This is a genomic window from Mesonia ostreae (assembly GCF_031845265.1).
Lineage (GTDB): Bacteria > Bacteroidota > Bacteroidia > Flavobacteriales > Flavobacteriaceae > Mesonia > Mesonia ostreae.
Genome location: NZ_JAVRBG010000001.1, coordinates 264,107 through 321,777 on the forward strand (window position 1 = coordinate 264,107; position 57,671 = coordinate 321,777).

Sequence of the window (57,671 nt, forward strand, 5' to 3'; positions counted from 1 at the left end):
TATTGCGTCAACGCGGATGCAAAAATAATACTTATTTTCAATGTACCAAATCTTATATTAAAAATTTTCAATAATTTTTAATATGCCTTTGCAAAAAGCACTCTTTGACTCGAAGGACGGCCCGAAAACATACATATACCCTCCTCTTTTTCAGCATCTAGCGGTATACATCTAATGGTTGCCTTGGTAAACTCTTTTATTTTGGTCTCAGTTTCCGCAGTTCCGTCCCAGTGCGCCAAAATAAAGCCTCCTTTGGTTTTAAGCACTTTTTTAAACTCTTCAAAACTATCTACCTTGGTGGTATGTTCACTTCTAAAATCTAAAGCTTTTTGAAAAAGAATGCTTTGAATTTCTACCATCAAGCCTTTAACTTTTTCTACCACGTCGGTCTGATTTACAAACTCTTTAGTTAACGTATCTCTTCGTGCTAGCTCTACAGTTCCTTTTTCCAGATCTTTTGGCCCTATCGCTATCCTTAACGGAACTCCTTGCAACTCATATTGAGCAAACTTCCAACCTGGTTTATGCGTATCGCGATCATCAAATTTCACAGAGATTCCTGCTTCGCGAAGTTCTGAAGCTAATTCGTTAGCCTTTTTTGAAATTTCTTTTAATTGTTCTTCTCCTTTATAAATTGGCACAATAACCACTTGGTTAGGTGCTAATTTTGGAGGTAAGACCAAACCTTTATCATCACTATGCGTCATAATTAAGGCTCCCATAAGTCGTGTAGAAACACCCCAGCTTGTCGCCCAAACATGTTCTAACCTTCCTTCTTTACTTGCATACTTTACATCAAAAGCTTTTGCAAAATTTTGCCCTAAGAAATGCGAAGTTCCTGCCTGCAAGGCTTTCCCGTCTTGCATTAAAGCTTCAATACAATAGGTTTCTTCCGCCCCAGCGAAACGCTCACTTTCAGATTTTAAACCTTTTACCACGGGAATAGCCATAAATTCTTCGGCAAACTCAGCATAAACATCATTCATTTTTTCTGCTTCAATTAAAGCTTCTTGCCTTGTGGCATGAGCAGTATGTCCTTCTTGCCATAAAAATTCTGTCGTTCTTAAAAACAAACGCGTTCTCATCTCCCAACGCACCACATTCGCCCATTGGTTGATTAGTATAGGTAAGTCTCTATACGATTGCACCCAACCTTTATATGTATTCCAAATAATAGCTTCGGAAGTAGGCCTAACTACCAATTCTTCTTCTAGCTTGGCTTCTGGATCTACAACAAGCTTTGCTTTATCATTGGGGTCGGTTTTTAATCTATAGTGCGTTACCACCGCGCATTCTTTAGCAAATCCTTCTGCATTTTTCTCTTCGGCCTCAAATAAACTTTTTGGTACAAATAAAGGAAAATAAGCATTTTGGTGCCCTGTTTCTTTAAACCTTTTATCTAGTTGCGCCTGCATCTTTTCCCAAATAGCATATCCGTAAGGTTTAATCACCATACAGCCTCTAACAGCCGAGTTTTCAGCAAGATCTGCTTGCACTACTAATTCGTTATACCATTTCGAATAATCCTTTTTCCGTTCCGTTAGCTTATTACTCATATATTTGATTTGGCACAAATGTTGTGCTTATGTTAATGAATTGTTAGTTCCCACAAAACTAATTAAATTTGATATGTTCAACAATTAAAACCGTAAGATATGCTTTACCAACACATAAATATTAAAAAAATCTCACAGCTGCCTGTAATTATCGCTGCAGTTGTTACATTAGTTTCTTGCGGCTCCTATACCAATTCTACACCAGAAGAAGATGGGATTTACGCCAGTGAAGATAGAAACTATAAAAACGAACCTACTCAGTCAAATGCAAAAGGAAGTGATTATTACGAAAATTATTTTGCAGAACAAAATGACAAAATAGCTCAAGCACAGCAATATAATGATGACACGGCAGTATTTACCGATGTAGATTCGTACTCTTCTAATAATGAAAATAATAATAACCAACAAAATGTAAGTCAAGACGGAGAATATTACGAGGAAGGGAATTACAAAAATAACGAAGGTGGATGGGGAAGTAATTCTTCTAATGTAACCATAAATTATTACGACAACAATCCTTATTGGTATGGAGGGTATAATTCTTCACTAGCTTGGGGATATGGATACCACGCTCCCTATTATAGCAATTGGTATATAGGTTTTTCTCCTTGGGGATGGGGCGGTTACTATAGACCTTGGGGTTATGGAGGATATGCTGGTTACTACGGCTATGGAGGCTACGGCGGATATTATAACCCTTACTACCACAACTCGCATTATTACGGAAATCATGGCTATGCTTACCATAATAACAGAGGAAATTACAGAGGAAGATATTCTGCTAGCAATGGTTACAGAAGAGACGCTTATAGTGCAAGAAACTCGAATGCAAATTCTAGTAGAAGAAATGCTTCTACCGCTAGAAGAAATACTCAAGTTAGAAATTCTAGAAATGTAAATGCTAGAAGAAATTCTACGTATCGTACGAATAGCAACACTAGAGCAGCAAGAAGTACAAATTCTAACGCACGATCTAGATCCAATTCTACTCAAAGAAATAGAAGTGGTTATTACAACAACAGTACAAGAACTCAGAGATCTTCTTCTCCAAATTATAACAATTCTAGAACTAGATCCTCTAATACCAATACAAGATCTACTAGAAGTACACCTACCACAAGATCTTCTTCTCCTTCAACCAGAAGTTCTAGTTCAGCAAGAAGCTCAAGAAATACGGGGAGCTCTTCCAGTAGCGCGAGAACCTCAAGAAGAAGGTAATTTTAAGAACTCTATTTGAAAAAACTATGAAAATTAAATTAGTAATACTTTTTACATTTTTACTTACAATTAGTAGCTATGCTCAATCTAGCAATGATGCGCTGTTGTTTTCTTCGGAAGAATTATCGGGTACTGCTAGATTTGTAGCGATGGGAGGAGCTTTTGGGGCTTTAGGTGGAGATATCTCTGCTCTTAAAGTGAATCCTGCTGGCTCTTCTATTTTTCTACATAATTTCGCTTCATTTTCTTTAGCCAATGAATTCTACAATAACGAAGTTTCTTATAGAAAAGGAATTTCAGAAAGACGTAAAAACAATTTTCACATTCCGCAAGCTGGAGCTGTTTTTGTATTCAACAATAGCAACCCAGAGACTACAATTTCTAAATTCACCATTGGTGTAGCTTATAATCAAAAAAAGTCGTTGAGCAATCGCTTCACCGCATCTGGAGATAATGACACCTCGATTGGAGATTATTTTACAAATCTTGCAAATGGAGTTCCTTTAGAGCTTTTAAACTCTAATTCTCTTCAAGGTGGGTACATTTTTTTAGGAGAAGGTAATTTTAATGGACAAGGATTTTCTAATACAGATTTGCAAACCGCTTATTTAGGGTACAATGCTTTTCTTTTTGATCCTGCAAGCAACAACGACACCAATGCGGCTTATACTTCTAATGTAAGCGGAAATAGTTTCTTTCAGCAATATGACTATCGTTCCACAGGTCTCAACGGAGAATTTTCCTTAAATGGATCTATGCAACTTTTCGATAATTTCTACGCTGGATTAAATTTAAACAGTCATTTTATCAACTACGAAAGAAGCACTGTTTTTTATGAACAAATTGGGAGTCCTAGTGAGATTAACGAAATTGTTTTTGAAAATAACCTCAGCACTATAGGGATTGGGTTTTCTTTTCAAGTAGGTTTGATTGCTAAAGTCAATGACTTAATTAGATTAGGAGCAAGCTATGAATCTCCTACTTGGTATACCATTGCAGATGAAACGAATCAATATCTATACTCGTACAGCAATGACCTTGGCGGACAAGAGGTAGATCCTTTTGTAACTAATATTTTTCCTAATTACAGACTAAGAACTCCAGGGAAATTAACGGGTAGTTTAGGTCTTGTTTTTGGAAAAACGGGGGTATTGAGTTTTGATTACAGTTATAAAGATTATTCTAACATACATTTAAGTCAAGGCTATGACAACAACGCGGACTATAGCTTGCAAAACCAAAATTTTGAAAATAACTTAAATTCTGCTTCTACGTATAGAGTTGGAGGAGAATACAGAATAGACAAATGGAGCTTACGTGGAGGATATAGGTATGAAGAAAGCCCTAACTCCAATTCGATTAGTGAATTAAATGGTTACTCTGCTGGTTTAGGGTATGATTTTGGAAGAATGCGATTGGATTTTGCTTATGATTATTCTTCTCAAGATTATAGCGCAAATCTTTTGCAAACAGGACTTCAAGATCAGGCACAAATCGAGCTGTGTAGATCCAATTACATTCTAACTTTGGCGATAGATATGTAAATTTAGTTCTATAAACATATACAAACCATTCACTTAAAAACCTTCAGGAACTTCTTTGAAGGTTTTTTTGTATCAAATCAGTAAAGAGATTTTACTCCGACTTAAAACTGATAAAATAAATATCTGCTTCAGCATAGTTTAATTATTATAGAGTTATGCATTTACCCTAAACTAATTGCTTAACCTTGAACCATCCTTTTTTAGTCTTTAAAATCTCGTTCAAGAGTTATCAAGATAAATCTTTTGAATCAAATAATATTGTATCTTAAAGCTTTTATAGCGAAATATTAATATATTTCTGTTAAAGCCATTTATATTTCTCTAAACACGTTGAAAATTTAACCTTAAATATTATGCGTGCATAGTAAAGATTCTTATATTTGGGCAACGTGTATTATATGAAAGAAAAAACAATTGACTACGTGCTAAGGGCTACTTGGATTGCGGTCTCTAAAATGTACAATGAGGAGGCGAGTAGAAAAGGAAGTACTATGGCTACGGGTTTTGCATTATTAAATATAGATCCAGATGAAGGCACACCATCAACTTCTTTAGGTCCTAAAATGGGAATGGAAGCCACAAGTCTTTCGAGAACTCTTCGTACGATGGAAGATAAAGGTCTAATCGTTAGAAAAAGAAATCCAGAGGATGGTAGAAGTGTCATCATTCAATTAACTGAATTTGGCGTAGAAATGAGAGCCTTTTCTAAAGAGGTCGTTTTTAAGTTTGATGAAGCTGTCAACGATGCGATTCCGCAAGAAGATCTTGATACTTTTAATCGCGTAGCGCATACCATATTGGAATTAATCAACAACAAAAAAATTTATAAATCAAAAACTCCTGTAAAAAAATTATGAAAAGAAACATTAAAAAAGTAGCTGTCATAGGATCAGGAATTATGGGAAGCGCTATTGCTTGCCACTTCGCCAATATTGGCGTAGAAGTCCTATTACTGGACATTGTTCCTAGAGAATTAAACGATAAAGAGAAGAAAAAAGGTCTAAGCTTAGAAGATAAAGTGGTAAGAAATAGAATTGTGAATGATGCTTTGCAGACTTCATTAAAATCTAAACCCTCCCCTATTTATCATCAAAAATTCGCTAATAGAATTACCACAGGGAATTTAGAAGACGATATTCATAAAGTATCTGAAGTAGACTGGATTCTTGAAGTGGTGGTAGAAAGACTAGATATTAAGAAACAAGTTTTTGACAATCTAGAAAAGCACCGTAAACCTGGTACTCTAATTACATCTAACACTTCAGGAATTCCTATTCAATTTATGAGCGAAAAAAGAAGTGATGATTTTCAGAAGCATTTTTGCGGAACACACTTTTTTAATCCGCCACGATATTTAAGATTGTTTGAAATTATCCCGGGTCCAAAAACATCATCAGAAGTAGTAGACTTTTTAAAAGACTACGGAGAGAAGTTTCTAGGAAAAAAATCTGTAGTCGCTAAAGACACTCCTGCTTTTATAGGAAACAGAGTCGGTATTTTTAGCATTATGAGTCTTTTTCATATGGTAAAAGATATGGATATGACTATTGAAGAGGTAGACAAACTTACAGGACCTGTGATTGGCCGCCAAAAATCGGCCACCTTTCGTACGGTAGATGTAGTAGGTTTAGATACTTTGGTACACGTTGCCAACGGACTTTATGAAAATGTACCTGATGATGAGCAACACGACCTCTTTAAGTTGCCCGGTTTTATTGAAACCATGATGGAAAACAAATGGCTGGGAAGTAAAACAGGCCAGGGTTTTTACAAAAAAGAAAAGAATAAAGATGGTTCTAGCAACATTAAGTCATTAGATTTAGACAGCTTAGAGTATAGAGAGCGTAAAAGCGCTTCTTTCGCCACCTTAGAATTAACCAAAACCATAGATAATGTAGCCGATAGGTTTGAGGTTCTCATCAATGGAAAAGATAAAGCAGGTGAGTTTTACCGCAAAAATTTCTCTGCTCTTTTTGCCTATGTATCCAATCGTATTCCAGAAATATCTGATGATTTATATAAGATTGATGATGCGATGAAAGCTGGATTTGGTTGGGAACACGGACCTTTTCAAATTTGGGATGCCATTGGTGTAAAAAAAGGAATCGAGCTCATGAAAGAGCAAGGTTATGAACCTGCAGCTTGGGTGAATGAAATGATTGAATCTGGAAGCAAATCTTTTTATTCCGTAAAGAATGGAAATACGTATTACTATGACATTCCTAAGAAAGAGCAAGTAAAAGTACCAGGACAGGATGCCTATATTATTTTAGATAATATTAGAGAATCTAAAGAAGTGTTTAAAAATAGTGGTGTTGTGGTTGAAGATTTGGGTGACGGAATTTTAAACGTGGAATTCCGCAGTAAAATGAATTCTATTGGTGGAGATGTCCTTGACGGAATTAACAAAGCCATTGATATCGCCGAAAAAGAATACCAAGGTTTAGTAGTTTGTAATGACGGAAAAAATTTCTCTGTAGGTGCCAATATTGGGATGATCTTTATGATGGCGGTAGAGCAAGAATATGACGAGTTAAATATGGCCATTAAGTATTTTCAAGATACGATGATGCGCATGCGTTATTCTTCCATACCAACCGTAGCTGCTCCCCATAATATGTCTTTGGGTGGAGGTTGCGAACTTTCGCTTCACGCGGATAAAGTTGTAGCCCACGCTGAAACTTATATTGGTTTAGTCGAATTTGGCGTAGGTGTGATTCCTGGCGGTGGAGGTTCTAAAGAAATGACGGTAAGAGCGGCAGAAACCTTCCAAAAAGATGACGTAGAACTCAACCGACTAAGAGAAAATTTCTTAACCATAGGAATGGCAAAGGTTTCTACTTCTGCTTACGAAGCATACGACACTAATATCCTTCAGAAAGGAAAAGATATTGTGGTAGTTAATAAAGACAGGCAATTAGCCATTGCTAAGAAACACGCTTTATTAATGGCACAAAACGGATATACGCAACCCATTCAGCGTACAGATATTAAAGTTTTAGGAAAGCAAGCATTGGGTGCATTCTATGTAGGAACAGACCAAATGTATGCTGGAAAATACATTAGCGAACACGATAAGAAAATTGCCAATAAATTAGCTTATGTAATGGCAGGAGGAGATTTATCTGCTGCATCTTACGTAAGCGAGCAATACCTATTAGACCTAGAACGTGAAGCCTTCTTATCCTTAACAGGAGAAAGAAAAACCTTAGAAAGACTTCAGCATATGCTGAAGAAGGGAAAACCTTTGAGAAATTAAAGTATAGACATTAGAATATAGACAGTTAGAATATAGACAGCTAGAGTATAGACAATTAGAATCTAGACAATTAGAGTATAGACTTTAAAAGAATGGAAAATGGGTAGACATAATTTTAAAAAATTAAAAATTTGGCAAGACTCCATTAAGCTTGTGAGTGAAAGCTACTTGCTTACAAAGAGCTTTCCCGATTTTGAGAAATTCAATCTTATTTCCCAAATGAATAGATGCGCTGTTTCTATTCCTTCCAATATTGCTGAAGGTTCCAGTAAAAGTACAGATATTCATTTTAAAAAATTTCTTGAAATTAGCTTAGGCTCTGCTTTTGAATGGGAAACCCAATTAATCGTGGCTTTCCATCAAAAGTATTTAAGTAAAGAAATATTTGATGAGTTAGAGGATAAAATCCTACAAATTCAGAAAATGATAGGGAAATTTATAGACAATTTAAATAATCATTAGTTTAATGTCTAAGCTCTTAAAGTCTAGATTCTAGACTCTAGACTCTCAGAATAATAATATAAAACCTAAACACAATGACTAAGACCGCATATATAGTAAAAGCATATAGAACCGCCGTAGGGAAATCTTCTCGCGGAGTTTTTAGGTTCAAAAGACCCGATGAATTAGCTTCTGAAACCATCCAATACATGATGGAGCAGTTGCCAGATTTTGATAAAACAAGAATTGACGATGTCATTGTTGGAAACGCGATGCCCGAAGCCGAACAAGGCTTAAATATGGGTCGTCTCATTTCTCTGATGGCACTTAAAACCGAAGATGTTGCCGGGGTAACCGTTAACCGTTATTGCGCTTCTGGTCTAGAAACGATTGCGATGGCCAGTGCAAAAATACAAAGCGGACAGGCAGAATGCATAATTGCAGGTGGTGTAGAAAGCATGAGTTACATTCCTATGGGTGGTTACAAACCCGTACCCGATTATAACCTGGCCAAAGAAGGCCACGAAGATTATTACTGGGGAATGGGACTCACCGCAGAAGCTGTAGCCAACAAATACAATGTTTCTCGCGAAGATCAAGATGAATTTGCTTTCAACTCACACCAAAAAGCTTTGAAAGCTCAGGCTGAAGACCGTTTTCAAGACCAAATTGTACCTATCAAAATTGATGAAACGTATGTGGAAGACGGAGAAAAGAAAACCAGATCCTATACGGTTAATAAAGATGAAGGTCCGCGTGCCGATACTTCTTTAGAAGCTTTAGCTAGATTACGTCCCGTATTTGCTGAAGGAGGTAGCGTGACCGCCGGTAATTCTTCACAAACCAGTGACGGAGCTGCATTTACTTTGGTGATGAGCGAAGCTATGGTAAAAGAACTTAAACTAGAACCCATCGCAAGATTGGTAAGCTTTACCGCCGTTGGCGTAGAGCCTCGCATCATGGGAATTGGTCCTGTAAAAGCCATCCCAAAAGCTTTAAAACAAGCCGGATTAAAACTAGAAGATATGGAGCTTATCGAATTGAATGAAGCTTTTGCTTCTCAATCCTTAGCAGTTATTAGGGAGTTAGGCTTAAATAAAGACATTTTAAATGTAAACGGAGGTGCCATTTCTATGGGACACCCTTTAGGATGCACGGGAGCAAAACTATCGGTTCAAATCTTTGATGAAATGCGCAAACGTAACCTTCAAAATAAACACGCTATGGTTACCATGTGTGTGGGAACAGGGCAAGGTGCTGCTGGGGTTTATGAGTTTTTACACTAGAGGTTAGAGGTTAGAGGTTAGAGGTTAGAGGTTAGAGGTTAGAGGTTAGAAAAAAATAAAGTGAAATGAAAAAAAAAGCAAGAAATTAAAGAACAGAGAGCAAAAAATAATGTGGGTTCTAGGAAAAGACATGTCTAAAAGAATTTAAAATATGGAAACTTGGTTTAGAGGTTTCAAACGATATTTCAGATCTTTTAGTTGACTTCCCTAAGCACGAAAAATATGATTTATACCAATTTAATTTTGTAATACCGTAAAGAAGAAGAAGTTGTTTTTTGGTTATATGACGCTGCGATTGGTTTGCATAGCCATAGTTATGGAAATTATAAGCAAGGAAATAGAACGGAAAATGAACGAGTCTAACTGCGACATTACATTGTTAATTTGGTATTAAGTGCTTAAATGAGTAGATGTTCAATTTCGATGCCTAGCAATATTGCCGAAGGCTCTGCAAGAACAGACAAATCATTTAATTACTTTCTAGACATATTTTTAGGCTCTTCTTTTCAACTTGGCACTCAATTATTAGTAGCACGACATAGAAAATATATTAATCAAGAACAATTAGAAAAATTGGAAGAGAAAATAGAAGAATTTCAGAAAATGACAATGGATTTTCAAAATACCTTGTAAAGTCTAATCTCTTTTATTTATTCTCTATATTCTTAATCCTTAAAAACTTAAAATAGTAAAATGAAAAATTCAGATAACAAAAAAGACATCCTCCGCGGTGGACAGTTTTTAGTAAAAGAAACCAAGTGCGAAGACGTTTTTACGCCAGAAGATTTTTCTGACGAGCAAAAAATGATGAAAGAATCGGTGAAAGAATTTGTAGATCGCGAGATCTGGCCGAAGAAAGAAGAGTTTGAAAAGAAAAACTACGACCTTACCGAAGAGGTTATGCGTAAAGCAGGAGAGCTCGGTTTCTTAGGAGTTGCGGTTCCTGAAGAATATGACGGACTCGGAATGGGGTTTGTTTCTACCATGTTGGTATGTGACTATATCTCTGGTGCCACTGGTTCTATCGCCACCGCATTTGGAGCGCATACAGGGATTGGCACGATGCCCATTACGCTTTACGGAAACGAAGAGCAAAAGAAAAAGTATGTCCCTAAATTAGCTACAGGGGAGTGGTTTGGTGCCTATTGCTTAACTGAACCTGGCGCTGGTAGTGATGCTAACTCCGGAAAAACAAAAGCGGTTCTTTCTGAAGATGAAAAATACTACAGCATTTCTGGACAAAAAATGTGGATTTCAAATGCGGGTTTTGCCGATATTTTTATTGTATTTGCAAGAGTTGAAGACGACAAATACATCACCGGTTTTATTGTAGAAAACGATAAAGAAAACGGCATCTCTTTTGGTGAAGAAGAAAAAAAATTGGGGATTCACTCCTCTTCTACTCGTCAGGTATTTTTTAATGAAACTAAAGTGCCCGTAGAAAATATGCTTTCAGAGCGAGGGAACGGCTTTAAAATTGCGATGAATGCGCTTAATATTGGTCGTATTAAATTAGCCGCGGCTACGCTAGATGCTCAGCGTAGAGTGACAGACTCTGCAGTAAAATATGCTACAGATCGTGTTCAGTTTGATACTGCCATTGCCAAATTTGGGGCAATAAAATATAAACTAGCAGAAATGGCCACTTCGGCTTATGCTGGAGAATCTGCTTCTTATAGAGCTGCAAAAAATATTGAAGATCGTATCGCTATGCGTCAGGCAGATGGAAATTCTCACGCTGAAGCGGAATTAAAAGGTGTAGAAGAATACGCTATAGAATGTTCTATTCTAAAAGTAGCTTGTTCTGAAGATGTTCAGCATTGTAGTGATGAAGGAATCCAAGTTTATGGTGGAATGGGATTCTCTGCAGATACGCCTATGGAATCTGCTTGGAGAGATGCTCGTATTGCGAGAATCTACGAAGGAACCAATGAGATCAATAGAATGCTAACCGTTGGGATGTTGGTTAAAAAAGCGATGAAAGGCCACGTAGATTTATTAGGTCCTGCTCAAGCCGTTGCAGATGAGTTAACAGGAATCCCTTCTTTTGATAAACCAGATTACGCCGAATTGTTTGCCGAAGAAAAAGAAATGATTGCTAAATTAAAGAAAGTATTCTTAATGGTAGCAGGAAGTGCCGTTCAAAAATTTGGACCAGATTTAGAAGAGCACCAGCAACTTTTATTAGCAGCATCAGATATTCTTATTGAGATTTATATGGCAGAATCTACCATTTTAAGAACCGAAAAAAATGCGAAGAAAAATGGAGAAGATTCCCAAAAAGAACAAATTGCTATGAGTCAGCTTTATTTATATAACGCTGTAGATATAGTGATTCAAAAAGCAAAAGAAGGAATTGTGTCTTTTGCTGAAGGCGATGAGCAACGCATGATGCTTATGGGACTCAAACGTTTTACCAAATATCAAAATATGCCTAATGTGGTAAAATTAAGAAATACCATTGCAGAAAAATTAACCGCAGAGAATAAATATTGCTTTTAAAAATTAAGTTTGGTTAAGTTGGTTGAATCAAAGCCGTATCTCATAAAAAAGATGCGGCTTTTTTTATATTTCTCTTATTTATAGCCACTTAAAAAGTAATTTCGCTTACTTCCGTAAAGGTGATTTCATTATCTACAATACCAAGTTCATATTGCGATAAACGCTCCTCGCCAATTACAAAAAGTTCATCTCCTCGTATAATCAAATCAAATCCGCTTACAGGAATAGACGAAACAAAATTAGGGTTTGAAGGTTCTGAAACATCTAAAATTCTTACCACATTTAAATCGGCTACCAATAAATAATTTCCGTAAAGCCCTAATCCTATAGGACGGTTCATTTGTACAGTGGTTAGCAATTCTGGATATAAAGGATTTTCTGTGTTATAAATTTCTAATTGATTGATGTCTCCCAGACAAGAAGCGTTGGCATGCAAGGTAACATAGGTAAAATCACCCGAAGAAACCACAGGATCACAGCTTCTTAGATGACTTACTTCGGCCAATTGAAGCGGATTTTCTGGCGCCGAAATATCATAAATATACATTCCCAATCTACTGCCCACGTAAAGTTTATCCTCAAAACCATATAAGGTTTCAATATCAAAACCTATATAAGTATTTCCTTTAAAAATGGGTTGCGAAGGGTTGGTAACCTCGAAAATACTCAAGGTTTCGTCGCCTACGGTGTACAAATAATTCCCAACAAGTGAAAATCGAGCTAGACTCCCTCCCATTCCATCTCCACCAACGTCGTTAGGACTTGCAGACTCATTACTGTCTGAACTACAAGCAAACATGATAATAACTAAACAAAGTAGTATACATTTTTTCATGGATTTAATTTTTGAGTTGGTAGCCAATAATGACATGATCTGCTGGCACATCAAAATAATCTGCCCTAAAACCGTCTGGGGAATTTAATCTTGGAAATACATTAGAAGATCTGGATATTCCTTGAATAGATTGCGTGTAAATATTAAAATCTATCGCTACCAAATCTACAAAATGATGTACAAAAATGGTGTTTCCTCTAATGGCTAAATCTGTTGCTCCAGGCACTTTTAAATAAGCAATTGCTTCAGGAGTTTCTGGATTGCTATTGTTATAAATATGAAAACCCTCTTCACTTTCATTAATCAGAATATACTGTTCTTTTACATACACTTTTCCAGCCTGGCTAATAGGTCTAAGGGTTTGCAACTCGATCTCTTCTTCAAAAGCACCTCTAGTTTGTGTGATGGGTTCATATTGACTTTCATAAATGTATGCAACATCATCGTCTTCTCCCCAGTGGACACAGGCTTGTAGGCTTAAGACAGCACTAAAAAACAGCAAATACTTTAGGACTCTCATAATTAGATTGATTTCTAAGTAAATGTTTAAATTATTAAAGGGTTGCTTCATTTCTAAAAAAATACATTATGTTCTTTCCTGAGAAAATTATATTTAACAAATCCCTAAGAGGAAACTTTTTAAAAACGGTGTAAATTTCAAGCTATGAAGTATTTTTATTCTCAGCCGCTGCTAATATTCTTAATCTTGGGCGTATTATTTTCCGCGAAAGCTCAAAGCTTAAAGGATACAACGCAAGTAGATACTGCTACCAATATGCCTTCCAAAGAAACTATCATAGATACGAAGCATGACAAGCTACAAACCAATCCTATTCAGGAATACAATGAAGCTTATTATATATTAGGAAGACTTAATGATGGCATAGGATTACCGTCCAGTCATTATAATTTACAAACGCCTCAAGCTGCGTTAGAACATTTTATCGCCTATGCTCGAAACGAAGAATTTGAAGAGGCTGCTTATGCGTTAAATCTAAATTTACTCCCTAGCTCTATTACAAAAGAAGAGGCAGGAATATTAGCTGAAAAATTTTATTTTGTACTCAACCAGCGGGTAAAAATAGATTGGACAGATTTGCCAGACCGGCCAGACGGTCAAATAGATATTAGCACGACCACCAATAAAGCCGTGGCAGGAAAACCAAGAAGAAGTATTGTCTTTGGGGAAATTAACTTAGACGACAGGAGAATTGTTCTTAGGGTACAACGCGTTAAATATAAAGATTATGGTGCTTTTTGGATGATTTCTTCTAATACTATAGAGAATATAGAGGATCTATACAAGATTTACGGTCCTAGAAAATTAGATCGCGCCATGCCTTCTTGGGCAAGAATGAAAATATGGAATACTCCTATTTGGAAACCTGTGGGCACCATGCTATTAATTGTGCTGTCCTACTTTCTTGGAAAAGGACTTCTGCTAATAATTAGAAAACTCTTTTTAAAATCTGATAAAGTATGGGTTAACAATATCGCTAAGCGTTTATCTAAGCCTGCAGGAATTACCTTTGGAATACTTATTTTTTACATTCTTCTGAACGAACTGATTTCCTTCACGGGTCCTTCTGCTACAACTCTATACGCTACCCTTCTTATTATAGTCATTAGCTCTATCACTTGGTTGATCATGCGTTTGATTGATTATCTCATGGTATATGTAGCCGAATACAAAATAGGTGATACCAATCCTGAAGAAAATTCTGAAGCCAGAATGATGCTTACCTATATTTCGGTTGCCAGAAGAATCGTAACCTTTGTAGTAATTATTATAGGAGCTAGTGTCATTCTATCTCAATTTAGATCTTTAGAAAAGTTAGGAATTTCTTTATTGGCTTCTGCAGGAGTTGCTACTGTAATTCTTGGTATTGCCGCTCAAAGCACGCTAGGTAATATTATTGCTGGGATACAAATTGCTATTACTAAACCTGCTAGAATAGGAGATACGGTAATTATTAATGATGACTGGGGTTATGTAGAAGATATTCGATTTACGTATATGGTCGTAAGAACTTGGGATCTGAGAAGACTAATTGTTCCGCTTCGGTTTATTGTCTCCAACACATTCGAAAATTGGTCTATGACCAGTGCCAATCAAATACGACCTATTACTTTATACGCAGATTACCGTATTGATGTGAGTAAAATCAGAAAAAAATTTAAGGAAATATTAGAACAGGAAGAAGATTGGGATGAAAACCATCCTCCAACGGTACAAGTAGTTGACGTTACTGAAAAATCTATAGAAATTAGAGCACTTTGCAGCTCTAAAGATGCAACTCATACTTGGGATTTGCATTGCAAATTAAGAGAGAAGTTAGTGAGGTATATTAGTGAATTAGAAGATGGAGCACACCTTGCTAAAGCAAGAGTTGCTCTTCAGGAAAATCACAGAGATAAAGAAAGTTAATTACAGCTTCAGTTGTTAAATATTTAAGTTTTTAAGTAAAAGTTTATCAATAGGTTAACTAGCAATTTTATAATTCTATCCTGTTTGTATGTACTTTTACGGTATAGAAAAAATAGCTAACAATTTAAAACTAAGAAATTATGAAAGTAGGTAAATTATTATTAGGATTAGCCTCTGGAGCAGCTGCAGGAATTGCAGCAGGATTATTATTTGCACCAAAAAAAGGTTCTGAAACAAGAAAGCAAATTGCAGATACTACAAATGATTACGTGAATGACGCTAAAGGAAAAGTAGAAAATGCAAAGAGCTCTTTAGAACATAAATTAGAAAGTTTAAAAGCGAAAAAAAACGCAATGACAGCAGATAGCAAAGCGGAAGAAGCTGCATACAATACAAAAGCGAAAGTAAATGACGCTATAAGCTAAATTTAAATTCACCTAGTAAAATACTATAAAAATCGTCAATATTAATTGGCGATTTTTTTATTTCAATTTATTTTTGCTGTGTTCCATTGCAAGACTACTGTGCTTGAAATAGCATGTTTCAACACCTTGCTCTTTCATTGCTGAAAGTAATACTTTCACTTCTTTTCGTTTCTTTCGTTTTGTCTGTCTTATATAAACGGTACTAACATTTTTAGGGAAAATTTTTGCAATATCTCGGTAAATATAGGGATCTTGCTGAGAGTCGTCTCCTAATAAAATAAAGCTTAGCTCGGGATAAAACTCCACAATATGCCTAATCTTATAAAACTTATGGTTATGATCTCCTCCCCCCGATTGTAAGAAATCTCGCAATCCAGATTTGATGTCTTTCAGCTTTAAAACCGCTTTGGGAAATTGATGTATTTCAGTAAACTGAATAATAAAGTTATACAAATTCCACTCACTACTACTCACATAAAAGAATGCATTGTTCTTGCTTTGATCTTTTCTCCCAATCTGATTTAATAATCGGTAGTGCTCAACCACCTTTTCAAAAACCTTTCGCTTATTGACATTACGCGTCAACATGACATATAATTTTTTAAAAATGTTTCCTGAATGTGAAACCAAAAAGGTGTCATCAATATCTGATATTACGCCATATTCCCCTGGGTAAGGTTTTACAAATTCACCTTCTTCTTCATGAGAATCTTGAGAATCTTCATCTAAAACTTCTACTGTAAATTTATGCCATCCAGATGCTATCTCTTGGTCATAAGGAATCATCATTCTAAAGTGACCATCATCTAAGGTCTTGGTTTTTATCTCTAGATTTTTGTATTTAAAAACAACACTAGCATTACTTTCGGTTTTAATCCTAAACATTCTCAACACCTGCCACGCATGCTGACTCCATTTTTTATCTAGTTTAAATACATCTGGCGTGTCTTTTTCAAATACATGACCAAATACCATGATTTTTCTTTCATTTGCGTAACCTCTATAAACTTTTAAACCAAGTGCCATAAATTATACTAAAGATAACAGATAATATCTTTATATTATATAAATTAGTTTGTCAAAATATACAGGTATGAAAATTTTATTAGTCATTAACCCTATAAGTGGCGACTCTAATAAAGAGTCATTAATTTCTTCTATAAAACAGCGTACCTCTAGCAAGATAGAAATTTTTAGAACTACAGGAAAAGATGATATTAAAAAAATAAAAAATCTCATCACAGAAAATGAACTTGAAAGAATATTGGTGGCTGGAGGCGATGGTACTATCAAACTAGTAGCCGAAGCCATGGAAGATGAATCTATTCCCATTGGAATATTGCCTCTAGGATCTGCCAATGGATTAGCTTCTGACCTTAATTTACCCCTAGAGCAAGAAGCCTTTATCAAAGTAGCTTTAGGAGACAAAAAGAAGCAAATTGATGCGATTAACATTAACGATCAGCTTTGTTTACACATTAGTGATTTAGGGCTTAATGCCGAATTGATTAAGGAATACGAGCAAGGTACATTTAGAGGTAAGTTTGGGTACGCGCTACAGACCATTCCTACGCTTTTTAATACGGAAGGACCTTATGATTTCACCATTAAAACCAATGATAAAACCATTAACCGAAAAGGGATTATGCTCGCTATTGCCAACTCCAAACAATTTGGAACGGGCGCAGTAGTTAATGCTACGGGAGAAATTGATGATGGCATTTTTGAACTTCTACTATTTAAGAAGCTAGACATTTTTGAGGTTCTAAAAACCCTAAAGAAAGACGCGCAACTCTCCCCAGAATTCTTAGAGGTTATTCCTACTAAAAAAGCCAGCATCCAAACGCTCAAAAACGTAGATTTCCAAATAGATGGAGAATATTGTAAAGCTCTAAAATATGTAGAAGCCGAAATTTTACCTAAAAAATTAAGCGTATTTATTTCCTAAGTCTAGTCTGTCAGCTGCTCTTTAAAGCCTTCTGTCATAAATTCTTTGGCTTTGTTTTGTTCATCTAAATACGTGTAATAAACTTCAATATCTTTCACTCGCTTTAAAAATGCTATTGTTTTCTCGTGCCCCATCGCCATAATCGTAGTTGCGTACGCATCGGCCTCTGCACAAGTTTTAGCAATCACCGAAGTACTGGTGATATTGGTTTGCTCTGCTTTTCCGTTTAAGGGATTGATGGTGTGTACATATTTATTTCCGTTAAGGCTATCTATCCTAAACTTTCTATAATTACCACTAGAAGCCAAGGATTGATTTTTTAGCTTCAACGCATGGGTGTAGCTGCGATCTTCCAACTCAGAGTCGATTCCTTCAACACCCACCATCCAACTTTTATTTTTCTCGGTATTTTTTCCTTTAGTTCTAATTTCTCCTCCCAATTCAATCAGGTAATTTTCAATTCCTTTCTGTTCCAAGAACTCTCCAATTAAATCTATACCGTAGCCTTTTGCTATAGCGTTAAAATCCAAATAAATATTTCTATTATCTTTACGGATTTGATTTTCTTCCGTTAAACGGATGTTAGAAAAACCTACCAAGAGCCGAAGAGAATCTAAAACCTTGCCATCTATTTTTTTTACTGGCTCGTCATCCCCAAACCCATATGCATTACGCAATACCCCAACTGTAGGATCAAAATAACCTTCACTTTCTTCATGAATTCGCTGGGAAAGCTTTAAAACACGAACAAAAATCGCATCTACGACAATCGTAGAATCTCCTTCATTAACTTTAGAAATATCACTCGTGGGTAAATACGTACTCACAGATTGATTGACTTTTTCTACTATAGAATCTATTTGCATTCCATAATCTTCTTGCTCATAATACTTGATATGATATTCGGTACCAAAGGCATTTCCGTTAAGGTAAGTTCCGCTTTGTTCTGTTTCTTGGCAAGAAATAAAAACTAGAATAGCAAATAAGCTGAATAGATGTTTCATTATACTTGTTTTAATCCAGGATATAATTGTGCGAAATCTTCGTCTTTAATTACGGGTCGTTCAAAATCCTCTCCATGCCCCAAACCTACAGCTGCATAAAAGGTAGTAGCATCAAACTTCTCCCCATGATCTTTTACCTTTTGAACTAATTTTTTATCCATGTCAGAAACTTTCTCGGGATGACAGATTGCTCTTACGATCACAAAGCTCATTTGCTTTCCCTTTTGAACCACAAATTGGGGGTTTCGTTTTAATTTTGAATTGACGGCAAGAAATTCATAGTCCTGTGCTTCTAAATCCTTTCCTACTATATTCATGGCGAGATTATGTAACTCTTGCGCAGTTAATTTTTCTTTCATTCTGCAAATATAAGAAGCATTTTTACATTAAATTACTTTCTATAAAAGAACTTGCATACGTCAAAAAAAGTCTAACAAACTGTTAATTAGCACTCTAAATATGGTTTTTCCATATTTATAATTTAACTTTAAGAGTAAACTAAAGCTTATGAAATTACCTAAACGAACAGAAAATGCCCTAGATAAGCTATATACTGCTTTTCACAAAGGCGATTTAATTCCAGATTGTCATGCGCATTGCGCCGTGGGAAACATTTGTGATAACACTACTGCGTGGCAACATTTGACAGAACATCACGGATCTGGAAAACTTAGTTATGTAGGAATAGTTCATCAAAGATTGGGTAGGAAATTTTTTGGTTTTAGTCCGGTAGAGTTATTACAAATCGAGCAAGAATTCTTATCGGGTTGTGGGCATTCTCTTCCTTTATATTATTTAAGTCGAAATGATCAGTTAAATCAAGATGATTTATTTGCAGGTTTGACTAAAGTTGTGGCTTATTTATGCCAATTAGAGAACATTAGCAATGTGATGGATTGTTCCTTACTATTTGATTATAAGCCAGAAACGTCACAGGCTGAGGAAATCTTGCAAGAGGCTTAAAGATGATCAACCTAAAACTACAGAAAGTAAAAATGAAACTTAAATAGTTGAAAAGAATCAATCTTCTGATTGCTTTTTCAATAGGTATATCGCATTACTTATTTATTTCTGACTTCCAATTCAGTTTGAACTTCGCCTTCAAATTACGATTTCACACACCCCTAATTTTCCTCGGAATAGCTTTCTCGTAAAACTTGCTCCTTACTTCGATGGAGCTTGGCACATGCTTTTAAATGGGGAAGTTTAACAATAAGGATATGAAAATGAGAGATTGAATCCTTCAGAAAAAACAATAAAAAAAAAGCCGCTTCAAAAAAAGCGGCTTTTGCATTTTATCCTCCGAAATCATCGAAGCGAATATTTTCATCTGGCATTCCAAAATCTTCTCCCATTTTTTGAACCGCTTGGTTCATCAATGGAGGCCCACAGAAGTATAATTCAATTTCTTCTGGTTCGTCATGTTTAGATAAATATTGGTCAATTACCACTTGGTGAATAAATCCAACAAAACCATCTCCTTCAGAATTGATATCTTCTTTTACTTTCCAATTATCTTCTTCCGCAGGTTCCGATAAGGCTAAATAAAATTTGAAATTAGGGAAATCTCTTTCTAATTCTCTAAAGTGCTCAATATAGAACAATTCTCTTTTTGAACGCCCTCCATACCAATATGTAACTGTTCTTCCTGTTTTCAGGGTTTTGAACAAGTGATAAAGGTGTGAACGCATAGGTGCCATTCCTGCTCCTCCTCCTACATATAACATTTCTGCTTCAGACTCGTTAATAAAGAATTCCCCAAAAGGTCCAGAAATTGTTACTTTATCTCCTTCTTTACAGTTAAAGATATAACTAGAAGCAATACCAGGGTTTACGTTCATCCATCCACCTTTAGCGCGATCAAATGGAGGTGTGGCGATACGCACATTCAGCATAATTTCTCTTCCTTCCGCAGGATAAGAAGCCATCGAATAAGCACGCTCTACAGTTTCGTCGTTTTTCATCACCAAGGGCCACAATTTAAATTTCTCCCACTCGTCTTGAAATTTATCTGGTGTTTCATGTTCTTCTGGGTGCGCCGTGATATCCATTTCTTCAAACTTAACCTCACACGGTGGAATTTCGATTTGAATATATCCTCCTGCTTTATAATTCATATCTTCTGGAATACGCACTACAAATTCTTTAATAAAAGAAGCTACATTATAGTTACGCACTACCGTTGCTTCCCATTTCTTAATTCCGAAGACTTCTTCTGGAATGTGAATATTCATATCTTGTTTCACTTTTACCTGACAAGATAATCGAGCACCATCTTTTAATTCTTTTCTAGAAAAGTGAGGAGTTTCTGTAGGAAGAGCTTCTCCTCCACCTTCTAAAACGTGACATTCACATTGAATACACGTACCTCCACCTCCACAAGCAGACGGTAAAAATATTTTTTGATTTCCTAAAGTAGATAATAAAGTACCTCCAGAATCCACTTCGATCTTCTTCTCATCATTAATGGTGATCGTAACTGGACCTGATGGAGAAAGCTTTTGTTTGGTGAATAAAAGTAAACCAACCAATAATAAAGTAAGAACCAAAAAGGCCGCCACGGTTGCAATAATTACTCCTAATGTGCTTGTTGCTAAAAACATACTCTTAATTCGTATTAGATTCTGAAACTACAAAGGTAGTTCCCGAAGATTGTACATCGCTCTCTTCTATGGTTTCGTTAAAACCAACATTCTCTGGATTACCGTCTAAAGAAGGTGTTTCTTCATCTCCTCCTGTTAACATTCCTCCAAAGCTCATAAAACCAATGGCCATTAATCCTGTAATGATAAAGGTAATTCCTAAACCTCTTAATGCTGGGGGAACATTACTATAACGAATCTTCTCTCTAATGGCTGCAATAGCTACAATCGCCAAGAACCATCCTATTCCAGAACCAAAACCATAATTAAGCGCCAAGCCTAAAGTAGCAATATCTCTAGATTGCATAAATAGGGAACCTCCTAAGATTGCACAGTTTACTGCAATAAGAGGTAAGAAAATACCCAATGAATTGTATAGAGACGGAGAAAATTTTTCTACCACAATCTCTACCAATTGTACCATCGTTGCAATAGTTGCGATAAATAAAATAAAAGAAAGAAAACTTAAGTCGTATTCGGCATATTCAGCGCCAAGCCAAGACAAAGCTCCTTCTCTTAATATGTATTGGTCTAACAACCAGTTTAAAGGAACGGTAACAGTTAATACAAAGATTACGGCTGCTCCCAAACCAACGGCGGTAGTAACTTTCTTAGATACGGCTAAGTAAGAACACATTCCTAAGAAATATGCAAATACCATGTTATCTACAAAAATGGACTTAAAAAACAATTCTAAATGTTCCATATGATTTTATTTTATAGCTAGTGTGCTATTAATTTTCTTCAATTAATTCTTTATTTCTGCTTCTCTGAACCCAGATAATAATCCCTACTACGATCAAAGCCATTGGAGGCAATACCATAAAACCGTTATTTTCATAACCGAAGGCATACAATCCTGTTTTTTCTACAGAATCTCCCAACACTTTGAATCCAAATAAAGTACCCGAACCAAAAAGCTCTCTAAAGAAACCAACAATAATTAAGATTAAACCGTAACCTGCTGCATTCCCAATTCCGTCAAGGAAAGATCTCCAAGGCCCGTTTCCTAGAGCAAAAGCTTCAAAACGTCCCATAATAATACAGTTGGTAATAATTAACCCAATAAAGACTGATAGTTCTTTACTTAGCTCATAAGCGAAAGCTTTTAGGACTTGGTCTACAATAATCACCAAGGTTGCTACCACTACTAATTGAACAATAATTCTAATCTTAGAAGGGATAACATTTCTCATTAAAGAAATTACAACATTCCCTACTCCTAATACAAATATTACAGAAATCGCCATTACAATAGACGGCTTTAATTGCGCCGTAATTGCTAGTGCAGAACAAATACCTAATACCTGAATGGTAATTGGGTTATCATCTGCTAATGGGTCTGTAATTAATTTGGCATCCTTTTTTGATAATAGTCCCATGGCTTACTTATTTAATTTTTTAAAATAGGGTACATACAATTTGATATCCTTTCTTAACATAGCTGCAACTCCGTCTCCAGTAATAGTAGCTCCTGCAATAGCATCTACCGCATTGTCTGAAGTATCTTCATTCTTTGGATCATTATTTCCTTTGGCGACTTCGATGCCTTTAAAAGCATTTCCGTTTAAAAATTTCTCACCAGTAAAATCATCCATAAAATAACGCTGCTTGATCTCTGCACCCAATCCTGGAGTTTCACCTTTGTGATCATAATAAACGCCTTGTACCGTCATTGATTTATCTACGGCTACAAAGCCCCAAATTGCATCCCAAAGTCCTTTTCCTCTAACAGGTACGATGTAAATTTCTTTACCATCTTTCTCTGCTACGAATAAAGGAAGTCTTCTTTCATAAGAATCATCTTTCGCTTTGGTTTCTTCTTTCTTTAGGTCGATAAGATAGGCTTTATCATCTTCGGTCACCTTATCACCTTGAATTACTAATTGCTTTTTGATGTAGGTATTAAATTCATCTTCTACCTCATTGGTAGAAATAAAAGCTACATCGTTAGCACCTTCATTATTATTTACGCCCATAGCGTAAAGAATATTTTGTTGCTTCTCGTATTTTTCGTTTGCTTTAATCATAGGTTTTAATCCACTAGAGAATCCCGCTAGCAAACTTCCTACAACCACCACCATAATAATAGCAAAAATGATGGTATAGCTATTTTTATCTGTATTTATTGCCATGGTTATGCTGTTTTAACTTTTAGACGTTTTTGTCTTCTCTTAATATTTCCTTGAAGAACATAATGATCTATAGTAGGAGCAAAAACGTTCATTAATAAAATTGCTAAGAAAACTCCTTCTGGATACGCAGGATTAAAAACGCGAATCATAATAGAGATAAACCCTATAAGGAAACCGTAAATCCATTTTCCTTTATTGGTTTGTGAGGCACTTACTGGATCTGTAGCCATATACACCGCTCCAAATAAAATACTTCCTATAATTAGATGCTGCCAGAAAGGAACATTCATCAAGCCATAGAATTTAGAAGATTCTTCTATCCATCCTGCACTTATAACTCCGTTGAAAACAAGTCCCATTACTAAAGCTCCAACTAAAGTGCTTAAAATAATTCTCCAACTTCCTACTTTCGTAAAGATTAAAAATAAAGCTCCGATGATAATTAATAGTTTGGAAGTCTCTCCCACAGAACCTGGTATAAAGCCAAAAAACATATCCTGTAAACTATACATTACTTCTTGATTCTGGGCATAACTACCTAAGATCGTTTCTCCCGAAATAGCATCTAGATTTGCTCCGCCAGCAATTTCTTTAGAGCGCTCTACAGCGCCGTGAACCCATACTTTATCTCCACTCATCCACGTTGGATATGCGAAAAATAAGAAAGCACGAATGGTCAATGCGGGGTTGAGAATATTCATTCCCGTACCGCCAAATACTTCTTTTCCTATGACTACACCAAAAATTATCGCTACGGTAAGCATCCATAATGGAATATCTACGGGCACGATAAGTGGCACTAACATTCCTGTTACTAAGTAACCTTCTTCTACTTCGTGACCTTTAATTACAGCGAATAAAAATTCAACTGCGAGACCTACTCCGTAAGAAACAATTACCAAAGGTAAAATGGTGAAACATCCCATAAGGAAATTATCCATCGTAAAAAAGTTTGCCCAAGGCGCTGCTCTTAAACTTTGGTCAATGGCCGCGTAATGCTGGTAACCTGCGTTAAACATCCCAAATAATAAACAAGGAACCAAGGCTAAGATTACCGTATTCATGGTTCTCTTTAAATCGTCTGCTGCACGTATGTGCGCTCCAGAATGCGTAGTTTCGTTGGGCAGGTATAAAAAAGTATGTAATGCATTAAATGCAGGAGCCATCTTCTTGCCCTCGTACTTTTTCTTTAGCTTATGTAAATTCTCTTTCAATCCCATAATACTATCCTATTTCTTTATACATTAAATCTAATCCTTTTCTAATAATCTCTTGATGTGGTTGTTTAGAAACACACACAAATTCAGTAAGAGCAAAATCCTCTGGAGCTACCTCGTACATTCCCATGGCTTCCATTTCATCTAGATCTTGAACCATACACGCTTTGAGAATTTGTAATGGATATATATCTAAGGGAAAAACCTCTTCATAATTTCCAGTAAGCACAAAAGCTCTATGTTCCCCGTTAGTATTGGTATTTAATTCATACTTTTTATTAGGCTGCATCCAAGAGAATGTTAATGCTCTAGAAGTAGAAATTTTATTAAATACAGGTTTATTCCATCCAAAAAATTCATAATCGTCTCCTTCAGGGATCACGGTAATCATATTTGCATAGTATCCTAGAAAACCATCCATTGGTTCTTTAGTGCCGGTAAGTACGTTTCCATTAATGACACGTACATTATCTTCAGTAAGACCAGCATCTTTTACAATTCCGTTAAGGTTCATTCCTAGAGGAGCACGGTAATACTTTGGAGTTTTTACACTAGATCCTGCCACAGCAATCACCCTTTCAGGATTAAATCTTCCTGTTAGTAATAACTCACCAATAATTACCAAGTTTTGAGCCTCTAAAGTCCAAATTGTTTCTCCCTTATTTACCGGAGCCAACATTCCTATTTGTGTTCCTACATTCCCAGCGGGATGCGGACCTGCCACAGAGTGCAACTCAATATTTCTCATGGAAGAAAATATTGAAGATTTTTTATCTCTAATTCCCACGTGTACCTTTCCTGTAGTCATTTTTGACAAAGCAGTTAAAGCGGCTTGTAGTTCTTTTTCTCTTCCTTTTAGCACAAAATCATAATCTGGAGCTAGCGGAGCTGAAGAAAAACCTGAAATAAATATATCTCTAGGAGCCGTTTCTGGATCGGCAATAACATCATAAGGACGTTGTTTAATAAACGGCCAAACTCCACCTTCCAAAAGTCTGGATTTGATTGTTTCACCATCAGAAGAATCTACACTTAAAGAACCAAAATCGGTTACTTCTTGCTGCGCATCTGCTTCGATAACAATCTTTAAAATTACCCTCTTTGCTCCACGTTCAATTGCGGTTAAAGTACCACTTATGGGAGAGACAATTTTAATCTCTTTATTAGCTTTAGAATAAAAAATGGGATCTCCCACCTTTACTTTTGCTCCTTCTTTAACCAACATTTTAGGAGTGACAAGGTGAAACTCTGATGGTCTTATTGCAAAAGTCTTCGATTTTGATGCGTTAGAGATGGTTTTTTTTGCCTCCCCTACTAGCCGCAAATCTAGACCTTTCCTAACTTTAATGTCTTTTGACATAATCCTGTATAAGTTAATATTCGCGGTTGCAAATTTAATAATTAAATCCTCTATTTGCTCCAAAGTTAATTACAAGTTAACTATTTATACCCATTCTAAATAACTTATTTTTACGCTCTTATATTACTTCCGTGAAAACGGCACATTTTGTGTATATTTAAACCCAATTATTCTATACGTTTATGAGACACTTTTTGACAGCCATCTTAGTTTTACTTTTTTGTCCCCTGCAGGCGCAAGAATTAGAAACTACTCCACCAGAATTTATTCGAACCATTCAGTTTCAAGGGGAGCAAGAGTTTACAGGAACACCAATTATAGCGTTAGGACAACCTATTCGCTTAGAGTTTGATGATCTCATAGGAGATGAAGCCGATTATTTCTACACTATAGAACATTTCAATTTCGATTGGACGCCTTCAGATTTAGCTAAGACTGAATTTATGAGTGGCTTTGACGATGTTCGCATCTTAAATTATGAGAATTCGTTCAACACCCTTCAAATTTACTCTCATTACAACTTGAGCATTCCCAACAAAGACACCCGAAGACTTAAAGTGAGCGGAAATTACATGATTAAGGTATGGGATGAAAACAGAGATTTGGTATTTTCTAGAAAATTTATGGTGTATGAAGATATCGCATTGGTTAAAGTGGAAATTAAACGCTCCAGAAATTTAAAGTATATCGCCACCAAACAAATAGTAAATTTTTCGATTGACGGAAGTGATAATATTTTATTTAGAAACCCAAATCAGAATTTAAAAACACTCGTGATTCCCAACAATAATTTGCAAAAATCAATTTACGACCTAAAACCTCAATATTCTGTAGGAAACGAACAAATTTACAAATACGATCAAGAAGCTGCCTTTTGGGGTGGCAACGAGTATATATATTTCGATAATAAAGATGTGCGCGGTTCTACTATGAATATTCGCTCTATCGAATTGTTAGACATTTACAATACCTATTTATTTGCAGACAAAGTTAGAAAATTTGAACCTTACACCTACAATCCAGATATTAATGGAAATTTTGTAGTCAATACTTTGCAAGGAGATAACGACAAAATAAGGGCAGAATATACTTGGGTGCATTTTTATTTAAACAATTATGAGCGTTTAAACGGGGGAGAGATTCATATCTACGGAAACTTTAATAACTACAGTTTGGACGAATCAACCAAACTTACCTACAATTCAAAAAAAGACATTTACGAAACCAAACGACTTTTTAAACAAGGTTTTTACAACTATAAATATGTATTGCTAGAAAAAGACGGTACGATTAACGAAGGCTATTTTTCTGGAAACTTTGACGAAACTGAAAACCAATATACGGTTCTCGCTTATTATAAAGAACTTGGCGGGAGATATGATAGAATTGTTGGCATAGGAAGCGCTTCTAGCCGAAATATAACCAACTAAATAATTCAAATTTTACTTTAAATACGTTAGGATGACTATTTTAAATGTAATTTTTGATTGAAATTCCCTACTAAAGAAATACAAAGAAAATCAGAAACTTAGAAAAGCATTCTTTGTTGATGATTTTAAATACTATATTTATTTTTTGATTAAGAGATTATGATTCAACAAGTAACACGCGGCATTAAGATTTCTGTAAGGACTAGTTTTAAAGGTACTTACCTTAAAAATTATAAGAAAAACTTTGCTTTTTCTTATCGAATTACTATCGAAAATCAAAGCAATGACTCGGTGCAACTCAACTCGCGTTTCTGGAGAATTAAAGACGCTTTAAATAAAAATGAAATTATTGAAGGTGAAGGTGTTATTGGTAAAAAACCTGTAATTAAGCCTGGAGAATCGCACACTTATAGTAGTGGCTGTCTTATCACTTCTCCGTTTGGATCTATGAGCGGGCATTACAATATGGTTAATTTTACATCTACCAGAAAGTTTAAAGTATTAATTCCTTCGTTTAAGTTAAGCGCTCCATTTGCGATAAATTAGGACTCGTTTACTACTAAGAACTTAAATGCTAGATATGAAATATGAGCTCTCAAATATCAAGTGCAACAATTAGCCTGGCACCTTACTACTCCCATAAAAAGTCAATTGTTAATTTTTAAAATTAGTTTTCTCTGCGGATTCTAAAATTGTCTTCTTCTGAAATCTTGAATTAATTCAGTAAAAAAATCAATTTAAACTGATGATGGATTAATTTCTAACAAACTAATTTCTTTGCTGCTCAACTCCTCAAATTGAAGTGTTTTTTGATTTAGTTTAATGACTGCCTGAGTGATACTTGTTGTCTTTAACTCTCCGCGATCTATAATTAAATCTCCTCTCTTCTGATGATGAAAATCCCAAATTTCTTTTTCAGCAATGTTTTGATGGCTTTTTAAGAATTCTTCCCAATACTGTTCTCTTTCTTTCCGCTGCTGCGGATTATAAGTCATTGCCGCCGACCAGATTTGTGGTTTTATCGCTTCGGCAAATAAATGCTTCTTTTTGCCATCCCAAACCCAACGCCAAATTTGAAGTTGTTTTTTATAATCGATGCTAATCAGCGTAAAAGGTTCTACGCCTTTTAAATCGAAAGATTCAAAAAAGTCTTGAATTTCATCAGTTTTTAGTGCCTCTTTTACCACAACTCCTCTACTCAATTTATATGTAGACTTTCGTTGATGGGATTCAAAACCACCATTCATCAAACAAACCAAACGTTGCTGAGAACTAAAACCCACCCAAGTTCCTCCTGCAATTTTATCTTTAGGGTAATAGAGATCTACTTCATCTTCAAAATAGTGTTGAGGCGCCAACGTTGGTCTGTGAATAGATTCATCTCTACTGGATGTAAAAATGAATGAATTCTCTTCCGCTAAAAGCGGAAAAAAAGTTAGAGTACACATAATTGATTATAAGTTGCCAAATTAACTAAACTATTTATACTAAATACTATCCTCATTAAAAATTTAATTCTTTGCAGCTCAATCTGTTTAATTTGAGATTAACACAACTTAAGAAAACCTTAGGCTTAAACCAAAATCAAGTCGGTTTATTTTCCCTATATTTATGGCCGAAAATAATTTACAAAACATTAAAAACAAAAATATTATGGGTAAAGGATTTTTTCACGTTCCACCAGCGGTAAACGAGCCTATTAAAAGCTACGCGCCAGGAACACCGGAAAGAGAAGAAGTATTACTTACATATAAAGATATGTACAATGCAAAGGTAGATGTACCTCTTTATATTGGTTCTGAAGAAATAAGAACTAAAAATACAGCGACTATACATCCTCCACACGATCACAAACACAATTTAGGAGTATACCATTTAGCTGAAAAAAAACACATCAACAAAGCGATTGATGCTGCATTGGAAGCTCGCCACAAATGGGCAAAACTTCCTTGGGAACAACGCGCGGCAGTATTTTTAAAAGCAGCCGATTTAATTGCAGGTCCATACCGCCAGAAGATGAATGCTTCTACGATGATTGGACAGTCTAAAAATGTATTCCAAGCAGAAATTGATTCGGCCTGTGAAATCGTTGACTTTTTACGTTTTAACGTAGAATATATGACACAAATTTATGATGAGCAACCAGAATCTGACGAATCAGCTTGGAACCGCGTAGAACATAGACCTTTAGAAGGTTTTGTATATGCAATTACTCCGTTTAACTTTACAGCAATTGCTGGAAATTTACCTGCTGCTCCTGCTTTAATGGGTAATGTAACAATTTGGAAGCCTAGTGCTTCGCAAATGTTTTCTGCAAAAGTATTGATGGATGTTTTCCAAGAAGCTGGAGTGCCAGATGGAGTAATTAATATGGTGATGGGAGATGCTGCTATGATTACAGATACAATTTTGGATAGTCCAGATTTTGCTGGAGTTCACTTTACAGGAAGTACAGATGTATTTAAAGGTTTATGGTCTAAAATTGGTCAAAACATCGATAAATATAAAACGTATCCAAGAATTGTAGGAGAAACAGGAGGAAAAGACTTTATAATGGCTCATCCTTCTGCAAATCCAAAAGAGGTATCTACTTCTATCGCAAGAGGTGCATTTGAATATCAAGGTCAAAAATGTAGTGCTGCTTCTAGATGTTACATTCCTAAAAGTATGTGGGATGAAGTAAAAAGCAATTTAGAAGAAGACCTTGGTTCTTTCAAGATGGGATCTCCTGAAGATATGGGTAACTTTATTAATGCCGTTATTCACGAAAAATCTTTTGACAAGTTAGCCAAGTATATTGATCAAGCTAAAAAGGATAAAGATGCTGAAGTAATTATTGGTGGAGGATACGATAAATCTAAAGGTTACTTTATTGAGCCAACAGTGATTTTAGCTAAGAAGCCTAAATATAATACGATGGAAACCGAACTTTTTGGACCTGTAGTTACTATTTACGTTTACGATGATGCTAAGTTCGAAGAAACTTTGCACTTAGTAGATGACACTAGTATTTACGCATTAACTGGAGCAATTTTCTCTAAAGATCGTTATGCAGCGGCCTTAGCAACAGACATTTTACAAAATTGTGCGGGTAACTTCTACATTAATGATAAATGTACAGGAGCTGTAGTAGGAAAACAACCTTTTGGTGGTGCTAGAGCTAGTGGAACCAATGATAAAGCAGGATCTAAACTAAACTTACTGCGTTGGTCTTCTCCGCGTTTAATTAAGGAAACCTTTGTACCAGCTACAGACTATAGATATCCTTTTATGGGTGAATAATCCTCTCTCTCTGATATAACAGATGAAAAAACCTGCTTTTGAGCAGGTTTTTTTTGTTTCTAGACTTTTATATCAAAAATTATTATCCTTTATATTTCATAGGAAGATAAACGACGCTCTTCGTTTCAAAAAAATCTTCTTTAAAATAATCGCTCAACGGATGTATTTTTGCCGTTTGATAGATGGAAAGTTCTTCGGTTAAATCTCCGCCTTTTAAGTATAAAATTCCGTTTTTTAACTCGTGCTTATTTTTCTTCGCTATTTTTCCTTTTACCCAACGTACAAAAGTTTCCATTTGCGCTACGGCTCTACTTACAATAAAGTCATATTGTCCGTTTATTTCTTCCACACGACAATTAAAGGTTTTTACATTTTCTAAACCTAAACCTTCAGCAACTTCATTCACTACTTTAATTTTCTTACCGATGCTATCTACCAAATGAAATTCTACTTCAGGAAATAAAATAGCAAGAGGAACTCCAGGGAAACCGCCACCAGTTCCTACATCCATCACTTTACTATCCGGTAAAAAAGGCTGTACTTTGGCAATTCCTAAAGAATGCAATACGTGTCGCGTATAAATTTCGTCAATATCCTTTCTAGAAACCACATTAATTTTTAGGTTCCAGTCTTTATACAAATCTTTTAAACGCGTAAATTTATCTTTTTGATCTTCCGTTAAGTCGGGAAAATAGGTAGTGATTTCTTCCAACATTTTTTTTTGCAAATATAGTATTGTTTATGATTTTGTAGCTTTATGTTTTACGAATCCTGAAGATCTCTTACTGCTTTTTGATGTTCCATCTCTCCTTTCCAGTTTCGTTCTCGTTGGTTCAAGTTTAAAAATGTTTCCGCTTTACCGTACATCGTAATAATATCATGGGGCTTTATAAAAGAGCTTCCATTGGGTGAACCTACATAATCCCCTTCTTCAGGCTGTATTCCTAAAACGATAATTCCTTCTTTGCGTAACTCTAAGTCGATAAGTTTTTTGTTCCCCAACCAACTTTCTTCATCTACCCGCAACTCAGATATTCTGTAATCATCGGCTAAATGAAGTACAGAAGCGTAATCCTTAACATCTATCTTGGTATATTTCTTTAAAGCTCTACTAATTATTTTAGACAACCATCGATCTACCACAGAGCTTCTTATCGCCCACCAAACAAAACTTATCCCTACTACAATTATAACTAAACCATACAGCAAAGAGCTGGTAGTATTAGGAAGCACAAACGCTAAAATTAAAGTAGACATAGTGGTCACGATCCCAGCATTTCCTATGAGCATCAAGGTATAAATAATTTTTCTGCGGACAGGAAAATTCATAATTTTTTCGGATTCTTGGGTGGTAAAGCCTGAACCTGTATAAGCCGATCTGGCTTGAAATCTAGCGCTTTCTGTAGAAAGTCCCGTATGCGCTAAGGCGATAGCTGCCACACGAGTAATCAGTGCAGAGAGACTCACAATAACAAATAAGGATATGGCTGGGATCATAACTTTAGAAATTTATAAAAATAAATCATAATCTTTTAAGTGTAGTAGATTAAACTAACAAAAAACAATTAAAAAACAAATTTTCAGTTATATTTAAACCTATAGTTTATGAAAGGACATGCTTTAATAAGCAGATAAATTCTTAAATTTGAATTCTCTTACCCAAGACAGATGAAAGAACAAGTTATTAAATTCTCCAGAATAGATTCCGCAAAGTTTTTTAGAACTTTAAATAAAAGAGTCAATCGTTATTTTAAAGATAATGAAATCTCAAAAACCGGAAACTGGAAGCTTCACCTAAAGACCATCGTGATGTTTTCGCTTTTCCTTACGCCCTATTTTTTAATTCTTACACTAGACATCTCCCAATGGTGGATGCTTTTACTCACCATCGTGATGGGAGTTGGTATGGCTGGCGTAGGAATGAACGTGATGCACGATGCTAATCACGGGGCATATTCTTCCAAAAAATGGATTAATAAAGTGATGGGAAGTAGTATGTATATTCTTGCCGGGAATGTGTACAACTGGCAAGTACAACACAATGTATTACACCATACTTACACCAATATTCACGGTCACGATGAAGATTTAGAAGCAGGAAGAGTTATCCGCTTTAGCGAACATTCTAAGTGGAGGAAAATTCATAGATTTCAACAGTATTATTCGGTGTTACTTTACGGATTGCTTACGTTTAATTGGGTACTTACTACAGATTTTAAACAGACTCACCGCTACTTAAAGAAAAAATTAGCCTACGGAAAACTTCCTAGTCCTTTAAAACAGTGGAGTACTATTGCCATTACCAAAACTCTCTATATTGCTATTTGGATTGTCATCCCAATGTTATTTATGAGTATTGCTTGGTGGAAAATTCTACTTGGTTTTTTCATAATGCACTATACCGCAGGACTTATTTTAAGTATTGTTTTTCAATTAGCGCACGTGGTAAAACAAACCGAAATGCCTTTACCAGACGACCAAGGCTCTATGAAAAATACGTGGGCCATTCATCAATTGTTTACTACGGTTAACTTCTCTACCAATAATAAGGTAGTTAATTGGTTTACTGGCGGTTTAAATCACCAGGTAGAACATCATATTTTTCCTAATATTAGTCACATTCATTATAAAAAGATTTCAAAAATAGTAAAGGAAACCGCCCAAGAATGCAACCTTCCTTACCACGAATATAAAACCACTAGAGCAGCAATTATAGCCCATTTCACCCATTTAAAAGAAATGGGAATGAAGCCTACAATTACAGCCTAAAAATTTTTAATATTTATGCAAGAGCAATTATCTGACAGAATTAATAGATTAGAAACTTCGGCTACATTAGCCATGGCTGCAAAAGCCCGAGAGTTAAAAGTAGAAGGCAAAAACATCATAGGTCTTAGTTTGGGAGAACCCGACTTTAATACGCCAGATTTTATTAAAGATGCGGCTATCCAAGCCATTAACGACAATTACAATTCGTATACACCTGTCGATGGTTATGTAGATTTAAAAGAAGCCGTGATTCGTAAGTTTAAAAGAGACAACCGTCTTAGTTATGATAAATCACAAGTGGTGGTTTCTACGGGAGCCAAACAAGCCTTAGCAAATGTAGCGATGGTTTGCTTAAATCCTGGAGACGAAGTTATTTTACCTTGCCCGTATTGGGTGAGTTATAATGATATCGTAAAAATTGCTGAAGGTGTGCCAGTAGAAGTGCCTACGACTATCGAAACCGATTTTAAAATGACGCCCCAGCAATTGGAAGCTGCCATTACGCCAAAAACCAAAATGTTATGGTATAGTTCTCCCTGTAATCCAAGCGGAATGTTATACAGCAAGGAAGAGTTAAGAGCTTTGGCCGATGTCCTAAAAAAGCATCCTCAAATTATTGTGGTAAGTGACGAGATTTACGAACACATCAATTTTGTGGGCGATCACGTTTCGATGGCCGAATTTGAAGATATGTACGACCGTACCGTAACCGTAAACGGAGTTTCAAAAGCATTCGCAATGACGGGGTGGCGTATTGGTTATATTGGCGCGCCCAGTTATATTGCAAGAGCCTGCACGAAGATTCAAGGACAATTTACCAGTGGTGCCAATTGTATTGCCCAACGCGCAACGATTGCAGCATTAGATGCGCCTGTAAGTAAGATTTCTTTTATGATAGATACGTTTAAAGAACGTAGAAAACTTATTTTAGATTTATTAAACGAGGTTCCTGGCTTTAAATGTAATGCGCCTCAAGGTGCTTTTTATGTTTTTCCCGATGTCTCGGAATTGTTTGGAAAAAGCTACAATGGCACAACCATAAATGATGCTACAGATTTGAGCATGTATTTATTAGAAGTAGCCGAAGTTGCTACCGTAACCGGGGCAGCCTTTGGAGATCCTAACTGCTTAAGACTTTCTTACGCCGCTAGTGAAACTGAAATAAAACAAGCGATTAAGCAAATAAAAGCCGCTTTAAGCTAGAAAAATTTAGTAATTAGTATTTAGTAGTGAGAGGTTAGAGGTGAGTATTTCACTTTTAATTTCTCACTTGTAGTTTTTACCACCACCTTATTCTATTTTCTATTCTCTTGAATTTTTTAGTTTTATAGCCTGTTCTTTCATCCTGAATCTGTTTCAGGGTCTCACTAATAGCTTACGTATCAACTTCATGATATTCTTCACGCCATTTCATTCGCTCTGAATGACAGTTTCTTCTGTTCGTTTTTATTCCGAAGTAACTATTTTTTAACTTTTCACTTTTAGTTTTTCACTTTTAATTTATCACTTTTCACTTCTAACTCACTACTGTCATTCCGAAGAAGGTACGACTGAGGAATCTTTATGTTTAAAGCAATAATCCATATTAATGATTTGAAAAAGCGAGAATGAGATTCTGAAACAGTCCCGCCCGAATGGATTCAAGTCGGGCAGGTTCAGAATGACAGTTTTTTTTTAGTTTTTATTCCGAAGTAACTATTTTTTAACTTTTCACTTTTAGATTTTCACTTTTAGCTTTTCACTTCCACATTGGTCTATTTTCTATGCTCCATATTCTATTCTTATTCACCTCTCATCGTATCTCTAGGATTATTTATACTCTAACTTATAGAGCTTAATGCTTATTTTGTCTGAAATTTGATCGTTCACGACCATTGTTTTGTTTTTACCTTTTATAAAGAGGTCATAATTATCTGTACAAAAATATTTATCTCCGCTTTTTGTCGTAATCAAGTCCAGTTTCTTTTTTTCAACCAATTCTAGTTTAGTTTCAGCATCCACCAAATCATATTCAAAGCAAAATTGTGCTTTTGTTCTGTTCATACTTCTACTAACACCTGCTAGACTGGGTTTGCTAACATTGCCACGATACAAAACTTCATCTTCATACACCACTTCATATTCATAGGTGACCAAATTATTTTTTACCGAATTGGTCAAATCTTCATCGGAATGATTGGAAGAAAAACCTTGAGAAATATTTTCTTCCAAATATTCTACTTCTCCCTCAGTAACTTCTACTCTTTCTATGCTTTGCGCATTAGTAAAGTGAAATGTAACTATTAGGATTAAAGTTGCTATTGTATTTTTCATAGGTCTATTTTAATAGGTTATTACTCATTATATAAAGTCAAATATACCTATTTCATATTTCTTCTGCGGATTAGTACTTTTATACTTTAGCTAAAGTTTTCATAAAGAATATCAGATAAAATTATAAAAGCCTTGTTTTTTATGATTGGAAAAAGCGAGAATGAGATTCTGAAACAGTCCCGCCTGAATGAATCCACTTCGGGCAGGTTCAGAATGACAGTTCTTTTTTAGTTTTTATTTCGAAGAAAGAAATCTTTAGATTAACGATTGTAGATTGTGGATTTTTCACTTTTCACTTTTAGCTTTTCACTCACTACTGTCATTCCGAAGAAAGTACGACTGAGGAATCTTTCTCTTTAAAGTAAAAGTTTTTTTTATGATTTGAAAAAGCGAGGATGAGATTCTGAAACAGGTTCAGAATGACAGTTCTTTTGTTAGTTTTTATTCCGAAATAAATTTTTTTAACTTTTCACTTTTAGTTTTTCACTTTTCACTTTCCCCATTAGTCTATTTTCTTTTCCCCTACCTATTCCTCCAAAAGAAAGGAGTTAAAATAATAAGCACCGTAAAAAGCTCTAAACGACCAATGAGCATCAAAAAAGCACACCACCATTTTCCGGCGGAAGGTAAGACGTCAAAATTATTCACCGGACTCAAAGCTCCGAATGCCGGACCTATATTTCCCAAGGAAGAAGCTGCACCTCCAATAGCCGTAGAGAAATCTAAGCCTAAAGAAGCCAAGCCAATGGCTCCAATAATAAAGGCTAACATATACAAAATAAAAAATCCTAAAATATTAAATACAATCTTCCCCTGAATGCTTTTTCCGTTATAACGCACTGGTAAAATTGCATTGGGGTGTAGGGTTCGTTTAAATTCGGTGATCCCATTACGAATCATAATGATATGACGTACCACTTTTACCCCTCCTGAAGTAGATCCTGCAGATCCTCCCAAGAAAAACATCCCGAAAAAGAAAATGGTCAAAAAGGGTGTCCACATCGTAAAATCGGCACTTACAAAACCTGTAGTAGTTATGACAGACAACACCTGAAATAGCGCGTGTCTAAAAGCACTTTCTGCCTGTCCCCAAACCATGGGATGCTCTATAGAAGACAGACCAACATCTGCATTAAAGTAAATAAGCAAAGCTGCAATAAGCGTAAAAGAACTCACAAATATAAAGTACCATTTAAATTCTTCATCTTTCAAAATACGCTGTACTCTCCCTTTAAAAGCAAAGTAACTCATCACAAAATTCATTCCTGCCAGAAACATAAAGGCAATAATGATGTACTGAATAATAGGTTTATGATTCCAATATGCGACACTAGCGTTTTTAGTAGAAAAACCACCTGTAGAAAGCGTACTTAGAGCGTGGTTTGCAGCATCAAACATATTCATGCCTGCTACTTTAAGCAAGATTGTTTCGGCTACCGTGTAACCAACATAAATAAACCATAAACGTTTGGCAGTGTCTGTAATACGAGGTTTGAGTTTATCGGCGCTGGGACCAGGAGCTTCAGCAGCAAAAAGTTGCATTCCTCCAATTCCTAATAATGGTAAAATGGCAACGGCAAGAACAATAATCCCCATTCCGCCAATCCAATGCGTTAAACTACGCCATAATAAAACCCCTTTCGGGATAACTTCAATATCATTTAAAATTGTTGCTCCCGTAGTGGTATAGCCAGACATGGTTTCAAAAAAAGCATTGGTAATAGTGGGAATAGATTCTGTAAACAAATAAGGCAACATTCCGCTAAAAGCCATAAAAATCCAACCGAAGGTCACAATAATATAACCTTCTCGCTGTTTCATTTCCTTTTGGTAATCCCTAGTTAGAAACATCAACAACACACCAATAAGCATAGTAGTAATAGACGCAGCTGCTATTTGTATGGTCACACCGTCTGCATAATACCAACTTACCAATGTTGCTAACATCATAAAACCTCCATTGCAAAGCAATAAAAGTCCCATAATATGCACAATAATCTTAAGATTGAGTTTTGGCATTAGGAAAATAGTTTTTCTACCTTATGTATAGATCTTGGCAAGCAACAAACTACTACGCGGTCGCCTTCTTTTACCAAAAATTCTCCCAACGCAATAATGCCTTCCCCTTGTCGTACCACTCCGCCCACAATAGCCGAACGCGGTAAATTTATATCTACAATTTTTGTATTACAAACTTTAGAATCTGGACTTACAATAAATTCTAGCAGCTCTGCATTCATATTATTAAGTTTGGTCATCGCTACTACCTCTCCTTTTCTTACATACCTAAAAATATTATTCGCTGCTAAAAGCTTTTTATTAATCAGGGTATTAATTCCGATGGAATGACTTAGCTGAAAATAATCCATATTTTCTACCAAAGCGATGGTCTTTTTAACGCCTTTAGATTTTGCTACCAGACAAGACATAATATTGGTTTCTGAATTTCCTGTCACGGCAATAAATGCATCCATATCATGAATATTCTCTTCTTCAAGAATCCCTACATTTCTTCCGTCGCCATTAATTACCAATACTTTAGGCATTTCATCTGCCAGCTCAAAAGCTTTACCGTGGTCTTTCTCTACCAGCTTTATATTAAATTTGGCATCGCTAAGCACTTTAGAAGTTTGTGCTCCAATTTTGCTTCCGCCAAGAATCATAATGTTTCTAATTTCTTGTTTTACTTTACCTGTAAGCTTATAAAGTTCTTTTTCACCATCTGCCGTAGTAATAAAAAAGACTTGATCTCCTTCTTTAAACTGCGTATCTCCTCTAGGAATAAGAGTGTACTGCGTACCAAATCGCTGAATAGCAATAGGTACAAATCGCAAACTTGGAAAAATTAAAGCTGCATCTTTAACTGTTTTGCCTACAAAAGGAGCATTTTTAGAAAGTTTAAAACCAATCATAGAAAGCGCACCTTCATCAAATTGAAAGTTCTCATTAAATGCAGATTGATTGATTAACAGTTCTATTTCTTTTGCCGCTAAAGATTCGGGAGAAATAAGTTCATCGATCCCAAATTGAACAAACCCGAGCTCTTCTTTATCCTCAATAAATTCGGTATTAGAGATTCTTGCTATAGTTCTTTTTGCCCCCAACTGCTTGGCCAATACGCAAACGGTAATATTGGTGGTTTCACTGCTGGTAACACTTACAACAAGATCTGCTCCTTTTATTTGCGCCTCTTTAAGAATCTTCATAGAAGTGGCATCTCCCTTTATCGTTCTAATATCTAGGTGCGTATCTGCATAACCTAGATTAACTTTGTTATTGTCGATTAAAGTGATATCCTGCGACTCAAAAGAAAGTAGTTTTGCTAAATGAAAACCAACTTCTCCTGCACCAGCAATAATTATCTTCATAAAAAGTGAAATTTTGGCTGAACAAAGATAGGTCTTTTTAAAAAAAAATGGCAAAATCAACCGAAGCAATTTTTCAGTGCTTTAAAGTAAAATTAAAGCATAAAACTTATCTTTGACAAAAAATTAAAGATGTCTAAGAAAGTTACACCCTATAAAGACTCCGAGCTTGGCAAAAAGAAGCAGGTTGAACAGATGTTCGACACGATTTCTGAAAATTATGATGGTCTTAACCGCGTCATCTCTTTTGGAATTGACACTTCTTGGAGAAAAAAGGTTATTGATTTTGTGATGAAAACCCAGCCTAAAACAGCTTTAGACATCGCAACAGGAACTGGGGATTTGGCCATTAGCTTAGCAGAAGCCGGCGTACCCAAGGTTGTTGGCTTAGATCTCTCTGACGGAATGCTGAGTGTAGGCCGAAAAAAAATAACAGAAAAAAAATTGGATAAGGTTATTGAAATGATTCAGGGAGACTCTGAAGCTTTGCCTTTTGAAACCGATTCTTTTGATGCTATTACGGTAGCGTTTGGAGTGCGAAATTTTGAAACCCTAGAAAACGGCTTAAAAGAAATCTTAAGAGTCTTGAAGCCAGGCGGTATTTTTGTTGTTTTAGAAACCTCTGTCCCTACCAAATTTCCTTTTAAACAAGGCTATCGATTTCATTGTAAATTCATCTTACCTACCATTGGGAAATTATTCTCTAAAGACAAAGTAGCTTATAAATACTTAAGCGATAGCGCCGCAGTTTTTCCTTTTGGAGAAAAGTTCAACAATATTTTATCAAAAGTTGGGTTTACACAAGTGAAACATCTCCCACAAACCATGGGAGTAGCAACGATTTATACGGCATCAAAATAAGTTTATGAAGAAAGTATTTTTTCTGTTTATCTTTTTTATGGCATTTCAAACTACAGAGGCTCAATGGCTTTTTAGTAAGGAAAAGATAAAAAACAAAGAGAATTTTGACAAACAACGCTGGTCTTGGGGTTACTTCTTAGGCTTTAATTCTTATGATTTTAAGTTTGACTATGAGCTCGGTGCTTCGGATGTTATTGTAGAAAAAAACATTGGTTTTAATGTTGGGCTTTTAGGAAACCTAAGAATTAATGAGTACATCGATTTGAGATTAGAACCAGGTGTAGTTTTTGCCAATAGAAACCTAACCTTTCCAGATATTCCCGAAGATAATTTTAGAGAAGTAAAATCTACCTATGTTCATATTCCGCTTTTGGTGAAATTTTCTACCAAACGATTAAACAACTTCAAACCCTTTGTGGTAGCTGGAGTTTCCACTTCTATCAACTTATCTAGCAACGAGAAAAATCCAGACGATAACAACGCTGGAGAGTTTAGGATGATTAACAGCACCAATTATTACGAAGTTGGTTTTGGGGTAGATTTCTACCTTCCTTACTTTAAATTTACCCCCTCTATACGTGGTGTTTTTGCCATGAGCGACGAACTAAAAAAGGATGATGATCCTAACAGTGCCTATACAGGAAACATTAACAGTATGCAATCTAGAGGAATCTTTATCAATTTTACTTTTCAATAAATTAGCCCCTCCTCCACTCGCTTAATAAAATAGCCGTTGCCGTTGCAACATTCAGACTTTCAGTGTGTTTATTCTTTCCGAATTGTGGAATACTCAGTTTTTGTTTTGCTAAGGTAGTCATGCTAGAAGAAATTCCGTTGGCTTCATTGCCTAAAATTAAAATTCCGCTTGACGGTAATGAAGTTTTATACACATTTTCTCCGTCCATAAAAGTTCCAAAAATGGGTAAATTGGTTTCTTTAAGCGTTTCATACAAATCCGCGTAAGCGATATGAACCCTTGTGAGTGATCCCATGCTTGCCTGCACCACTTTTTCATTATAGCAATCTACGGTATCTTTTGAGCACAACAATTGCTTTACCCCAAACCAATCACAAAGCCTAATGATGGTTCCTAAATTCCCAGGATCTCTTATTCCGTCTAAAGCAACTACAAGATTTTTAAGCGGTTTTTCTTCCGTTTCCGGAATTTTAAACAAAGCCAAAGCAGATTGTGAAGAATTCAGTTTCGTGATTTTTTTTAATTCTTGTGAAGTCACCATAGTCAACTTATCTTTTGCAACAAAGAACAAATCTACTTCGGTAAAAAGCATGTGCAATTCGTAGGAAGAGTTAAGAAGTTCTTTGATGACTTTAATTCCTTCAGCTACAAACAATCCATTTTTATTTCGGTATTTCTTTTGAGATAGACTGTTTATTAACTTTATTTGGCTTTTGCTAAGCATAAATTGACGTATTTTTGAATCTAAATTATTTTTTTTGAAAGCTGTACCTGCAAAAATAACATTCTTACTTCTGGTACTTTTTATTTGGGGTTGTAACCCAGTAAAACGAGTAAAAGACAATCAGCATTTACTAACCAAAAATAATATTTTAGTAAATGATGAGCGCATTTCTACGCGACAAATATACAACCAGTTGTACCAAGAGCCTAATGTAAAGCTTTTAGGATTTCCGTTAAGGTTGCATATTTATAACTTAGCAGATCCTACTCCAGACAGCAGCTTTACCCGTTGGTTAGACAAAAAAGAAAAAAGAAGAGCGCGTTTACAAAGTATTTATTCAGAAAAGCAAGTGAGAAGAATGCGCAGAGCATACATTTCATTTAATGATTTTTTGGAAGAAACGGGACAAGAACCTACTATTGTAAGCGAAGCTAAAAGCAAAAAATCTGCTAAACGATTAAAAGCTTGGTACTGGAATAATGGTTGGTTTAATGTAGAAACCGATTACAAGATTATTAAAAATGATCGTAAACGTGCAGAAGTAGAATACTATGTAAAACCGCATCAAGCGTATATCGTAGATTCAATTACTAAAAGAATTAAATCTCCCGTAGCCGATTCTCTTTACCGTCTAAAAGAAAAAGAAGCTACCGTAAAAGAAGGAAAGCAATTTAAAACTACCGATTTTGAGGAGGAACGCGAACGTATTACCTCCCAATTTAGAAATAGTGGTTTATTTCATTTTGAAAAAGAATACATCAGTTTTGATGCCGATACGCTAGACACCAATCGTAGAGCTAATATAGATCTTGTCATCGCCAATAGAGAAGTGACCCGTTTAGACTCTACCTACGCTGTACCTTATAAAGTGCATTACATTAGTAAAGTAAACATTTTCCCAGATTATAGTTATGAGAATAAAAATAAACCCATTATTGACTCCGTTAGTTACAGAGGTTATGATATTTATAGTTTTGAGAAATTAAAATACAAGCCTAAAGCAATTTCTAATGCCGTTTTTATTAAACAAGGAGAGGTGTATCGAGATTTAGATCGTTCCCGCACCTTTAAAAGAATGAATGAGCTGGGACAATTTAAGTATCCCAACATACAATACATTCCAGATCCAGAAGATTCTACAGGAACCAAGTTGATTAGCAATGTGTTTTTAACCCCCAGACCAAAGTTTGGAGTCACCTATAATTTTGATGTTTCTCGCAGTAATATTCAGGATTTTGGAATTGGGTTTGGAGGCTCACTACTCATTAGAAATGTTTTTAAAGGTGCAGAGAATTTAGAAATTTCGGGAAGAGGAAGTATTGGTTCTTCTAAAGACGCTGCCGAAAGTGAGGATCGCTTTTTTAATATTTCAGAAATTGGAGGAGATTTAAGCCTTACTTTTCCTAAAATTGCTTTTCCGTTTATCAATACTGAAAAAATTATTCCTAAATCTATGTCTCCATTTACCACGGCAAGTTTAGGAATGAGTTCGCAGCAAAACATTGGTTTAGATAAGCAAAACGTAACAAGCAAATATACGTATCGCTGGTATCCCAATAAAGAATTAACACATAGACTAAACCTTTTAGATTTGCAATATGTAAGAAATCTCAACACGGGAAACTACTTTAACGTATATAGAAATTCGTTTAGTTCTTTAAATGAAATTGCGCAAAATAACATCAATCAGCTTAATCCTGAATATTTTGAAGAAATCCCTGAAGGAGCAACTGGAATGCCAGATTTGATTATTCCAGAAGGAGTAAATGCTTTTATTAATGAAGTGAATGCAAGTAGCGTAATTCTTCCTGCGGAAGAGAGACGAGAAGCTAGAAATATTATTGAAAGAAAAGAGCGACTAACAGAGGACAACTTAATTCTTGCAACGAGCTTTAATTACATAAAAAATACCCGAGATAATATTTATGACGATGAGTTTACACAATTTAGGTTTAAATTGGAAGCTTCAGGAAATACGCTAGCTCTCGGTGCGAGTCTATTAAAGTTGAAGGAAAATAAGACGGGAAACTATAATTTATTCGGAGTTCAATTTTCTCAATACTTAAAGGGAGAAATCGATTTTATAAAACATTGGGATTTAGGAAATAAAAATATAATCGCTGTACGAGCTCTTGGCGGATTAGCCGTGCCTTATGGAAACTCTAACAGTATCCCTTTTGCCCGAAGCTTTTTTGCTGGTGGAGCCAACGATAACAGAGGATGGCAAGCCTATGATTTAGGCCCGGGAAGTACTGGCGGAGTTAATGAGTTTAACGAGGCCAATATGAAAATTACCTTTAACTTTGAGTTTCGGTTTAACCTCTTTGGATCTTTAAATAGTGCTTTATTTGTAGATGTGGGGAATATTTGGAATGCCTTAGACAACGTAAAAGATGAAGCGGCCCGGTTTAGCTCATTAAAAGATTTAGAAGAACTCTCGGTAAGTTCGGGGATAGGCTTACGTTACGATTTAGACTTTTTCGTCATTCGTTTTGATGTAGGTTTAAAAACGTACAATCCCGCTTTAGAGCAAAAAAAATGGCTTAGAGATTACAACTTTTCAAATGCCGTTTATAATGTTGGGATTAATTATCCTTTCTAAGCAGTTTTATTTTACTAATTTTGTCACCACAACTTATTAACGCATCTTACAATTATGAGTCACAATATAAAATCTGGAGTAGCCACAGGCAAAGAAGTTCAAGATATTTTTAACCATGCCAAAAAACACAGTTATGCTTTACCAGCAGTAAATGTAGTAGGTTCTAATACTGTGAATACCGTGATGGAAACGGCTGCCGAATTAAATGCACCTGTAATTATTCAGTTTTCTAATGGAGGTTCTGTCTTTAATGCAGGAAAAGGTTTATCTAACGAAAATCAACAAGCGGCAATTTTAGGAGGCGTTTCTGGAGCGAAACACGTTCACGAGCTTGCAAAAGCTTATGGCGCTACCGTGATATTACATACAGATCATTGTGCAAAAAAATTATTGCCTTGGATTGACGGACTTTTAGATGCAGGAGAAGAATTTTATAAGGTGCACGGAAAACCACTTTATAGTTCTCATATGATCGATTTAAGCGAAGAGCCAATTGAAGAGAATATAGAAATTTGTAAGAAGTATCTTGCTAGAATGAGCAAGATGGGAATGACTTTAGAAATTGAATTAGGAATTACAGGAGGAGAAGAAGATGGCGTAGATAATACCGATATAGATTCATCCAAATTGTACACTCAACCAGAAGAAGTGGCTTACGCTTATGAAGAGTTAAGTAAAGTAAGTGATCAATTTACAATTGCTGCCGCTTTTGGAAACGTACACGGAGTTTACAAACCAGGAAACGTAAAACTGACTCCTAAGATCCTAAAAAACTCTCAAGAATACATTACTAAAAAATATAAGGTAGAAGAAAATCATATTGATTTTGTATTTCACGGCGGAAGTGGTTCTTCTTTAGAAGAAATTAGAGAAGCGATTGGATATGGCGTGATTAAAATGAATATTGATACCGATTTGCAATATGCCTTTACGGAAGGAGTTCGCGATTATATTTTAGATAAGCAAGATTATGTGAAGTCTCAAATAGGAAACCCAGACGGAAGCGATCTTCCAAATAAAAAATATTACGACCCAAGAAAATGGTTAAGAGAAGGTGAAATCACTTTCAAAAACCGACTTAAAAAAGCATTTGAAGATTTAAATAACGTACACACGTTAAAGAAATAGTTTTAACTTTTATAAAACCTAATTTAGCAACCCTATGGCTTGGTTTAAAAGAACAAAAAAAGGAATCCAAACGGCAACTGAAGACAAGAAAGATGTGCCTAAGGGATTGTGGTATAAATCTCCTACGGGTAAGATTGTAGATGCAGAGCAATTAGAGAAGAATTTCTATGTAAGTCCAGAAGACGGCTATCATGTAAGAATTGGAAGTAATGAATACTTTCAAATTTTATTTGACGACAATAAATTCAAAGAATTAGATAAGAATTTAACGTCTAAAGATCCTCTAAAATTTGAAGATAAAAAGAAGTACCCAGACCGTATTAAAGAAGCGGAGGAAAAAACGAATCTTAAAGATGCTATTCGTATTGGAGTGGGAAAATCTAAAGGAAGAGATATCGTAATTGCGTGTATGGACTTTAGTTTCATTGGGGGTTCTATGGGATCTGTTGTAGGAGAAAAAATTGCTCGTGCAGCAGACCATTCTTTAAAAAACAACATTCCATTAATGATCATCTCCAAATCTGGAGGAGCAAGAATGCAAGAAGCAGTTTTGTCTTTAATGCAACTGGCAAAAACATCTGTAAAATTAGCGCAATTGTCTGAAGCTAAAATACCTTATATCTCTCTTTGTACAGACCCTACCACGGGAGGAACAACAGCATCATATGCAATGTTAGGAGACATCAATATTTCTGAACCTGGCGCATTGATCGGTTTTGCTGGTCCTCGTGTAGTAAGAGATACCACAGGAAAAGAGTTACCTGATGGTTTCCAAACCGCAGAATTCTTAAAAGAACACGGTTTCTTAGACTTTATCACTCCGCGAAAAGAATTAAAAGACAAAGTGAATTTATACTTAGACTTAATTCTAAATCAAGAAGTACGAGCATAAAAAAAGCGACCAAATGGTCGCTTTTTTTGTATTCATTTTATTTACTATTGTTATCTTTTAACTAATCGCTTTACACTTTCCCCCTTATCACTTCTCACTTTCACAAAATACACTCCAGCAGCCAAGCCAGCAATATTATAATTTTGCTGTGACTCAAAATTTGCTACTTCTTCTCCAGCTATAGAAAGCACGCTTACATTTTTAACCTCCTCTGAAATTGTTATTTGAAATGTATTTTCTACAGGGTTAGGGTATAAACTTACCATCACTTTTTTGGAGTCATCGATATCTAGATTACAATCATCTGAAAAGCTATAAAAACAACAAACTACCCAATTTGTATAATTACCCTGCCCAGCAACAGCTTGGCTAGGGTTAGTAACCTGAATACATAAATCTCCTGTTTCAGTTGGGTCTCTATATACAGAAATCTCTAAATTGGTTAAAGTTAAATCACTCCCCGTTAGATCTATAGAATTTAATGACCAATTGCCAGTAGATTCTATCATTTGTAAATTTGGATTATTATTAAGCAATAGTCTCCCAACAAATAAACTTATATCGTCTTTGTCTGCATCCATATATAATTCTTCTAAACTTATTAAGGCTGATAAATCTAGTGGAGTGGAATAATAATCTAAATAGGAATATGAAATATCTAAAATTTTTAAAGATTGAAAAGCTTCTATTCCTGTTAAATCAGTCAAATTTTTCCAACTCAAATCTAAATTTTCTATACTACTAATATCACTTGTTAATACCTGCCCGTTTATAGTTTGATCTGAATCTATTCCTAAATCAATTAAGGCTTGTTCAAAATTTTGATCGGGGATACTGGTGGTTTGTGCTGTAATTGCTAAACAAAGGAAAAAGCTTAAAATATTTATATATGTTTTCATGATCTATCGTTTAACAATTCGCTGAACTCTTTTCGCTTTAGCTGTTTGTATTTTTACAAAATACACTCCAGCAGCCAAGCCAGCAATATTATAATTTTGCTGTGACTCAAAATTTGCTACTTCTTCTCCAGCTATAGAAACCACGCTTACATTTTTAAGCTCTTCTGAAGTTTCTATTTGAAAACTGTTTTGTACAGGGTTGGGGTATAAATCAACTTCTATTTTATTTGCAATATCTGCTGCCAATGTACAAACTCCTTGGTCATAAAAACTAGGATTTACTCCATACAGCGTCCAACTATCATAAGGTGCAGTATTATTTGTAGCCGCGGTAGCGTAATCTACTTTCATACATAATGAAGAATTACTATAATGAATGACATTAATTATCATATCTGTAGTGTTGACATTATTAGCATTTTGTAAGTTAATTTCTCTTAATGTATCTAAAAACCCTGTTTGTACAAATTTAATATTAGGATTGGTACTTAGATCCAACACCTCTACTCCCATCGTAATTACATCATCTTGTAACTCGACTACCGTAAGGTTTTCTAAATTAATCAAACCAGTTAGGTCGATAGTTTTTAAGCCTTCAAAAGATCTAATTTCTACATCTATTAAATTAGAGTTTGCGGTTAGATCTATGACTAGATTTAAAGGAAAAACTGCAACTCCTCCTTCTTGGAGGATTAAGTATTCTAAATCTGTAAAAGCTTCTAATCCTGTTAGATTGCTAACACCTTTTAAATCAAGTAAATTAACAGTAGCTATATCATTAGTTAACACTTGCCCATTAATTACCCCATCACTATCAATTCCCTCATTAATAAGATGTTGCTCAAAATTAGTATCGGGGATACTGGTGGTTTGTGCTGTAATCGCTAAACAAAGGAAAAAGCATATCAAGTTTAGTAAAAGTTTCATCATATCGGTTTTGGTTGATATTATAAACTTAAAACAATTAAATAATATTTATTTAAAATTTGTTAATTTTTTGAAAAGAAGACAACGAATACAGTTATCTGTCTTCATTCCCGAAATGAGATTTTTCACCTTAAGTCGCCCAACTGTGACTCAAAGCAGACTTAAGTCGAAAATTTTAACAAAAGCATCTCGACTTCCTACCCGTTTCGCTTAGACGGGAACGCTAGAATGACTTTTTTCCAGCTGACGCTCGTTGTTACATTAGTATTATTATTTAATTCTGCGGACCACTACACGCGTATGCAAAAAAAAGCCTCTAAAATACAATTTTAAAGGCTTTTACTATTAGAAATTTTAAGACTTCTTATTTAGTCTTATCATCTTTATGATCGTCTTTCACTTCCTCATCGCGATACTTACAACAGTCATGAATACCAGCATAAGCTTTATCTGTTGCTTTGGTACTGGCTAAGTCGTGTCCCGCCTCAAGAATATTTCCTTTAATAGCGTTTAGATTCGTTTTATGCTCGTTGTAAATCAAATCAAGCTGATGCGTATTTACATCCCAATTGGCACTTTTTACTCCTTTGGTTTTTATACACGCTGTTTCAATACGATCTTTACACATCGTACAAACTCCGTCTACATCAAAAGAAGCTTTGGCATTTCTATTTTGTGCAAACATGACTGTAGTCATTAAAAACATGGCTATTCCTAGTACTTTTTTCATCATTTTATTTTTTATTAATTATTATTTAATGCTATATCTGCGTTACTCTTAATTGATTATTTCTTTTTAAAGATATACAAAAAAAAATTTACTACTACACACCCCCTGCTCGAATGAATTCGTTCATGCGGGCTAACCCCTTTTTTTACAGGGAAAAATCTTGACTATAATTTAATTCTATAACTGCGTGGGCTTTTAATCGTTTATTGTGTTTTTTATATACAAGTGAAAAATGCGTCTCGACTCCGCTCGAGGTGACCATTTTTATTTAATTCTAAATCTTAAACCTGCATAATACATACTACCAAAAACAGGGCCGTACACAAAAGTAGTATCAAAGTTTGAGCCAAATGGATTTTCAGCATCCATAATAGGGTTACTTTGTCTTACATTGGTGATATTCTCTCCTCCTACATAAATTTCAAATTTTGGAGAAAACACTTTCGTTATTTGTGCATTAATGGTAGATACTGTGGGAGAATATTCTGGTAACTGAAAAGCTTCTGGATTGCTTTGCGTAGAAGGAAAGCGTTGTTTTCCCAACCAGTTGTACGTCACATCAAACTTCCACTTGCTATTATTTTTAATGGGAGTTTCATAAGAAAGATTGGTGAAAAAGCGATGTTGTGCCGTTAATGGCTTTATTTTTTCACCCGATTGATATTTGGTTTTTACATCATAATATTTATAAGCCAAACGCGTATCTAAGCCTTCCAGAATGTTATAATTTACTTCGGTTTGGAAGCTATTGGCATAACTATCATTCTCTAAATTATAAAAACTAACCTGATTCGGGTTTTCCCAGTCTACCACCACTTGGTTCTGAAAATCGGTTCTGTAAAAATCGAAAGTAACGTCTGCTTTTCGGCTAAATAAATTAAATCCTTGCAGGTAAGAAACGCCATAGTTCCACGCAATTTCTGGTTCTAAACCATAGATTTCTCCTTCCGCGGAAGCGATCACATTTATATTTCTAGAGGTAGCAAATAGATTCTGGTTTTCAGCAAAAATATTGGCTAAACGCTTTCCACGTCCAACAGAAGCTCTAAACGCAGATTTCTCCCAAGGAGTATACCGTGCGTGAACCCGTGGCGTCACAAATACCCCTAGCCTATTATGCTGATCTACGCGCATACCTGCCGTAAAATTTAGATCTTCTAGATTATCAAAATTATATTCAAAGAACGCTCCAACCGAGTTATCTACACGCTCAAAAGAAGAAGTTTCTACCAATTCTTCATACTTATCATAAGTAATACTAATTCCCGTTTTAATTTTATGTCGAGAATCTCCAATAATGCTGTTATACATTAGGTTAGAATAAATGCTGTTGTGTTCTATATTATAAGTTCGCAAGCCAAAATAAGAATCCTGTTGATGGTTACTTGCCGCAAATTGAAGTCCGGCACTTCGCCAAGGAAGATCTGGATCTACATAACCCAATTTTCCAGAAAATTCATACCGCTGCGTATCAATTTCACTTCCCCAAGCATTGGTGGTTAACTTATCTGTATCTGGATCAAAATTTACTTCTCCCGTTTGTTTATGATCATCTAAGAAACGAACGTCAAAAAAGCCTACAAACCCACTTTCAGTGTCGGTATATTGCCATCTATTCATTACATTTATTTGATGATACTTAGGCATGTCCAGAAAATTATCGTGATTTACATCGTGTTCTTTTTGATGCGAATTCCCGTGAAGATAAATTCCTGTACTCCACTTATCGCTTACTTTGGTATTGTAATGTGTATTCAATTCTAAGCGCTCGCTACTTGCACCATACACATTCAGAAAAAATTGATCGTCTTTGGTTGGTTTTTGCAGCTCGGCATTAATTTGTCCTGCGATACTTTCATAACCATTCACCACGCTTCCCGCACCTTTGGTAATTTGAATGCTCTCCACCCAAGTTCCCGGAGTAAATGTGAGTCCGTAGGCTTGAGAAGCACCGCGAACGTTAGGAATATTTTCCATCGCGATAAGAATATACGGACTTGTGAGTCCCAACATCTTAATTTGCTTGGTTCCCGAAATGGCATCGGCAAAATTCACATCGATGGAGGGATTGGTTTCAAAACTTTCAGACAAGTTACAACAGGCCGCTTTTAGCAATTCGTCGCTACTTACATTGATCACATTTTTAGCTTCAATATAAGATCTAGAAGTGGCTCTTTTTCTAGAAACCACTTTCACCTCATCTAAATTACTTTTGGGCGCTAGCGAAACTTTAATTTTCTTTTTAGGATTAGTTACCACAATGGTATCGGCTTTAAACCCAATATAACTAATGATTAATTGCTGGTATTCTTTTGTATACGGAATAGAAAATTTTCCATCAAAATCGGTTACCGTTCCAACTTCTGTGTTTAACCAATATACATTTGCACCCAATAACGGAGTCTTAGCGTTGCCTGAACCTTCATCATAGATAATGCCTTCTACTTTCTCTTGTGAGAACATGCTTAACGGAAATATAAAGAGAAAAAACAGATAGAGTAATTTTTTCATTTTTTAAGAGGATATATATAAGTCAGCAAGAATATTTTTTCAAGTAACTTAAACTGATTTTTTAATTAAAATTGATAAGAATAAAGTTTTGTATCTCCTTTATTTCGCTTCCGCGGAAATTAATCCGTGTGCAATTTATAACATACCATTGCGAGAGCGGATGCAAAGGAAATCTCTTAGAGTTCTAAATTAAAAAAACTTGCTGCTGAAGCTGGATATCCGTCAGCATTTTGGGAGAAGAATAATATTGGTGTGGAATACAATTTTTAGGTAGATATTCTAATAAATCTGAATAGGGATTTTCCTGTATTATCCAAAAAATCTGTTGAGGATAGATAAGCTTCTCAAAATTCTTCAGAATTAATTGATCCTGACCTTTAAAAAATTTAGACGTATCCTTACAGCAAGAAGGAGACTTTATTTCTGATTTCTCCAAAGGTGTAGAAATTACCAATTCACAACACGAATTTACTTCCGTAAAGATAGTAGTATCTACAAGAGCGTCACCGCAAAAATGCTTCTTCACCGTAAAGGAAGTGGTAGAAAGCAGAATAAGCACTGCTACTACAGAAGATAAAATTCTATGTAAAATATTAATTTTCACGATGCAAAAGTAATCTTTTTTTAAGAATATGTAAAACCATATTTTTTTTAGATAATGCGTTGTAAAACTAAAGCTGGCTTCAATCACAGCACTTAATTAGTAATTGATTAGAATCAACAAGTTAAGCACTAAAAATACTTGTTTTAAAATAGGATATTTATTTTTTAGCCTTATATTTGCCGCTTGATAGAAAAACTATCTGTACATAATAATCATTGAAATAATATTGGAATGTATTTAACAAAGGAAGAAAAGCAAGATTTATTTGCAAAACACGGTAAAGGAAAAAACGATACCGGTTCAACAGAGGGACAAATTGCACTATTTACTAAAAGAATAGCGTATATTTCTGATCACTTAAAGACAAATAAAAAAGATTACAACTCTGAGCGTTCATTAGTAATGCTGGTAGGTAAAAGAAGAAGTTTACTAGATTATTTAATGAAGAAAGATATTGTAAGATATCGTGAAATCGTTAAAGAATTAGGATTAAGAAAATAATTTTCAAGGGGCTTTATGCCCCTTTTTTTATATTGAACTCGTATAAACTTTTTTCATTGACTAAAAAATTGCTCTTTTACGCTACAAAGCGAAAAGTATAGATGAGTTTACTGTTTTTTCCTGGTAAAACAGGTTTTTCTAGAGAAAAAGAAAAAACTACATTATTAGTTTTTCATTGGTCATATCATTGCACTACACACCACACACAACCCAGACCGTCATGGTAAGGCGGAGACCAATTGTTAACTTAGAATAAAAAAATTATGATTCCACAAGTTTTTAAAGAGGTCATCGATTTAGGAGATGGAAGAGAAATCTCAATCGAGACCGGAAAATTAGCTAAACAAGCACACGGTTCTGTGGTTGTTCAATCAGGAAAATGTATGTTGCTTTGTACCGTAGTTTCTAACTACGAACAAAAAGACTTACCATTCTTACCCTTAACGGTAGATTACCGTGAAAAATTTGCAGCAGCAGGACGTTACCCAGGAGGTTTCTTTAAAAGAGAAGCTAGACCAAGTGACGGGGAAGTTTTAACGATGCGTTTAGTGGATCGTGTACTACGTCCATTATTCCCAAAAGATTATACTGCTGAAACTCAGGTGATGATTCAGTTAATGTCTCATGACGACGATGTGATGCCAGAAGCAATGGCAGGTTTGGCTGCTTCCGCAGCAATTCAATTGTCTGATTTACCATTTGAATGTGCTATTTCTGAAGCAAGAGTAGGACGTGTAAATGGAGAGTTTGTGATTAACCCTACGAGAGCCCAGTTAGAAGAGTCTGACATCGATATGATGATTGGAGCTTCTGCAGATTCTGTGATGATGGTAGAAGGTGAAATGGAAGAGATTTCTGAAGAAGAAATGATTGAAGCCATTAAGTTTGCACACGAAGCTATTAAACTTCAAATTGAAGCACAACATCGTTTGGCTGATGCTTTTGGCAGAAAAGAAGTACGTGAGTATGAAGGTGCTGTTGAAAATGAAGAGCTAGCCAAGCAAGTTCACGATATGGCTTACGATAAAGTCTATGCCGTTGCAAAAGCAGGTTCTTCTAAACAAGAGCGTACAGCTGCATTCGCCACTATTAAAGAGGAAGTAAAAGCATCTTTCTCTGAAGAAGAATTAGAGGAGCATGGCGGTTTAGTTTCAGAATATTATCGTAAAGCAGAAAAAGCTGCAGTTCGTGATCTTACGGTTAATGAAGGATTACGCCTTGACGGTCGTAAGACAAATGAGGTACGTGACATCTGGTGTGAGATAGATTATTTACCATCTGTACACGGGTCTGCTATTTTTACACGTGGTGAAACACAAGCATTAGCTACGGTAACTTTAGGAACTTCTAGAGACGCAAATAAAATAGATATGCCATCTTACGAAGGAGAAGAGAATTTCTACCTTCACTATAACTTCCCTCCTTTTTGTACGGGTGAAGCAAGACCTATTCGTGGAACTTCTCGTAGAGAAGTAGGTCACGGTAATCTTGCACAACGTGGTCTTAAAGGAATGATTCCAGACGATTGTCCTTATACAGTACGTGTAGTTTCTGAAGTGTTAGAATCTAACGGTTCTTCTTCTATGGCAACGGTTTGTGCTGGTACTATGGCTATGATGGACGCCGGGATTAAAATGATAAAACCAGTTTCTGGAATTGCCATGGGATTAATTTCTGATGCAGATTCAGGAAAATACGCTGTCTTATCTGATATCTTAGGAGATGAAGATCACTTAGGAGATATGGACTTTAAAGTAACTGGAACAGCAGACGGAATTACCGCTTGCCAGATGGATATTAAAGTAAAAGGATTGCGTTACGAAGTTCTTGTAGCTGCATTAAAACAAGCAAGAGACGGAAGATTACATATTCTTGAAAAGCTAACCGATACGATTGCAGTACCACGCGAAGATGTGAAACCACATTCTCCCAAAATGGTAACGCGAAGAATTCCTAATGAATTTATTGGAGCAATTATTGGACCTGGAGGAAAAGTAATTCAAGAACTTCAAAAAGAAACAGGCACGACGATTGTAATTAACGAAGATCCTGTAACCGAAGAAGGAATTATCGAAATCTTAGGAACAGATCAAGAAGGAATTGATAAAGTTCTTGCTAAAATTGACTCCGTAACCTTTAAACCAGTAAAAGGAAGCGTTTACGAAGTTAAAGTGATTAAAGTTTTAGATTTTGGAGTCGTAGTAGAATACCTAGATGCTCCAGGAAATGAAGTTTTATTGCACATTTCTGAATTGGCTTGGGAACGCACCACTAACGTAACCGATGTATTAAATATGGGAGACGTTTTAGATGTGAAATATTTTGGAGTAGATCCAAAAACGAGAAAAGAAAAAGTTTCTAGAAAAGCGCTTTTACCAAGACCTCCAAGAGAAGAGAAAAAAGATTCTTCTAATTCAAAGAAAGAAGATTAAGAAATAAAATCTCTAAATAAAATAGCCTTAGAAAACTCTAAGGCTATTTTTTTTTAAGATAGTATTAACTGACATGCTTTCACTTTTCCGACTACATGGCAGAGAGCAAAATGTTAATAAATTTTTAGTAATAGAAAAATAGATATCTATAAGCTTAAAATTATGCAAAATGTAAGCTTCATAGCATGAATTATTAGTATTTTGATAAAAGTGAGAAATTTTAAAAAATAATGCTGTCTTCCGTATGCATATTGCAACTCATAGGACAAACAAAAAATTAACTATAAATCAATCATATGAAATTATTAGTAATAGGAGCAGGAAATATGGGATTAACCTATTCAGAAGGAATGGCAAAATCTCCACTATTAAGCAGTAAAAAACTTAAAATATATGATACTGATCCTAGCAAAATTGCAAGCTTAAGAGAAACTGGCACTTTTGATGTTTACGAAAAATTAGAAGACTGCCTTCCTACAGCAGACTTGGTTTTTGTCGCAGTAAAACCTTACCACTGTGACTCCCTTTTTGAAGAGATGAAACCGATGATTAATGATAGTCAGATTTTTGTTTCCTTAATGGCTGGAGTAACTATTGGAAGTATTCAAGATAGTTTAGGCGTAAAGAAAGTAGTGAGAACGATGCCTAATTTACCGGCGCAGGTAGGAAAAGGAGTTACTTCGTATACAGAATCTAAGGAGGTATCTCGTATAGAACTTCTTATGATTAGAAATTTATTAGATACTACGGGAGCTTCTATTCACGTAGAAACAGAAAAATTTATTGATGCTTCTACAGGAATATCTGGAAGCGGACCTGCTTATGTGTTTTATTTTATGCAATCTATGTTAGATGCAGCCAAGAAAATGGGCTTCTCTGACTATGATTCTAAGGTACTAGTAAGCACCACCTTTGAGGGAGCTGTAGAGTTATTTAATCGATCAGATATTTCGCCGCAATCTTGGATGGATCGTGTAGCCTCAAAAGGAGGAACTACGAGAGCTGCCTTAGATTCTATGGCAGATAATAATGTAAACGAATTAATTAAAGATGCTGCATACGCTGCTTTTGATAGAGCAGTAGAATTAGGAGAAGCAGATAAATAAAAATAAACAAGAAATTATGAGTAAGAAAAGAGTTGTAGTAAAAGTTGGAACTAATGTAATGACCAACAAAGACAACCGAATTCTAGGACCTATATTAAAAGAGCTCGTAAGACAGATTTCTGTGCTTTACGAGGAAGATATTATGGTAGTTTTGGTGTCTTCTGGATCTGCTATTGCAGGAAGAGAGGTTTTGGGAATATGCGATATTGAAGATCCTTCTTCTAGAAGACAAGTTTATTCTGCGGTAGGACAACCTAGAATGATGAGACATTATTATAGTATTTTTCATGATTATGGGATGCGATGTGCGCAAGTTCTAGCAACCAAAAGAGATTTTGATCCGGGAGCTTATAGAGAAAATATGATTAATTGTTATGAAGGATTATTGTCTCAAGGCGTAATTCCTATCGCTAATGAAGATGATGCGGTTTCCTTAACTATGTCTATGTTTTCTGATAATGACGAGCTAGCGAGCCTTGTGGCCGAACTTGTAAATGCCGATAAACTGATTATCTTAAGCGATACAGACGGGCTCTACACGGGCCACCCTGATGATGATCAATCGGAAAAATTGGAACAAGTTAAAACCGATGATAATGTAGAAAAATACGTGCAAGCTTCAGAAAAAGGAGAAGGTGAAGGTCGAGGCGGAATGGAAAGCAAATTAAAAATTGCCAAACATACTGCGTCCAAAGGCATTCCTACGTATATCGCAAACGGAAAACGTCCCAATGTAATTGTAGATATCGTAGCAGGAAAAGATGTAGGAACAGAGTTTATTAATTCTGAAGAATAATAACTATAGATGCAGAACGAAAGAAATTTATAATTAAAAAAAATAAAGAATGGAACTTTTAAATTCAGATAAAAAAAATAACGTATTACAGTCGATGATTACTATTATCGACGCTAAAAGAAAGGAGATCATTGCCGAAAATAAAAAAGATCTAGACGCTTTTAAAAGAGACGATCAAGCGCTTTACGATAGATTGGTCGTAAATGAAGCGAAAGTAGATGACATGATTAAGGCAATAACTGAGGTGAAAGATCAAGAAGATCCTGTAGGCAAAACTATCTCTGATCGTACCCTGGAAAGCGGACTAAACATTCAGAATAAAACGGCTCCTTTTGGAACTATTATGATCATTTACGAATCTAGACCTGATGTTACGATTGAAGCTGCGGTACTAGCCTTTAAAGCCAACAATAAGATTTTATTAAAAGGTGGAAAAGAAGCGTATCACAGTAATGTAATATTAGAAAAATGCTGGCATGAAGCATTGGCGGAAAATGATTTAGACAAAACTTGGATTCGCTTGATGCATATCAATAGAGAAGAAACACAAGAATTCTTAAGAAATCCTACAGAGCCATTAGATCTAATCGTTCCGCGTGGAGGAGAAAGACTGATACAGTTTGTAAAAGAACATGCTAAATGTGCAGTATTGATTAGTGGTAGAGGAAACAACTTTCTATATGTTTCTAAAACAGCGGATTGGGCAAAATCTATTAGCGTAATTCTTAATGCTAAAACCGAAAAGATTTCGGGTTGTAATGCTTTAGATAAAGTACTTATAGATAAAAATATTCCAGAGTATGAAGCTAAAGTAAAAGAATTGGCTTCCGTATTAGAAGATGCTAAAGTTGAGATTATTGTTGATAAAGGCATCAAATCTGTTTTAAGCGATAAAGAAGAAATTTCAGGAAAAGACGTTTGGCATGAAGAGTTTTTAGCTTTAAAAATTCTTTTAGCTGAAGTGGACGGATTAGATCAAGTGATTGAAATGATCAACGAATATTCTGGCGGACACTCTGCTTCTATTATGACTACAGATAAAACCGAAGCTGAGAAATTTATGGAACAAGTAGATAGTGCTGCCGTATATCATAATGCATCTACGCGTTTTACAGATGGAGGACAGATGGGTGTTGGAGCAGAACTTGCCATTAGTACAGACAAGCTTCACCACAGAGGACCATTGGGACTCAAACAATTAGTGACCAACAAATATTATGTGTTTGGTGACGGCCACGTAAGAGTATAAAAAAATAGAATTTATTTCTTAAAACATCCTGCTTTTCAAGCAGGATGTTT

The 57,671-nt window shown here is 35.5% G+C and carries 51 protein-coding genes; 27 read left to right on the forward strand and 24 right to left on the reverse strand.

All coding sequences use genetic code 11. From position 1 onward, the window contains the following. Positions 1–77: 77 nt before the first annotated feature. Positions 78–1,556 carry a proline--tRNA ligase gene (proS, locus tag RLT85_RS01335; RefSeq protein WP_311400241.1) on the reverse strand — a complete coding sequence of 493 codons (1,479 nt, stop codon included), beginning with the start codon at positions 1,554–1,556 and terminating at the stop codon, positions 78–80. A 99-nt stretch (positions 1,557–1,655) separates the two neighbouring features. Between proS and RLT85_RS01340 the strand changes: the two genes are divergently transcribed. The 8 genes from RLT85_RS01340 to RLT85_RS01375 all read left to right on the forward strand — a co-directional run bounded on the left by RLT85_RS01340 (position 1,656) and on the right by RLT85_RS01375 (position 11,809). Then, on the forward strand, positions 1,656–2,777 hold the full coding sequence (locus tag RLT85_RS01340) for a hypothetical protein (protein ID WP_311400242.1): 1,122 nt from the start codon (positions 1,656–1,658) through the stop codon (positions 2,775–2,777). A 26-nt stretch (positions 2,778–2,803) separates the two neighbouring features. Further along, entirely contained in the window at positions 2,804–4,321 is a 1,518-nt protein-coding gene (locus RLT85_RS01345; protein ID WP_311400243.1) for an OmpP1/FadL family transporter, read from the forward strand. A gap of 398 nt (positions 4,322–4,719) precedes the next feature. Then, the gene (locus RLT85_RS01350) at positions 4,720–5,178 is read left to right on the forward strand and encodes a MarR family winged helix-turn-helix transcriptional regulator (protein ID WP_311400244.1); all 459 of its coding nucleotides are present in this window, start codon (positions 4,720–4,722) and stop codon (positions 5,176–5,178) included. Continuing rightward, entirely contained in the window at positions 5,175–7,580 is a 2,406-nt protein-coding gene (locus tag RLT85_RS01355; protein ID WP_311400245.1) for a 3-hydroxyacyl-CoA dehydrogenase NAD-binding domain-containing protein, read from the forward strand. The genes RLT85_RS01350 and RLT85_RS01355 overlap by 4 nt, the downstream gene beginning before the upstream one ends. Positions 7,581–7,679: 99 nt before the next feature. Further along, positions 7,680–8,042, forward strand: coding sequence for a four helix bundle protein (locus tag RLT85_RS01360; RefSeq protein ID WP_311400246.1), 363 nt, complete (start codon positions 7,680–7,682; stop codon positions 8,040–8,042). Between the two features lie 74 nt (positions 8,043–8,116). Next, positions 8,117–9,307: an acetyl-CoA C-acyltransferase gene (locus RLT85_RS01365; protein WP_311400247.1), complete on the forward strand. Its 1,191-nt coding sequence runs from the start codon at positions 8,117–8,119 to the stop codon at positions 9,305–9,307. 402 nt (positions 9,308–9,709) lie between these two features. Beyond that, the gene (locus RLT85_RS01370; RefSeq protein ID WP_311400248.1) at positions 9,710–9,940 is read left to right on the forward strand and encodes a four helix bundle protein; all 231 of its coding nucleotides are present in this window, start codon (positions 9,710–9,712) and stop codon (positions 9,938–9,940) included. 60 nt (positions 9,941–10,000) lie between these two features. Next, positions 10,001–11,809: an acyl-CoA dehydrogenase FadE gene (locus RLT85_RS01375; protein ID WP_311400249.1), complete on the forward strand. Its 1,809-nt coding sequence runs from the start codon at positions 10,001–10,003 to the stop codon at positions 11,807–11,809. 88 nt (positions 11,810–11,897) lie between these two features. Here RLT85_RS01375 and RLT85_RS01380 read toward each other — a convergent pair whose 3' ends face one another. Continuing rightward, positions 11,898–12,644: an LVIVD repeat-containing protein gene (locus RLT85_RS01380; RefSeq protein WP_311400250.1), complete on the reverse strand. Its 747-nt coding sequence runs from the start codon at positions 12,642–12,644 to the stop codon at positions 11,898–11,900. A gap of 4 nt (positions 12,645–12,648) precedes the next feature. Then, positions 12,649–13,164 carry a hypothetical protein gene (locus RLT85_RS01385; protein ID WP_311400251.1) on the reverse strand — a complete coding sequence of 172 codons (516 nt, stop codon included), beginning with the start codon at positions 13,162–13,164 and terminating at the stop codon, positions 12,649–12,651. Positions 13,165–13,308: 144 nt separating this feature from the next. Between RLT85_RS01385 and RLT85_RS01390 the strand changes: the two genes are divergently transcribed. Both RLT85_RS01390 and RLT85_RS01395 read left to right on the forward strand, forming a co-directional pair. Continuing rightward, on the forward strand, positions 13,309–15,072 hold the full coding sequence (locus RLT85_RS01390) for a mechanosensitive ion channel family protein (RefSeq protein ID WP_311400252.1): 1,764 nt from the start codon (positions 13,309–13,311) through the stop codon (positions 15,070–15,072). Positions 15,073–15,212: 140 nt separating this feature from the next. Continuing rightward, positions 15,213–15,497 (forward strand): YtxH domain-containing protein, encoded by a 285-nt coding sequence (locus RLT85_RS01395; protein WP_311400253.1) that lies wholly within the window; start codon positions 15,213–15,215, stop codon positions 15,495–15,497. A gap of 57 nt (positions 15,498–15,554) precedes the next feature. Here the strand turns inward: RLT85_RS01395 and RLT85_RS01400 are convergent, their stop codons facing one another. After that, positions 15,555–16,523: an App1 family protein phosphatidate phosphatase gene (locus tag RLT85_RS01400; protein ID WP_311400254.1), complete on the reverse strand. Its 969-nt coding sequence runs from the start codon at positions 16,521–16,523 to the stop codon at positions 15,555–15,557. A 67-nt stretch (positions 16,524–16,590) separates the two neighbouring features. Between RLT85_RS01400 and RLT85_RS01405 the strand changes: the two genes are divergently transcribed. Continuing rightward, positions 16,591–17,445, forward strand: a complete 855-nt coding sequence (locus RLT85_RS01405) for a diacylglycerol/lipid kinase family protein (RefSeq protein ID WP_311400255.1) — start codon at positions 16,591–16,593, stop codon at positions 17,443–17,445. 2 nt (positions 17,446–17,447) lie between these two features. On the opposite strand, the gene RLT85_RS01410 is transcribed toward RLT85_RS01405, so the two are convergent. Next, a complete protein-coding gene (locus tag RLT85_RS01410) occupies positions 17,448–18,449 on the reverse strand; it encodes an FAD:protein FMN transferase (RefSeq protein WP_311400256.1) in 1,002 nt (333 codons plus the stop codon). Next, complete coding sequence (locus RLT85_RS01415; RefSeq protein WP_311400257.1) at positions 18,449–18,808, reverse strand: DUF8840 domain-containing protein; 360 nt, start codon at positions 18,806–18,808, stop codon at positions 18,449–18,451. The genes RLT85_RS01410 and RLT85_RS01415 overlap by 1 nt, the downstream gene beginning before the upstream one ends. Positions 18,809–18,956: 148 nt before the next feature. Here RLT85_RS01415 and RLT85_RS01420 point away from each other — a divergent pair, with 148 nt between their 5' ends. Beyond that, entirely contained in the window at positions 18,957–19,412 is a 456-nt protein-coding gene (locus RLT85_RS01420; RefSeq protein WP_311400258.1) for a Na(+)-translocating NADH-quinone reductase subunit F, read from the forward strand. A 332-nt stretch (positions 19,413–19,744) separates the two neighbouring features. On the opposite strand, the gene nqrF is transcribed toward RLT85_RS01420, so the two are convergent. Genes nqrF through RLT85_RS01450 form a run of 6 tightly spaced genes read right to left on the reverse strand, consistent with a single transcriptional unit; the run spans position 19,745 to position 25,803 of the window. Then, positions 19,745–21,052: an NADH:ubiquinone reductase (Na(+)-transporting) subunit F gene (gene nqrF / locus RLT85_RS01425; protein WP_311400259.1), complete on the reverse strand. Its 1,308-nt coding sequence runs from the start codon at positions 21,050–21,052 to the stop codon at positions 19,745–19,747. Positions 21,053–21,056: 4 nt separating this feature from the next. Continuing rightward, complete coding sequence (gene nqrE, locus RLT85_RS01430; protein WP_311400260.1) at positions 21,057–21,797, reverse strand: NADH:ubiquinone reductase (Na(+)-transporting) subunit E; 741 nt, start codon at positions 21,795–21,797, stop codon at positions 21,057–21,059. Positions 21,798–21,825: 28 nt separating this feature from the next. Next, positions 21,826–22,473 (reverse strand): NADH:ubiquinone reductase (Na(+)-transporting) subunit D, encoded by a 648-nt coding sequence (locus tag RLT85_RS01435; RefSeq protein WP_311400261.1) that lies wholly within the window; start codon positions 22,471–22,473, stop codon positions 21,826–21,828. A gap of 3 nt (positions 22,474–22,476) precedes the next feature. Continuing rightward, positions 22,477–23,226: a Na(+)-translocating NADH-quinone reductase subunit C gene (locus RLT85_RS01440; RefSeq protein WP_311400262.1), complete on the reverse strand. Its 750-nt coding sequence runs from the start codon at positions 23,224–23,226 to the stop codon at positions 22,477–22,479. Between the two features lie 2 nt (positions 23,227–23,228). Continuing rightward, positions 23,229–24,446 (reverse strand): NADH:ubiquinone reductase (Na(+)-transporting) subunit B, encoded by a 1,218-nt coding sequence (locus RLT85_RS01445; protein ID WP_311400263.1) that lies wholly within the window; start codon positions 24,444–24,446, stop codon positions 23,229–23,231. Positions 24,447–24,450: 4 nt separating this feature from the next. Beyond that, positions 24,451–25,803, reverse strand: coding sequence for a Na(+)-translocating NADH-quinone reductase subunit A (locus RLT85_RS01450; protein ID WP_311400264.1), 1,353 nt, complete (start codon positions 25,801–25,803; stop codon positions 24,451–24,453). A gap of 182 nt (positions 25,804–25,985) precedes the next feature. Between RLT85_RS01450 and RLT85_RS01455 the strand changes: the two genes are divergently transcribed. Both RLT85_RS01455 and apaG read left to right on the forward strand, forming a co-directional pair. Further along, complete coding sequence (locus RLT85_RS01455) at positions 25,986–27,233, forward strand: type IX secretion system plug protein (RefSeq protein ID WP_311400265.1); 1,248 nt, start codon at positions 25,986–25,988, stop codon at positions 27,231–27,233. A 159-nt stretch (positions 27,234–27,392) separates the two neighbouring features. After that, entirely contained in the window at positions 27,393–27,779 is a 387-nt protein-coding gene (gene apaG / locus RLT85_RS01460; protein ID WP_311400266.1) for a Co2+/Mg2+ efflux facilitator ApaG/CorD, read from the forward strand. A gap of 191 nt (positions 27,780–27,970) precedes the next feature. Here the strand turns inward: apaG and RLT85_RS01465 are convergent, their stop codons facing one another. Beyond that, a complete protein-coding gene (locus tag RLT85_RS01465) occupies positions 27,971–28,681 on the reverse strand; it encodes an NRDE family protein (protein WP_311400267.1) in 711 nt (236 codons plus the stop codon). A 205-nt stretch (positions 28,682–28,886) separates the two neighbouring features. Between RLT85_RS01465 and pruA the strand changes: the two genes are divergently transcribed. Beyond that, the gene (gene pruA, locus RLT85_RS01470; RefSeq protein ID WP_311400268.1) at positions 28,887–30,515 is read left to right on the forward strand and encodes an L-glutamate gamma-semialdehyde dehydrogenase; all 1,629 of its coding nucleotides are present in this window, start codon (positions 28,887–28,889) and stop codon (positions 30,513–30,515) included. A gap of 82 nt (positions 30,516–30,597) precedes the next feature. Here the strand turns inward: pruA and rsmG are convergent, their stop codons facing one another. Continuing rightward, a complete protein-coding gene (gene rsmG, locus RLT85_RS01475) occupies positions 30,598–31,230 on the reverse strand; it encodes a 16S rRNA (guanine(527)-N(7))-methyltransferase RsmG (RefSeq protein ID WP_375712320.1) in 633 nt (210 codons plus the stop codon). Between the two features lie 47 nt (positions 31,231–31,277). Next, entirely contained in the window at positions 31,278–32,012 is a 735-nt protein-coding gene (locus RLT85_RS01480) for a TrkA C-terminal domain-containing protein (protein WP_311400269.1), read from the reverse strand. Positions 32,013–32,183: 171 nt separating this feature from the next. Here RLT85_RS01480 and RLT85_RS01485 point away from each other — a divergent pair, with 171 nt between their 5' ends. Further along, positions 32,184–33,284 (forward strand): fatty acid desaturase family protein, encoded by a 1,101-nt coding sequence (locus RLT85_RS01485; RefSeq protein ID WP_311400270.1) that lies wholly within the window; start codon positions 32,184–32,186, stop codon positions 33,282–33,284. A gap of 15 nt (positions 33,285–33,299) precedes the next feature. Next, the gene (locus RLT85_RS01490; RefSeq protein WP_311400271.1) at positions 33,300–34,487 is read left to right on the forward strand and encodes a pyridoxal phosphate-dependent aminotransferase; all 1,188 of its coding nucleotides are present in this window, start codon (positions 33,300–33,302) and stop codon (positions 34,485–34,487) included. Positions 34,488–35,093: 606 nt separating this feature from the next. Here the strand turns inward: RLT85_RS01490 and RLT85_RS01495 are convergent. The 3 genes from RLT85_RS01495 to trkA form a co-directional block, all read right to left on the reverse strand. Then, the gene (locus tag RLT85_RS01495) at positions 35,094–35,597 is read right to left on the reverse strand and encodes a hypothetical protein (protein ID WP_311400272.1); all 504 of its coding nucleotides are present in this window, start codon (positions 35,595–35,597) and stop codon (positions 35,094–35,096) included. A gap of 522 nt (positions 35,598–36,119) precedes the next feature. Beyond that, positions 36,120–37,616: a TrkH family potassium uptake protein gene (locus RLT85_RS01500; RefSeq protein WP_311400273.1), complete on the reverse strand. Its 1,497-nt coding sequence runs from the start codon at positions 37,614–37,616 to the stop codon at positions 36,120–36,122. After that, entirely contained in the window at positions 37,616–38,965 is a 1,350-nt protein-coding gene (gene trkA, locus RLT85_RS01505) for a Trk system potassium transporter TrkA (protein WP_311400274.1), read from the reverse strand. Before trkA ends, RLT85_RS01500 begins: the two co-directional genes overlap by 1 nt. A gap of 129 nt (positions 38,966–39,094) precedes the next feature. On the opposite strand from trkA, the gene ubiE reads away from it, so the two are divergent. Together ubiE and porT are read left to right on the forward strand one after the other, a co-directional pair. Then, positions 39,095–39,823, forward strand: coding sequence for a bifunctional demethylmenaquinone methyltransferase/2-methoxy-6-polyprenyl-1,4-benzoquinol methylase UbiE (ubiE, locus tag RLT85_RS01510; RefSeq protein WP_311400275.1), 729 nt, complete (start codon positions 39,095–39,097; stop codon positions 39,821–39,823). 4 nt (positions 39,824–39,827) lie between these two features. Beyond that, positions 39,828–40,520, forward strand: coding sequence for a type IX secretion/gliding motility protein PorT/SprT (gene porT / locus RLT85_RS01515; RefSeq protein WP_311400276.1), 693 nt, complete (start codon positions 39,828–39,830; stop codon positions 40,518–40,520). Position 40,521: 1 nt separating this feature from the next. On the opposite strand, the gene RLT85_RS01520 is transcribed toward porT, so the two are convergent. Further along, positions 40,522–41,244, reverse strand: coding sequence for a TrmH family RNA methyltransferase (locus tag RLT85_RS01520; protein ID WP_311400277.1), 723 nt, complete (start codon positions 41,242–41,244; stop codon positions 40,522–40,524). A 34-nt stretch (positions 41,245–41,278) separates the two neighbouring features. On the opposite strand from RLT85_RS01520, the gene tamL reads away from it, so the two are divergent. Genes tamL through accD form a run of 3 tightly spaced genes read left to right on the forward strand, consistent with a single transcriptional unit; the run spans position 41,279 to position 45,866 of the window. Next, positions 41,279–43,846 carry a translocation and assembly module lipoprotein TamL gene (gene tamL, locus RLT85_RS01525; protein ID WP_311400278.1) on the forward strand — a complete coding sequence of 856 codons (2,568 nt, stop codon included), beginning with the start codon at positions 41,279–41,281 and terminating at the stop codon, positions 43,844–43,846. A 54-nt stretch (positions 43,847–43,900) separates the two neighbouring features. Further along, complete coding sequence (gene fbaA, locus RLT85_RS01530) at positions 43,901–44,974, forward strand: class II fructose-bisphosphate aldolase (RefSeq protein ID WP_311400279.1); 1,074 nt, start codon at positions 43,901–43,903, stop codon at positions 44,972–44,974. A 34-nt stretch (positions 44,975–45,008) separates the two neighbouring features. Beyond that, positions 45,009–45,866 (forward strand): acetyl-CoA carboxylase, carboxyltransferase subunit beta, encoded by an 858-nt coding sequence (accD, locus tag RLT85_RS01535; RefSeq protein WP_311400280.1) that lies wholly within the window; start codon positions 45,009–45,011, stop codon positions 45,864–45,866. A gap of 50 nt (positions 45,867–45,916) precedes the next feature. Here the strand turns inward: accD and RLT85_RS01540 are convergent, their stop codons facing one another. From RLT85_RS01540 to RLT85_RS01560, 5 genes are all read right to left on the reverse strand, one after another. After that, complete coding sequence (locus RLT85_RS01540; RefSeq protein ID WP_311400281.1) at positions 45,917–46,765, reverse strand: T9SS type A sorting domain-containing protein; 849 nt, start codon at positions 46,763–46,765, stop codon at positions 45,917–45,919. A gap of 3 nt (positions 46,766–46,768) precedes the next feature. Beyond that, the gene (locus RLT85_RS01545; RefSeq protein ID WP_311400282.1) at positions 46,769–47,692 is read right to left on the reverse strand and encodes a T9SS type A sorting domain-containing protein; all 924 of its coding nucleotides are present in this window, start codon (positions 47,690–47,692) and stop codon (positions 46,769–46,771) included. Between the two features lie 364 nt (positions 47,693–48,056). After that, positions 48,057–48,422: a heavy-metal-associated domain-containing protein gene (locus tag RLT85_RS01550; protein ID WP_311400283.1), complete on the reverse strand. Its 366-nt coding sequence runs from the start codon at positions 48,420–48,422 to the stop codon at positions 48,057–48,059. Between the two features lie 264 nt (positions 48,423–48,686). Next, positions 48,687–50,933 carry a TonB-dependent receptor plug domain-containing protein gene (locus RLT85_RS01555; RefSeq protein ID WP_311400284.1) on the reverse strand — a complete coding sequence of 749 codons (2,247 nt, stop codon included), beginning with the start codon at positions 50,931–50,933 and terminating at the stop codon, positions 48,687–48,689. Positions 50,934–51,117: 184 nt separating this feature from the next. Beyond that, the gene (locus RLT85_RS01560; RefSeq protein WP_311400285.1) at positions 51,118–51,537 is read right to left on the reverse strand and encodes an HYC_CC_PP family protein; all 420 of its coding nucleotides are present in this window, start codon (positions 51,535–51,537) and stop codon (positions 51,118–51,120) included. A gap of 231 nt (positions 51,538–51,768) precedes the next feature. Here RLT85_RS01560 and rpsO point away from each other — a divergent pair, with 231 nt between their 5' ends. The 5 genes from rpsO (at position 51,769) to RLT85_RS01585 (ending at position 57,621) form a co-directional block, all read left to right on the forward strand. Next, positions 51,769–52,038, forward strand: coding sequence for a 30S ribosomal protein S15 (gene rpsO / locus RLT85_RS01565; protein WP_308864389.1), 270 nt, complete (start codon positions 51,769–51,771; stop codon positions 52,036–52,038). A gap of 263 nt (positions 52,039–52,301) precedes the next feature. Next, positions 52,302–54,470, forward strand: coding sequence for a polyribonucleotide nucleotidyltransferase (locus tag RLT85_RS01570; protein ID WP_311400286.1), 2,169 nt, complete (start codon positions 52,302–52,304; stop codon positions 54,468–54,470). Between the two features lie 296 nt (positions 54,471–54,766). Beyond that, on the forward strand, positions 54,767–55,576 hold the full coding sequence (gene proC, locus RLT85_RS01575) for a pyrroline-5-carboxylate reductase (RefSeq protein WP_311400287.1): 810 nt from the start codon (positions 54,767–54,769) through the stop codon (positions 55,574–55,576). Positions 55,577–55,592: 16 nt separating this feature from the next. Then, complete coding sequence (gene proB, locus RLT85_RS01580; RefSeq protein WP_311400288.1) at positions 55,593–56,372, forward strand: glutamate 5-kinase; 780 nt, start codon at positions 55,593–55,595, stop codon at positions 56,370–56,372. A 49-nt stretch (positions 56,373–56,421) separates the two neighbouring features. Next, complete coding sequence (locus RLT85_RS01585; protein WP_311400289.1) at positions 56,422–57,621, forward strand: glutamate-5-semialdehyde dehydrogenase; 1,200 nt, start codon at positions 56,422–56,424, stop codon at positions 57,619–57,621. Positions 57,622–57,671 lie beyond the last annotated feature (50 nt).

Bases quoted from the DNA above. Each gene is read 5' to 3' on its own strand.
- RLT85_RS01485 (WP_311400270.1), top strand. From the start codon at position 32,184: ATGAAAGAACAAGTTATTAAATTCTCCAGAATAGATTCCGCAAAGTTT.
- RLT85_RS01545 (WP_311400282.1), bottom strand. From the start codon at position 47,692: ATGAAACTTTTACTAAACTTGATATGCTTTTTCCTTTGTTTAGCGATT.
- nqrE (WP_311400260.1), bottom strand. From the start codon at position 21,797: ATGGAACATTTAGAATTGTTTTTTAAGTCCATTTTTGTAGATAACATG.
- RLT85_RS01400 (WP_311400254.1), bottom strand. From the start codon at position 16,523: ATGGCACTTGGTTTAAAAGTTTATAGAGGTTACGCAAATGAAAGAAAA.
- accD (WP_311400280.1), top strand. From the start codon at position 45,009: ATGGCTTGGTTTAAAAGAACAAAAAAAGGAATCCAAACGGCAACTGAA.
- RLT85_RS01540 (WP_311400281.1), bottom strand. From the start codon at position 46,765: ATGAAAACATATATAAATATTTTAAGCTTTTTCCTTTGTTTAGCAATT.
- RLT85_RS01385 (WP_311400251.1), bottom strand. From the start codon at position 13,164: ATGAGAGTCCTAAAGTATTTGCTGTTTTTTAGTGCTGTCTTAAGCCTA.
- RLT85_RS01415 (WP_311400257.1), bottom strand. From the start codon at position 18,808: ATGAAAGAAAAATTAACTGCGCAAGAGTTACATAATCTCGCCATGAAT.
- apaG (WP_311400266.1), top strand. From the start codon at position 27,393: ATGATTCAACAAGTAACACGCGGCATTAAGATTTCTGTAAGGACTAGT.
- fbaA (WP_311400279.1), top strand. From the start codon at position 43,901: ATGAGTCACAATATAAAATCTGGAGTAGCCACAGGCAAAGAAGTTCAA.
- RLT85_RS01390 (WP_311400252.1), top strand. From the start codon at position 13,309: ATGAAGTATTTTTATTCTCAGCCGCTGCTAATATTCTTAATCTTGGGC.
- RLT85_RS01440 (WP_311400262.1), bottom strand. From the start codon at position 23,226: ATGGCAATAAATACAGATAAAAATAGCTATACCATCATTTTTGCTATT.
- RLT85_RS01375 (WP_311400249.1), top strand. From the start codon at position 10,001: ATGAAAAATTCAGATAACAAAAAAGACATCCTCCGCGGTGGACAGTTT.
- RLT85_RS01405 (WP_311400255.1), top strand. From the start codon at position 16,591: ATGAAAATTTTATTAGTCATTAACCCTATAAGTGGCGACTCTAATAAA.
- proS (WP_311400241.1), bottom strand. From the start codon at position 1,556: ATGAGTAATAAGCTAACGGAACGGAAAAAGGATTATTCGAAATGGTAT.
- trkA (WP_311400274.1), bottom strand. From the start codon at position 38,965: ATGAAGATAATTATTGCTGGTGCAGGAGAAGTTGGTTTTCATTTAGCA.
- RLT85_RS01550 (WP_311400283.1), bottom strand. From the start codon at position 48,422: ATGAAAAAAGTACTAGGAATAGCCATGTTTTTAATGACTACAGTCATG.
- RLT85_RS01500 (WP_311400273.1), bottom strand. From the start codon at position 37,616: ATGCCAAAACTCAATCTTAAGATTATTGTGCATATTATGGGACTTTTA.
- RLT85_RS01380 (WP_311400250.1), bottom strand. From the start codon at position 12,644: ATGAAAAAATGTATACTACTTTGTTTAGTTATTATCATGTTTGCTTGT.
- pruA (WP_311400268.1), top strand. From the start codon at position 28,887: ATGGGTAAAGGATTTTTTCACGTTCCACCAGCGGTAAACGAGCCTATT.
- ubiE (WP_311400275.1), top strand. From the start codon at position 39,095: ATGTCTAAGAAAGTTACACCCTATAAAGACTCCGAGCTTGGCAAAAAG.
- nqrF (WP_311400259.1), bottom strand. From the start codon at position 21,052: ATGTTTTTAGCAACAAGCACATTAGGAGTAATTATTGCAACCGTGGCG.
- rpsO (WP_308864389.1), top strand. From the start codon at position 51,769: ATGTATTTAACAAAGGAAGAAAAGCAAGATTTATTTGCAAAACACGGT.
- RLT85_RS01480 (WP_311400269.1), bottom strand. From the start codon at position 32,012: ATGATCCCAGCCATATCCTTATTTGTTATTGTGAGTCTCTCTGCACTG.
- RLT85_RS01420 (WP_311400258.1), top strand. From the start codon at position 18,957: ATGAAATTACCTAAACGAACAGAAAATGCCCTAGATAAGCTATATACT.
- RLT85_RS01445 (WP_311400263.1), bottom strand. From the start codon at position 24,446: ATGGGATTGAAAGAGAATTTACATAAGCTAAAGAAAAAGTACGAGGGC.
- RLT85_RS01455 (WP_311400265.1), top strand. From the start codon at position 25,986: ATGAGACACTTTTTGACAGCCATCTTAGTTTTACTTTTTTGTCCCCTG.
- RLT85_RS01365 (WP_311400247.1), top strand. From the start codon at position 8,117: ATGACTAAGACCGCATATATAGTAAAAGCATATAGAACCGCCGTAGGG.
- rsmG (WP_375712320.1), bottom strand. From the start codon at position 31,230: ATGTTGGAAGAAATCACTACCTATTTTCCCGACTTAACGGAAGATCAA.
- RLT85_RS01555 (WP_311400284.1), bottom strand. From the start codon at position 50,933: ATGAAAAAATTACTCTATCTGTTTTTTCTCTTTATATTTCCGTTAAGC.
- RLT85_RS01360 (WP_311400246.1), top strand. From the start codon at position 7,680: ATGGGTAGACATAATTTTAAAAAATTAAAAATTTGGCAAGACTCCATT.
- RLT85_RS01355 (WP_311400245.1), top strand. From the start codon at position 5,175: ATGAAAAGAAACATTAAAAAAGTAGCTGTCATAGGATCAGGAATTATG.
- RLT85_RS01495 (WP_311400272.1), bottom strand. From the start codon at position 35,597: ATGAAAAATACAATAGCAACTTTAATCCTAATAGTTACATTTCACTTT.
- RLT85_RS01410 (WP_311400256.1), bottom strand. From the start codon at position 18,449: ATGAAACATCTATTCAGCTTATTTGCTATTCTAGTTTTTATTTCTTGC.
- RLT85_RS01465 (WP_311400267.1), bottom strand. From the start codon at position 28,681: ATGTGTACTCTAACTTTTTTTCCGCTTTTAGCGGAAGAGAATTCATTC.
- RLT85_RS01395 (WP_311400253.1), top strand. From the start codon at position 15,213: ATGAAAGTAGGTAAATTATTATTAGGATTAGCCTCTGGAGCAGCTGCA.
- RLT85_RS01450 (WP_311400264.1), bottom strand. From the start codon at position 25,803: ATGTCAAAAGACATTAAAGTTAGGAAAGGTCTAGATTTGCGGCTAGTA.
- porT (WP_311400276.1), top strand. From the start codon at position 39,828: ATGAAGAAAGTATTTTTTCTGTTTATCTTTTTTATGGCATTTCAAACT.
- RLT85_RS01490 (WP_311400271.1), top strand. From the start codon at position 33,300: ATGCAAGAGCAATTATCTGACAGAATTAATAGATTAGAAACTTCGGCT.
- RLT85_RS01570 (WP_311400286.1), top strand. From the start codon at position 52,302: ATGATTCCACAAGTTTTTAAAGAGGTCATCGATTTAGGAGATGGAAGA.
- RLT85_RS01340 (WP_311400242.1), top strand. From the start codon at position 1,656: ATGCTTTACCAACACATAAATATTAAAAAAATCTCACAGCTGCCTGTA.
- RLT85_RS01370 (WP_311400248.1), top strand. From the start codon at position 9,710: ATGAGTAGATGTTCAATTTCGATGCCTAGCAATATTGCCGAAGGCTCT.
- RLT85_RS01435 (WP_311400261.1), bottom strand. From the start codon at position 22,473: ATGGGACTATTATCAAAAAAGGATGCCAAATTAATTACAGACCCATTA.
- proC (WP_311400287.1), top strand. From the start codon at position 54,767: ATGAAATTATTAGTAATAGGAGCAGGAAATATGGGATTAACCTATTCA.
- RLT85_RS01345 (WP_311400243.1), top strand. From the start codon at position 2,804: ATGAAAATTAAATTAGTAATACTTTTTACATTTTTACTTACAATTAGT.
- RLT85_RS01350 (WP_311400244.1), top strand. From the start codon at position 4,720: ATGAAAGAAAAAACAATTGACTACGTGCTAAGGGCTACTTGGATTGCG.
- RLT85_RS01520 (WP_311400277.1), bottom strand. From the start codon at position 41,244: ATGCTTAGCAAAAGCCAAATAAAGTTAATAAACAGTCTATCTCAAAAG.
- proB (WP_311400288.1), top strand. From the start codon at position 55,593: ATGAGTAAGAAAAGAGTTGTAGTAAAAGTTGGAACTAATGTAATGACC.
- RLT85_RS01585 (WP_311400289.1), top strand. From the start codon at position 56,422: ATGGAACTTTTAAATTCAGATAAAAAAAATAACGTATTACAGTCGATG.